Source organism: Brachybacterium sp. AOP43-C2-M15 (assembly GCF_052446295.1).
Lineage (GTDB): Bacteria > Actinomycetota > Actinomycetes > Actinomycetales > Dermabacteraceae > Brachybacterium.
The window spans coordinates 333,995-391,665 of record NZ_JBQSWB010000001.1; the positions used below are offsets into that span (position 1 = coordinate 333,995).

Genomic DNA, 57,671 nt, shown 5'->3' on the forward strand with positions numbered 1-57,671 from the left:
AGGGGTCGCCGCTGACCGTGGAGCGCAGACGGGTGGTGAGGTTGCACTGGTAGGTCTCCCCCTCGGCGATCGCCGCGCGCACGGCCTCGACCCGGAGGGCGTGCGCGGCGCGGCTCCAGTCCACCGTCCAGGGCTCGAGCGCGAAGCCCTCGCCCGTGGTCAGCGGCGCGGCCACCTCGTCGGGAGCGTCCGCGAGCCCGAACCACACCAGCGGCAGGCCCTCCTGCGGCGGGCGGGTGCGGGCGTCGGGATCGAGCCCGGTCGCGGCCTCGTAGGCGATCATCCCCACGGCCCAGGAGCCGCGCGCCACCGCCTCCTCGACCTCGACGAGCGCGCGCAGCACGTCCTCGCCGCGGTGCGCGTCGATCACTCGCCGGACGCGCGAGAACTGCAGGCTGCGCCCCGCGAGGACGTCGTCGAAACGGGCGACGGGGGCAGGGTGGGTCACCTGAGCATCATGCCCGATGTGCGGCGCGGCTAGCATCGGGACCATGAGCTCCCCCGCGCCCCGCCTGGCCTACATCGACGCGACCGCCGGGATCGCGGGTGACATGCTGCTGGCCGCGCTGGTCGATGCCGGTGCGGACCTCGACCGGATCCAGCGCGTGCTCGACGCCCTGGTGCCGGGCTCGGTGCGCTTCGTGCGCAGCGACGTGGACCGCGGCGGGCAGCGGGCCGTGAAGGTCGACGTGGAGGTGCTGGTCGAGGATCCGCCGCACCGCACCTGGTCCTCGATCCGCGAGCTGCTCGAGCGGGCGCGCGGCGGCGAGGTGCCGGAGGCGACGATCGACCTGTCGCTCGCGGTGTTCGGCCGGCTCGCCGAGGCGGAGGGCACCACCCACGGGGTCCCGGCCGACGAGGTCCACTTCCACGAGGTGGGCGCGCTGGACTCCCTGGCCGACGTGATCGGGGCCTGCGAGGCCTGGCGCCAGCTGGGCGTCACCGAGAGCGTCGGCAGCGTGATCGCGGTGGGCAGCGGCCGGATCCGTGCCGCGCACGGCGACATCCCGGTGCCGGTCCCGGCGGTGGCCCGCCTGGCGCTGGGCTGGCCGACGGTCGCCGGCGAGCTGCTGCCGCCTCGCGCCCCGGGGCCCGGCCACGATCACACCCACCCCCACGCCCACCCCCACACCCACCCCCACGCCCACCCCCATGCCCACTCCCACGAGCACGCCCCCGACGTGGTCCCCGATGCCGACGCGACGCTGCCCGCCCACGCCCGGGGCGGCCCGCACGAGCACGGCGGCCGACGGGTCCCCCCGGGCGTCGCCCCCGGGATCGGGGAGCTCGCGACCCCCACCGGGGTGGCGCTGATGCGCGGGCTCGCGAGCAGCTCCGGCCCGCAGCCGATGCTGACCGCCGACGCCCTCGGCGTCGGCGCCGGCACCAAGGACACCCCGGGACGGCCGAACGTGGTGCGCGTGCTGGTGGGCGGACCGGTCGGTCCGTCGGCCGCCCTGCCCGCGGACGCCCACGACACCCCGACCGCCGCGGTGGAGCTCGCGGCGAACGTCGACGACCTCGACCCGCGGCTGTGGCCGGGCGTGATCGACGAGCTGCTCGACCAGGGCGCGCTGGACGCCTGGCACACATCGATCACGATGAAGCGCGGCCGCCCCGCCGTCACCGTCCACGCCCTGGTCCGGGAGGGATCGAAGGAGGAGGCCGCCCGGCTGATCATGGATCGCACCGGCACCCTCGGCGTGCGGCGCCACCGGGTGGAGCGCCTGATCCGCACCCGGGAGTTCGACGAGATCGAGGTGCGCGGGCAGCGGATCGCGGTGAAGATCGCGCGGGACCACGACGGCCGAGCGGTGCGCCGGGAACCGGAGTTCCGGGACGTCGCCGCGGCCGCCCGGGCGCTCGGGATCAGCGAGCGGGCGATGCTCGATCTGGCCCGGGAATCCGCCGCGGGACTGACGGATCCGGCTCCGTGACGGATACTGGAGGTGATCGACGACGCTCACCAGGAGGTATCCGATGGCTGCCCTGACCGACGCGATGACCACAGCGATCGACCGCGCCCGGGAGGCGCCGAACGGTCGCCACGCCGAGCTGCTCGTCCACGACGGTCCGCTGCGCCAGACCGTCATCGCGCTCACCGAGGGCGTGGAGCTGGCCGAGCACAACTCCCCGCCCGCCGCCTCGATCCAGGTGATGCACGGCAGCCTGCGGGTCACCGGCGAGGAGCCCGACGTGCTGCAGGCCGGGCACCTCGCCGCCCTCACGCACTTCCGGCACGCCGTGATCGCCCTCGAGGACACCGTGTTCCTGCTGACCACGGTCACCTCTCAGCACGACACGGGCAGCCACAGCACCCCCACCGGGGAGATCCCCGCGCTCACCGAGGAGGAGCAGGCGCAGGAGCTGGCCGAGACCGATCAGCACACCGGCGGCGGCCGCGTGGACGGCTGAGCCCGGCCCCGCCCTCTCAGCTCCGGCGCCGCCCTCTCAGCCCTGCCCGCCGACCTCGCCCCCGCCCTGGCGGGCGAGGCGCAGCCAGGTGTCCACGACGGTGTCCGGGTTCAGGGACATCGAGGCGATGCCCTGGTCCAGCAGCCACTCGGCGAGGTCGGGATGGTCCGAGGGACCCTGCCCGCAGATGCCCACGTACTTCCCCTGGGCGCGGCAGGCCTCGATGGCGCGCGAGAGCATGAACTTCACCGCCGGGTCGCGCTCGTCGAAGGCGTCGGCGACCAGGGACGAGTCGCGGTCCAGACCGAGGGTCAGCTGGGTCATGTCGTTCGAGCCGATCGAGAAGCCGTCGAAGTGCTCGAGGAACAGCTCGGGGGTCGCCGCGTTCGAGGGGATCTCACACATCATGATGACCTGCAGGTCCTTCTCGCCGCGGACCAGGCCGTGACTCGCCATCAGGTCGATGACGCCCTTGCCCTCGGCGGGGGTGCGCACGAAGGGGATCATGATCTTCACGTTGCTCAGACCCATGTCCTCGCGCACGAAGCGCAGCGCCTCGCACTCCATCGCGAAGCACTCGGCGAAGTCCTCCGAGAGGTACCGCGAGGCACCGCGGTAGCCGATCATCGGGTTCTCCTCCTCCGGCTCGAACAGCGTGCCGGCCAGCAGGTTCGCGTACTCGTTGGACTTGAAGTCGCTCATCCGCACGATCACCGGCTCGGGCGCGAAGGCGGCCGCGATGGTGGCGACCCCCTCGGCGACCCGCTGGACGAAGTACTCGCGCGGCGAGTCGTAGGCGGCGATCCTCTCGCGCACCTGCGCGGCGACCTCCGGCTCCTCGCCCTCGAGCCGGTCCAGCTCGAGCAGGGCCCGGGGATGGATGCCGATCTGGCGATTGACGATGAACTCGAGCCGGGCCAGCCCCACCCCGGCGTTCGGCAGGCGGGAGAAGCCGAAGGCCTGCTCGGGGTTGCCCACGTTCATCATGATCTTCGTGCGCAGCGTCGGCATCGAGTCCACCTCGGAGGAGGAGACCGAGAAGTCCAGCACCCCCTCGTAGACGTAGCCGGTGTCGCCCTCGGCCGCGGAGACCGTGACCTCCTCCCCGTCGGCCAGCTCCCGGGTGGCGCTCCCGGTGCCGACCACGGCGGGGATCCCCAGCTCGCGGGCGATGATCGCGGCGTGGCAGGTGCGGCCGCCGCGGTTCGTGACGATCGCGCTCGCGCGCTTCATGATCGGCTCCCAGTCGGGGTCCGTCATGTCCGCGACCAGCACCTCGCCGGGCTGGAACTCGTGCATGCGGTCGATCCGGTCGAGCACCCGCACCGCGCCGGCGCCGATCTTCGCCCCGATCGCCCGTCCCTCCGCGCGCACCGCGCCCCTCTCGGCGAGGACGTACTTCTCGACCGTGGTCCCGGCGCGGGACTGCACCGTCTCGGGACGGGCCTGGAGGATGTAGACCTTCCCGTCGGCCCCGTCGAGCCCCCACTCGATGTCCATCGGCCGCCCGTAGTGCTCCTCGATGACCAGCGCGTGCCGGGCCAGCGCGAGCACCTGCTCGTCGGTCAGCGACAGGCGGGCGCTCTCGGCGGGGTCGACGTCGACGAAGGCGACGCTGCGGCCCACGCCGGAATCCTCGGTGTAGACCATCTTGGTGGCCTTCTCGCCGACGGCGCGCTTGAGGATCGCGGGGCGGTCCTCGCGCAGCCCGGGCTTGTACACGTAGAACTCGTCGGGATTGACCGCCCCCTGCACCACGCCTTCGCCGAGCCCGTAGGCGGAGGTGATGAAGACGGCCTGGTCGAACCCGGATTCGGTGTCCACGGTGAACATCACGCCGGAGGAGCCGATGTCGGAGCGGACCATCTTCTGCACCCCCGCGCTGAGCGCCACCGCGGCGTGCTCGAAGTCGTGGTGGACGCGGTAGGCGATCGCACGGTCGTTGTAGAGCGAGGCGAACACCTCCCGGATCGCGAGCAGCACGTCGTCGATCCCGCGGACGTTGAGGAAGGTCTCCTGCTGCCCGGCGAAGGACGCATCGGGGAGGTCCTCGGCGGTGGCGGAGGAGCGCACGGCGAAGGAGGCCTCCTCCCCGCTGCCCGCGGCGAGCTCCTCGTAGGCGGCGCGGATGTCCTCCTCGAGCCCGGCGGGGAAGGGCTGCTCGATCACCAGCGCGCGGATCTCGCGCCCGGCCTCGGCCAGGGCCAGGGTGTCCTCGGTGTCGAGACCGCTCAGTCTCTCGTCGATGCGCTCGGCGAGCCCGGTCGCACCGAGGAACTCGCGATACGCCTCCGCCGTGGTGGCGAACCCGTCAGGGACCTGCACCCCGAGACGGGACAGGTTCGAGACCATCTCGCCGAGGGAGGCGTTCTTGCCTCCCACCTGCTCGAGATCGGACATGCCGAGCTGGGAGAACCATCGGATGCTCTGCGTCATGACGTGCTCCTTCGGGGTGGTGGTGCTCAGCGGGGGGTGGTCCCGCGGTGGGCGAGCGACTGGAGGATCAGGGTGGACATCTCCTCGACGGACTTGGTCGAGGAGTCGACGAAGGGGATCCCGTGCGCGTCGTAGACGCGGCGGGCGCGGCTCAGCTCCCAGCGGGTCTGCTCGAGGGAGGCGTAGCGGGACTCGGCGCGGCGCTCGCCGCGCACGGCGGCGAGCCGCTGCGGGGAGGTCAGCAGGCCGAAGCAGCGGTCGGAGAACGCGGAGATCGACTCCGGCAGCACCTCGGCCCCGAGGTCCTCGTCCACCAGCGGATAGTTCGCCACGAAGATCCCGTGCATCAGGGCGAGGTACATGCTGGTGGGGGTCTTGCCGCAGCGGGAGGGCGCGATGAGCACGACGTCCGCCTTCTCGATCGCGCGCACGGACTGGCCGTCGTCGTGCTCGATCGCGAACTCGACGGCCTGCATGCGGCGGTTGTAGCGGCGGGAGTCGCCCACGCTGTGCAGGCGGGCCGGGGCATGGTCGCCGGTGACCCCGAGCCGTGCCTCGAGCTGGGCGAGATGGGCGCTGACGAAGTCGATCACGGGCGCGGTGGTGGTCAGCAGCTCCTCGCGCACCTCCTCGTCGACGACGGTGAGGAAGACCAGCGGCGGGACCGGCCCGTCCATGGCCGCGTCGAGGTCTTCACGGACCTCGCGCGCCTCGTCGACGGTGCGCACGAAGGGGATCAGCCGGCGCTCGAAGGGCACGGTGGGGAACTGCAGCAGCAGGGCGTTGCCCATGGTCTCGGCGCTGATGCCGGTGGAGTCCGAGATGAAGAAGACCGGGACGGCGGAGTCCTTCGCCGGGCCCGCCGGGGGGCGTTCCACGCCCGGCCGTCCTGCCCCAGGACGGTCGCCGGACGGGCGCTGGGCAGCACGGGGAAGCGGTGGAGGGATCGGCAGCGATGCGTTCATTCAGCGCCCCTTGCTCTGGGCCCGGCGCCGCGCCGGGGACACGTCGATGTGTGGGCTCACCGTATCCGCGGCATCCCCCGGGCGCCCAGGAGAGCGCCGAAGGTGGCAGGCCTCACCCGGGAGCTGCTCGAGATCGCCGACGTGCGCGTTCACTCGTGCGCGATCGCGCAGCACGCTCAGTCGCGAGGCGCGGGAGCGGGGATCACGCCGCGATGCGCGAGTCGTCGCGGATCTGGCCCACGAGCTCCTCGAGCATGTCCTCGAGGGTGACGATGCCGATGACCTCGCCGCCCGCGTCGGTCGCGGCGCCGAGGTGGGCACCGGAGTCCTGCATCTCGGCGAGCGCCTCGCGCAGCGGCTGGTCCCCGCCGATGCGGGGCAGGGTGCGGATGCGCTCGGCGGGGATCGGGTCCTCGCGTCGTCCTTGGACGGAGTCGAGCAGGTCCTTGATGTGGACGTAGCCGGTGAGGGTGCCGTCGGCCGCCCGCACGGGGAAGCGCGAGTAGCCCTCCACGGCGGCGGTCTCGGCCTGCGCGGCCGTGACCCCCTCGGGCAGGCTCGCAACCTGCTCGAGGGGGATCACCAGGTTCGCGACGCTGCGGGCCTCGAAGCGCAGCGCCCCGAGCAGCAGCGCCTCGTCGTTGTCCTCGAGCAGACCGCCCTCGCGGGACTCGCTCACCATCGCCGCCACCTCGTTGCGGGTGAACACGCTGGTCACCTCGTCCTTGGGAGTCACGCCGAGGATCCTCAGCACGAGGTTGCCGATGGAGTTCAGCAGCCACAGCAGGGGGCGCAGCACGGTGACGATGCCGGTGAGCATCGGCGCGAGGATCAGCGCCATCCGCTCCGGTCCGGCGAGAGCGATGTTCTTGGGCACCATCTCGCCGAAGACGACGTGCAGGTAGGTGACCAGGGACAGCGCGATGACGAAGGCGATCGGGTGGGTGAGCGCCCCCGGCACCCCGAGCAGCTCGAGCGGCACCTCGATCAGGTGCGCGATGGCGGGCTCGCTGATCGCGCCGAGTGCGAGGGAGCACACCGTGATGCCCATCTGCGCACCGGCCATCATCAGCGAGACGTGCTCCATGGCGTCGATGGTCACCTTCGCGGCCCACTTGCCCTCGAGGGCCTTGGGCTCGATGACCGAGCGACGTGCGGAGATCAGGGCGAACTCCGCGCCGACGAAGAAGGCGTTCAGGAGCAGCAGCAGGAGGGTCAGGGCGAGTCCGGTCGCGGTGCTCATCGCTCCTCCTCCGTCTCGTCCTCGTCGTCCTCGGGGGCGGGCTCGACGCTCACGTGCACCGTCTCGATCCGCATCCCGTCCACCTCGGCCACCCCGATGCGCAGCCGCGCGGGTGCCTCGCCGGGGGCGGGGTCGGTGTCCACCACGACCTCGTCGCCGACCTCGGCGAGCCGGCCGAGCTCCATCGTGACCAGCCCGCCCAGGGTGTCGTAGTCCTCGTGCTCGGGCACGGTGACGCCGAGCCGCTCGGTGGCCTCGTCGGGCCGCATCCGGGCCTCGAGGTCCCAGGAGCCGTCGGGCTCCGGGGTGTCGTCCCTCTCCTCGTCGTGCTCGTCCCGGACCTCGCCGACGATCTCCTCGACCAGGTCCTCCAGCGTGATGAGGCCGGCGTGGTCGCCGAACTCGTCGACCACCACGGCCATCTGCAGCCCGCCGCCGCGCAGGGTGTCCATGAGGTCGTCGAGCGGGACCGTGTCCGGGACGAAGGTCGCGCTGCCCATCACGGTCTCGACACTGGTGGTGGGCCGCTCGTCGAAGGGGACGGCGAGCCCGTGACGGATGTGGGCGACGCCCTGGATCTCGTTCTCGTCGTCCAGCACCGGGAAGCGGGAGTGCCCGGTGACGCGGGCCAGCTCGAGCAGGTCCGCGACGGACTCGTCGATCTCCAGGGAGTCCATCCTCCCGCGCGGCACCATCGCGTCGTGGGCGCGACGGTCGCCGAAGGCGAGGGTGCGCTGCACCAGCGAGGCGGTCTCCTCCGCGAGCGCGCCTTCGTCGGCGGAGCGCTTGACCAGGGCGGAGAGCTCCTCGGCGCTGCGGGCGGAGCTGAGCTCCTCCTGCGGCTCGACCCCGAGGGCGCGCACCACCGCGTTCGCGTTGCCGTTGAACAGGCGGATCGGCAGCCCGAAGATCGTCGTGAACACGCGCTGGAAGCCCACCACGAGCTTCGCGGTGCTGAGCGGCTGGGCGATCGCGAGGTTCTTGGGCACCAGCTCCCCGAAGATCATGGTCATGCCGGTGGCGAGGACCAGCGCGATGGTGACGGACACCGAGCGCGCCGCGACCGTGCCGAGGCCCATGTCCAGGAGCGTCGGCCCCACGAGCTGGGCGATCGCGGGCTCCGCGAGGAAGCCGATGCCCAGATTGGTGACCGTGATCCCCAGCTGCGCCCCGGAGAGCTGCGTGGAGAGGGTCTTCATGCCCTGCAGGACACCGCCGGCGCGCTTGTCGCCGGAGGCGGCGGCCGCCTCCACGTCGTTGCGGTTGGCGGTGATGAGGGAGAACTCCGCGGCGACGAATCCGCCGCAGGCGACGACGAGCAGGAGCCCGATGGCCAGCGAGAGGAGGGGACCGATCAGGTCCATGGACGGTGCCCCCCGAGGACGGTGAGTGTGTGCAGGCCCGAAGGCCTGGGACTGTCACTGGGGGCGTCGCTGGCGGCGCTCATGGTCTCCTGGTGCTCCTCATGCCGCCTCCGTCTCTCGGAGGTGGATGAGGGAATGCTACAACTCGTCCTGCGCGGGCGGGAACGGGTGTGCACGACACCTCAGAGGCGGTCGTCCTCGTCGGCCCTCCGCTGCAGGAACGCGGCGACAGCACGCAGCTCCACCTCGTCCACCGCGTGGCCCAGGTTCGGGCGGCGCTCCTCCTCGAGCGCGGTGTGGGCGCTCAGGAACGCCCGCACCTGCTCCTCGATCTCCCCGCCCATCAGCGGATCCAGGCCCCCGTGGCCCCACAGCACGGGCGGGCGCACCGCGGCGAGCTCGGCGTCCCCGGGCATCGGCGCGGGGAACTGCCGACCGGAGAGGTTGACGACGAAGTCGAGGGCGCGGGCGTCGCGGCGCAGCAGGTGCAGGGCCAGCAGCCCGCCCTGGGAGAAGCCGATGGCGCCGACGACGGGCGCGGTCTGCGCCGCGATCCACTCCTCGACCGCTGCTGCGGCGGGATCGATCGACCCGGGACGGTCCGGGTCCACGGGCATCTCGAACCAGGCGAAGCCCGGGCCGTGACGGAGGATGCCGCGCAGGGAGACGTAGGCGAAGCCGGGAGGCAGGTGCGGCACGAGGCCGGTGAGGTCGCGCTCGTGGCTGCCCAGGCCGTGCAGGAGCAGGACGATCGGCCGCTCATCGTGCGCGGAGCGCACCACGGCCTCTTCGTCGAGGCGGGGGGAGATCGGCTCGGAGGGGCTCGCAGAGGTCATCGCCCCAGCGTACGCGGGCAGGGAAGAACCCCCAGGATGCGCGTCGTGCGCTGGTCGGAAGGACGAGATCCGACCCCTGGGGGTCCCGGCAGCTCGGTGGTATTCGCTGCGCGTCCGGATGAACGGTCGCCTCAGCGGCGAGCCACCTCACATGTCCGATAAGAAATCACTTCTCGGATCACCTCCTTCCCTGTGTGCCTCCACCGTAGGACCGCGCCCCCGGCGGGGGCAACGGATTATTCGGGGCCGTGCCGGTCGGCCGGGGTCGTGCCAGGATGGGCGGCGGTCCCGGCCCCGCGCTCGACGAGGAGATCCCCGTGCAGTCCGTCCTGACCGATTCCCTGGAGAAGGTGCTGGGCGCCGCCGCGCCGCGCCCCGCCGTGCCGATCGACGGCGCCCATGCCGCCGGCTTCCTCGGCGAGGTGCTGTCCCTGCAGCTCGCCGTCCGGCTCGAGCACGGCGAGGCGGGCGTCGCCGGCTCCGCCCTGCACGTGCACCTCAGCGGCGGCCTCGCCGAGCGGGCCCGGGTCCACGCGGTGCGCCGCGTCCCGGTCTCGCGCCCCGCCCCGGAGGACCCCGACGAGCACTACCTGGTCACCGCCCCGGGCGACTACCCCGACCTGCTCGAGCCGCTCGACGGGGACGCCGTGCAGCTGGACGCGGGGATCTGGGAGTCGCTGTGGATCGACGTCGCCGCCGAGGAGGAGGCCGACGCCGGCGACCACGAGCTCACGATCTCCCTCACCGGCGCCGACGGCACGCTCCTCGCCGAGCACACCGCCGACCTGCGGATCCATCCCCACCGCCTGCCGCCGTTGGCGATCACCAACACCCATTGGCTCCACGCGGACAGCCTCTCCACGTACTACGAGGTCGAGGTGTTCTCCGAGCGGCACTGGGAGCTGATCGAGGCCTTCCTCGCCGCGGCCCGCGAGATGGACGTGAACTCCGTGCTCACCCCCACCTGGACCCCGCCGCTGGACACCGCCGAGGGGCACACCCGCCCGTTCGTCCAGCTGGTCGACGTCCGCGAGGTGGACGGCGAGTACCGCCTCGACCTCTCCCGCCTGGACCGCTGGCTGGGGATCTGCCGCGACCTGGGCTTCACCGGGATCGAGATCGCGCACCTGTTCACCCAGTGGGGAGCCCGGCACACCCCGGCGATCCTGGTCGGGACCGAGGCCGGCCCCGAGCACCGCTTCGGCTGGCACGTCCCGGCGACGGACCCCGGGTACCGCCGCCTGCTCGAGGTGCTGATCCCTGCGCTGCGCGCCCATCTGGACGCGCACTGGGAGGGCCGGGTGCTCTGGCACATCTCCGACGAGCCGCACGAGGACCAGCTCGAGGACTACCGGGCGGCGAAGGCGCAGGTCGAGGATCTCCTCGAGGGCGCCGAGGTGGTCGACGCGCTGAGCTCCCTCGACTTCGCCGAGCAGGGGGTGGTGGACACGCCCATCGTCGCGACCGACCACGTCGGCCCGTTCCTCGACGCCGGGCGGCGCCCCTGGGTGTACTACTGCGTCTCCCAGAACCGGGACGTGGCCAACCGCTTCATCGCCCTGCCCTCGGTGCGCAGCCGCGTGCTGGGGCGGCAGCTGTTCGCCCTCGAGGCGCCCGGCTTCCTGCACTGGGGCTTCAACTTCTGGTGGTCGCAGTTCGCGCTGCGACCGGTCGACCCCTTCGAGGACACCTGCGCGGGCGGTCCGTTCTTCGGCGGCGACGCCTTCGCCGTGTATCCCGGGCCCGACGGGACGCCGTGGCCCTCGCTCCGCCACCGCGTGCTCGCCGAGGCGATGGCCGACCATCGGGCGCTGACCTGGCTCGCCGAGCTCACGGACCGACCCAGCGCGACGGCGCTGATCGACGAGGGCGGCACCCTCACCTATTCGTCGTTCTCCTACGACGAGGTCGAGCACCTGCGTGCGCGGCGCAGGGTCGACGCCCGGATCCTCTCCGCGCTGGCCTGAGCGCACAGCACGAGGCCGCCGGGGACGGATCCCCGGCGGCCTCGTGGAGAGCGGTTCTCAGCCCTGCGCGTCCGGCCGCGGCGGCACGGTGGTGGTGCCACCGGCCGACGGACCCGATGCGTCGCCCTGGGACGCGGACCCCTGGGAGGGCGCCTGGGCCTGCGCCTGCGCCTGGGCCTGCTCGAGCTTCGAGAGCTGACGCGCGGCGGCGTCGCGACCGCCCAGGCCGAAGGCCAGCACGGCGGCGGCGGCACCGCCGATGACCAGGGCGCCGAAGGCCATCTCGATGATCGAGTCGGCCACGCCCATCGACTGCAGGCCCATCGCGGTGAACAGCACGATGATCGCCCACTTCACGACGGTGGCGGCGGTGCCCGAGAGCAGCTTCGCCACGATCGAGGCGATGAAGAAGCCCGCGGCCACGATCGCCGCACCGAACAGGACGCTGCCGCCGAGCTCGAGGATCTCGCTGAGCAGCGCGGTGATCTGCGAGAAGCCCAGCACCTGGGCGGCCATCACCGCGAAGAACAGCACCACGGCGATCTCGACGATCTTGGCCACGGTGGGGGCCACCGAGGTGCCCGGGCGCAGCATGTCCTGCTTCTGCAGCCAGCCGTCGATGCCGGAGCCCTCGAGGATCGGCGTGAGCAGGCCGGAGACGAAGCGGGCGATCAGCACGCCGATGCCCACCAGGATGGCGGCGGCGATGATGTTCGGGATCGCGGTGAACACCGCGGTGAGCATCTGCGAGGCCGGGTCGGAGATCGAGGCGATCCCGAGGATCTGCAGCGCCGCGATCGAGACCACGATCATCACCAGGGCGAACACGACGGAGGCGAGGATCTCGGGGACGTCGACGCCCTCGCGCTTCTGCGGGGCCTGACCCGGCGCCTGCTGCGGGGCCTGGCCGTGCGCCTGCTGCTGCGCCTGGGCCGCGGGCGCGCCGGCGGTGCCGGTGGCCTTCTCGATCCCGCTGCGTGCGGTTCCCAGCAGCTTGCCGAAGTCGACGGTGCCCAGCGCCGTGACGATCAGGCTGCGCAGGATCTTGGCGATCACCAGGCCGATGACGAACACGAACACCGCGGCCACGATGTTGGGGAGGTGGCCCAGGCCCTGCTCGAGCATCGTGGTGACGGGGGTGAGGACCTGTGACAGCTCGAAGATCCCCAGGATGATGATCAGGCCGAGCAGCCAGATGATCATCGAGGCGATGGTGCCGATCGCGTTGCCGAGGCTGCCGCCGTCAGCGCCCCCGCGCTGGAGGGCCTTGACCCGCTGGGACAGCTTGACCACCGCGCTCTTGACGAGCATGGCGACGAGGAACGTCAGGACGAGGACGACGAGGGCGGAGAGGACTTTCAGCCCCAGTCCTGCCCAGTCGACGCTAGCCAGAAAATTCACGAGATCCTCCTTGATCGTGGGCGGCAGGCGGACACCCGTCGAACACTCGCCCGGCAGCCTGCCTGCGACCCAGCATGGAGGATTCCTGGGCCGACGTCCAGAAACGGACCTCGCCCGGACCTGCGATGCAGGTGCGTATCAGCAGGTCAGAGCGCATCCTCGGGCTCCGGAAGGTCGTCCTCGCCCTCGGGTGCCTCCGGAGCTGCGTCGACGATGTGCTCGAGCTGGTCGACGTCGTCGCCCTCGCCCCTCATCCGGTCCTCGTCACGGTTGCCCTGCTCGGCGGCGGTCGCGTCGTCGCCGCCGCGGTCGAGGTCCGCGTCGAAGCCGTAGCCGTCCGCGTTGCGGGAGTCCGGCCCTTCCTCGACGACGCGGTCCGTCTCCAGCGCGTCGTCGATGCTGATCTGCTCGTCCTGCGGCTGCTCGTCCTGCGGCTGCTCGTCCTGCGGCGCGAAGTTCTCGGTCATGGCGCTCCTCCTGGAGAGTCGGTCAGCGAAGTGCCTCGATGATCGCCGCGTTGAACGCCTCGAGGTCGTCCGGGGTGCGGGAGGTGATGAGCCGGTGGCCGTGCGCGTCATCGACCACCACCTCCTCATCGGTCCAGGTCGCACCGGCGTTGACGAGGTCCGTGCGGATCGCGGGCACCGAGGTGAGGTCCCGGCCGGCGGCCAGTCCGGTCTCGACCAGCATCCAGGGGGCGTGGCAGATCGCGGCGACCGGCTTCCCGTCGGCGGCGACGGCGCGCACGAGGGCCTGCGCCGTCGTGTCGCCGCGCAGCGTGTCGGCGTTCAGCGTGCCGCCGGGCAGCACCAGCGCATCCACCTCGGCCGGACGGATGGTGTCGTGGGTGGTGTCCACCGGCACCTCGGGGCCGGGGTCGCGGTCGAGCTCGAGGGTCTTCACCGAGCCCGTCTCGGGAGCCGCCACCGTCACGGTGGCCCCGGCCTCCCGCAGCGCCTCGAGGGGTCGCTGGATCTCGTCGGTCTCGGTTCCGAAGTTACTGGTCAGAATGACGATCGTGCGGCCTTCGAGAGGGCTGTTCATGAGCATCTCCTCGTCGGGGATCGACTGTGCCGCGACCGTACCACCCGCATCAGGTCCCGCAGAACGTCACGACGTCCTCCGCGCCCTCTCCCGGGCCCTCGAGGTGCTCGAGGCCCGGGTGGCGCTCGAAGGGCGCGGCGACGGCCCTCAGCAGATCGTGCACGGGACCGAGGTCCCCCAGGTGAGAGGCTCGCAGCGCCGATTCGAGATGCGCATTGCGAGGGACGAGCAGGGGACTGCCCGCAGGAGAGCCCTCGCGCATCCCCTCCCAGCGGCGGAACCATTCGCGGTCCTCCAGCAGCGTCGCCCCGTCGTCGGCCTCGAGCGCCCGGAAGAAGCCGGTGTGGTCCACCTCCTGCGCCTCGAGCTGGGCGAACAGCTGCTCCCCGAGGTCGAGGACCTCGTCCCGGGACCCGCTGACGCCGAGCTTGCGCGCGAGGCCGAGGGCGTAGGCGTCCAGGTACCAGCCCTCGTAGTCCTCGAGGACGGCGGTCGCCCGCTCGACCGCACGGTCGGGGGCCTCCTCGTCGATCAGCGGGAGCAGCGTCTCCGCGAAGCGGGAGAGGTTCCACAGCGCGATGCCGGGCTGGTTGCCGTAGGCGTAGCGTCCCCCGCGGTCGATCGAGCTGAACACCGCTCCGCGGCGGTGCACGTCCAGCACGGCGCAGGGCCCGTAGTCGATGCCCTCGCCGGAGAGGGTCATGTTGTCGGTGTTCATGACGCCATGGACGAATCCCAGCAGCATCCACTGCGCGACCAGCTCGGCCTGCGCGCGGCCGACGGACTCGAGCAGCTCGATCGGGGACGCGGCGCCGGGATGATGGCGCTCGGTCGCGTGCTCGACCAGGGCGCGGAGCGCGTCGCGGTCCAGGTGCCAGGCGGCGTACTCGACGGTCCCCACCCGCAGATGGCTCGCCGCGACGCGCACCAGCAGCGCCCCGGGCTCCGGGGTGACGCCCTGGCGCGGCGCGATCCGCTCCCCGGTGGTGAGCACCGCGAGCGCGCGGGTGGTGGGCACCGAGACGGCGTGGAGCCACTCGCCGACGACGGCCTCGCGCAGCATCGGGCCCAGCGGCGCCTTCCCGTCGCCGCCGCGGGCGAAGGGGGTGCGACCAGCGCCCTTCAGATGCAGATCGCGGCGGGTCCCGGCCGTGTCCACGAGGTCCCCCAGCAGCACCGCCCGGCCGTCGCCGAGCTGAGGATTCGCGCTGCCGAACTGGTGACCCGCATAGGCCTGCGCCGTGGTGCCCTCGATCTGCCCGGTCAGCATCGCGATGCCCTGCTCGCCTCGCAGATGGGCCGGGTCGTACCCGAGCTCGCGGGCCAGGGGCTCGTTGAGCCAGACCAGCGCCGGGTCCGGCGGCGCGTCCGCCCGCCAGGGGACGGACAGCTCCGGGACCGCGGCGGCGTAGCTCTGTGCGAGCTCGACCATGGCCTCACCTCCCTCGCTCACGGGCCTCGCTCCCAGGCTACGCGGCACCCTGCTCCCTCGACCCCGTGACGTCCCTTGACGCCGCCCGCTCCCGCACCGCAGACTGGTCGCGCACATTGTGCAACCCCCTTATGAAATCAGGCCGGGGTGACGGCGCGAGGACGAGGACGACCGATGAGCACGGCTGAGCAGCCCTCCTCCGCCCTGCGACGCGCCAATGCCCGCCAGTGCGTGCTCGTGCTGCGCGGGTCCGACTCCCCGCTGACCGTCGGCGAGCTCGCCGCCGCCACCGGGCTGTCCCGACCGACGGTCGACGCCGTCCTGCTGGATCTCGGGCAGGCCGGCACCGTCGTGCAGGCACCGGCCACCGCCTCCGGCGTCGCCGGTCGCCCGGCCCGCCGCTTCGCCTTCGACCCGTCGGCCGGGAGCGTCGCCGCCCTCGACATCGGCGCCCGGACTGTGCGCTGCCTGGTCACCGACGCCGGCGGAGGACTCCTCGCCCGCTCCGCCGTCCCCTCCTCGGACAGCGACCCGCTCGATGCGCTGGCCCGGGCCGTGCGGGAGACCGGGCACAGCCCTCGCGCCGTCGGCGTCGCGGTCCCCGGCATCCTGGGGACCGACGGGCGCGCGGCGCAGAGCCTCGTCGCTCCCGCCCTGGTCGGCCTGGACCTCGCCGGAGGGCTCTCGCAGCGCCTCGACTGCCCGGTGGAGGTCGAGAACGACATCAAGCTCGCCGCCCTCGCCGAGCACCACCTCGGGGACGAGGCCGACAGCATCGTGCTCCTGCAGCTGGGCCGACGTGTCTCCCTCGCCCTCGTGATCGGTGGGCGGATCCTCCAGGGCGCCCACCGCCTGGCCGGGGAGCTGGGCAGCCAGCGCGGCATGCGGTGGACCCGGTCCTCCGAGCGCGGCCGCCTGACCTGGTCCACCGGCGAGGAGGCGAAGCCGCTGCTGGACCGTGCGGCCGACGGCGACGCGGCCGCCGAGCGCGAGATCGAGGAGTTCTGCGCGCAGATCGCCCCGCGACTGGCCACCGTGCTGCTCACCGTCGACCCCGAGCGGGTCGTCGTCGGCGGCGGCCTGTCCCGCGCCGGGGACACCCTGCTGGATCCCCTCCGCACCGCCCTGGGCCATCTGCTGGTGACCGGTCACGCCCCCGAGATCGTCCCGGCCCGGCTGACCACCGACGGCGCCCTCATCGGAGCCCTGGGCCTCGCCTTCGCGCACGGCTCCGCCCGCATCCACGGCATCGACGGCGTCCCCGCCCCGTGGACCCGCTTCCCGACACCGCAGCCCTGACCCCGTCCCGTCCCGTCCCGTCCCGGAAGGACACCATGACCGCCGACCTCTCCTTCGGATTCAGCTCCTACAGCTTCCACGCCAAGCTCTCCACCGGCGAGATGACGCTCCCGCAGGTCATCGACTGGGTGGCGGCGAGCGAGGGCGAGCACCTCGAGCTCGCCGTCCTCGGCGACGCCGCCGACTCCCCGATCCCCACCATCGCCTCCGATCCGGCCTACGTCGACGAGATCCGTGCGCGGGCCGAGTCCGCCGGGGTGCCGCTGTCCAACCTCGCCGTCGGAGCGAACTTCCTCACCGAGGACGAGGCCGAGCTCGAGGCGCAGATCCAGCGGGTCCAGCAGTACGTCGACCTCGCCGAGCGCCTGGGCATCACCCGCATGCGCCACGACGTGGTCGCCCACCGCGGCCTCGACGGCGATGACACCCCGCTGTTCGAGCAGGCCCTGCCCTCGATCGTCGCGGCGTCGAAGCGGATCGCGCAGTACGCCGCGACCAAGGGCATCACCACCAGCCTCGAGAACCACGGCTTCTTCGTGCAGGCCGCGGACCGGGTGCGCCGCATCATCCACGCGGTGGACGAGCCCAACTTCCGCACCACCCTGGACGTGGGCAACTTCGTGTGCGTCGACGAGACGCCCGAGGTGTCGGTCGCCCAGAACCTGCCGTACGCGATGGTCGTGCACTTCAAGGACTTCTACATCCGCCCGGCGGACGCCGATCCCGGCGAGGGCTGGTTCCGCAGCCGCGGCGGCAGGCACCTGCGCGGGGCGGTGGTCGGCAACGGCGACATCGACCTGCGCGCCGTGGCGCGCGCGATCCGCGCCTCGGACTTCTCCGGATACGCCGCGATCGAGTTCGAGGGCTGGGAGGACTGCCTGCTGGGCTGCGAGCGCGGCCTGGCCAACGCCCGCCGCCTGTTCGAGACCGCCTGACCCGCCGCCCCACCCCACCACCACTGCGAAGGACACCTCCACCCCATGACGAATCTCCGAGTCGGCGTGATCGGCGCCGGCAGCATCGCCCAGTCCCACCTCTCCGCCTACGCGAAGAACCCCGACGTCGAGTTGATCGCCGTCGCCGACATGAACCTCGAGCGCGCCCAGGCGGTGGCCGACCAGTTCGGCGCTGAGCGCGCCTACGCCGATCCGCACGAGCTGCTGGCCGATCCCGAGATCGACGGCGTGTCCATCTGCACCTGGAACAACTCCCACGCCGCCTGGGCGATCGCCGCCGTCGAGGCCGGCAAGCACGTGCTGGTCGAGAAGCCGATCGCCCGCACCCTCGCCGAGGCCGAGGAGATCCAGCGCGTGGTCGAGGGCAGCGACCGCGTGATGCAGGTCGGCTTCGTGCGCCGCCACTCCCCCAACTGCCAGGTGCTGAAGTCCTTCATCGATGCGGACGAGCTGGGCGAGATCTACTACGCCAAGGCCAGCTGCCTGCGCCGCGTGGGCAACCCCGGCGGGTGGTTCGCGGACAAGGAGATCTCCGGCGGCGGTCCGCTGCTGGACATCGGCATCCACGTGCTGGACCTGTGCTGGTACCTGATGGGCAGCCCGAAGGTGGTCTCCGTCAGCGGCAACACCTACGACAAGCTCGGCAGCCGCGGGAACGTGACGACCATGCCCCGCTACAAGGCCGCGGACTACGACCCGGACCGCAACTCCGTCGAGGATCTCGCCAACGCCGTGATCCGCTTCGAGAACGGCGCCTCGCTGCTGCTGGACTGCTCCTACTCGCTGCACGCCACCAAGGACTCGATCGACGTCTCCGTCTACGGCGAGAAGGGCGGCGCCGTGCTCGAGCCGGCTCTGCAGATCGCCACGGAGATGCACGACTCGGTGGTGAACATCGAGCCGCAGATCGCCTCGCGCAGCTTCGAGTTCGGCCTCGGCTTCGCCAACGAGATCCAGAACTTCGTCGACGCCTCGCTGGGGCGGGCCGAGTCCGTCGCACCGGCATGGCACGGGGTCGAGATCGTGCGGATCCTCGAGTCGATCTACGAATCGGCGAACACGGGTCGGGAGATCGTCCTGGGCTGAGGGATCGAGGCGGGGGACCGGCCGACGGTCGGGGGTGACATGGATGTGAGGTGGCGCCGGATCGGGACTGCGACCTGGCACACGGGCACAGCAGGTTTGCGCTGTCCTGCCTGTTGACACGGGGGTTCCGGCCGGAGAGTGTGGACATGTCGGCCCGCACCGGCGGGCCATGTCAGGCAAGGAGGCCGGCATGTCCACCAACCGCGCGATCGCATACCAGGGACCGGGCGAGGTCGAGGTCATCGACATCGACTACCCGACCTATGAGCTGAAGGACGGTCCCGGGGTCAACCCCGACAACGTCGGCCGGCAGCTCCCGCACGCGGCGATCCTCAAGGTCGTCACCACCAACATCTGCGGCTCGGACCAGCACATGGTCCGCGGTCGCACCACGGCGCCGGAAGGCCTCGTGCTCGGCCACGAGATCACCGGCGAGGTGATCGAGACCGGCCCCGGGGTCGAGTTCATCCAGAAGGGTGACCTGGTCTCGGTCCCCTTCAACATCTCCTGCGGGCGCTGCGAGATGTGCAAGACCCGCCGCACCGAGATCTGTCTGAACGTGAACCCCGATCGTCCCGGCAGCGCCTACGGCTACGTCGACATGGGCGGCTGGGTGGGCGGCCAGGCCGAGTACGTGCTGGTGCCGTACGCGGACTGGAACCTGCTGACGTTCCCGGACAAGGATCAGGCCATGGAGAAGATCCTGGATCTGACCATGCTCTCGGACATCTTCCCCACGGGATACCACGGGGCGGTGACCGCCGGGGTGGGCCCGGGCAAGTCCGTCTACATCGCCGGTGCCGGCCCGGTCGGGACGGCCGCCGCCGTGGGCGCCCAGCTGCTGGGCGCCTCGGTGGTGATCATGGCGGACATGAACGCGGAACGGCTGGCCAATGCCGCCTCCTTCGGCTGCGAGACGATCGACGTCTCGTCGGAGGACCCGCGGGAGGGCATCGCGCGGATCCTGGGCCGGGAGGAGGTCGACGCCGGCGTCGACGCGGTCGGCTTCGAGGCTCGCGGTCACGGCAAGGACGCCGGGGAGGCACCGGCGACGGTGCTGAACACCCTGATGGACGTCACCCGCGCCGGCGGCGCCCTCGGCATCCCGGGCCTGTACGTCACCGGCGATCCGGGCGGTGTGGACGAGGCCGCGCAGGAGGGCTCGCTCTCCCTGCGTCTGGGGTTGGGCTGGGCGAAGGCGCTGTCCTTCACCACCGGCCAGTGCCCGGTGATGAGGTACCACCGCCAGCTCATGGAGGCGATCCTGCACGACAGGGTGAAGATCGCCGATGCGGTGAAGGCCACCGCCATCTCGCTCGACGACGCCCCGAAGGGCTACGCGGAGTTCGATTCCGGGGTGGCCAAGAAGTACGTCATCGACCCGCACGGGGTGACGGGCAAGGTGGAGGCCCTCTGACCGCCCGCCGCCCGCTCCGCATCGCTCACCAGGTGGCATGACATCCATGTGAGGTCATGTCCTGACCTGCACGAGGACTCCGCTGGACCGGACACGCCGGGACGCCTCCCTGCTCGTGGCAGGGGGCGTCCCGGTCCGTCGGACGGGGAGGGGTGGCGACTCAGAAGGGTGGGTCGGTGTCGTCTTCGGGTGGGGTGTGGGGGTCGGGGAGGAGGCGGTCGCGGAGGTGGGGGTAGGCGATGGCCAGGGCGTGTCGGCGCTGTTCCGCGGCTCGTTCGGCGTGGGGGCGGCTCTTCTCCTGGTCGTGGAGGCGGACGGCGTCCTCGTGGGCGCGGAGGTGGGTGCGCCAGGCGCGTTCGAGCGCGGCGGCGGTGTGAGGGGAGAGCAGGTCGGTGTGTTCGTAGGTGCGGGTGCGGACCTCTCCGTCGATGTCCCAGTCGGTGCTGACCGGCCCCGCTCTCGTGGCCCCGCCCGGGGCGGCATCACCGGGGTGGTCGGGGTCAGGGGTGCGGGTGGGGTCGAGGCGGCCGGCGGTCTTGAGCTGGTGGTGCTGCCAGCACAGGCGGTGGAGGTTCGCCAGAGAGGTGGGGCCCCCGGCACCGGGATCGCTGTGGTCGTACTCGAGGATGTGGTCGTCCTCGGCCGCTATCCGGGTGGGGCGTTCACAGCCCGGCACCGCGCAGACGGGGTGGCGCAGGCGCAGCTGGAGCCGCATCTGCGCGGTGGGCGGGTAGCTCTCGGCGACCGCGGGAAGGTGCGCACCGGTCAGTGGGTCGGTGAGGATCCTCAGCCAGGTCGGTGCGTCCGCGGCCAGTACCCGCGCCTGCTCGGCGGGGAGGGGAGTGAGGCCATCCAGCATCCCGGGAGCGTCGTCGAGACCGAGCAGGGTGGTCACAGGGATGGTGACCAGGATCTTGTACGGGGTGCGGGTCTCCTGGACGGGGTCGATGTCCAGGATCGAGTGGGTCAGGATCGCGTAGCGCAGCCTCGCCAGGGACAGGGCCCGGCCCCGCTCGCGCAGGTCCTGATCGATGTCGAAGGGCACGGACCCCTCGGTCCCGTCCGCGAGAGCGGCCCGCTGGGCCTGCTGCACGGTGCGGGCCGCGACGTCCAGCCGGTGGGCCAGGCCCTGGATCTCCGGGATCGGCCCGGTCACATACAGCGACGCGGTCCCCGTCTCCGTGTTCACGTCCACGACCTCCACGTTCCGTGACGTCGACGCGGGCACCGGGACGCTCCCCGCGCTCGCGAGCCGCACCGCCAGCCGCGCCTGCGCCTCGAACGTGGCCTGCGAGACCGCGGGGATCTCCACCCCGGCCATGTGCTCGTCCACGACGCGCTTCTGCTCGTCGGTGAGGCGACGGACCTGCCGCAGCAGGTACTGGTGGAAGTGCTCGGGCATCTCGCCCCTCGCGAGGAACGCGAACGTGCGCGGCATCAGATCCACCGCGGTATGGGCATCGAGGACCTGACCCCAGGCGCGACGGGTCGAGGTCCGCAGCCCGACCGCGACCTTCACCCCCGTCAGGTCCGCGTCCTCGGGCACGCCCCGCACCTCGGGATCATCACGGAAGAACAGCGCCAGCTGCCGCAGCAGATGCGCATGCAGAGACGCCCGAGCACGAAGGGTCGCATGCAGCCGCAGCACCCGGCCCGCTTCCAGCGACCCGGGCTCGACCTCCTCGAGCAGGGACGCCTCGTCCAGCGGACGCCGCGCCCGCACCGCCCACCGCGATCGAGCCCCCGCAGCCTCCCCGACCGCCTCAGGGGCGGGGACGTCGGAGGAGGCGACGAGAGCATCGGAAGCATCCGGGCCACCGGGTGCGGGTGCGGGTGCGAGTACGGGCACGGCATCGGCGACCGGGCGATCGGCGGTCCTCGCCTGGCGATCATCCTCGAACTCCCCCATCACCCTCACCCCCGATCCTTCCCGGAACCCTCACGGCCCCGTCCGGCCCTGTCGCCATGTTCACCCCCCGAGAATACCCACCACACCCACCCCTGCTGAAGCGTCATCATGAAATGGGGATGAATCTGTGGATAAACCACCACTGTGGAGGAACCGTCCCACGAACACCCCCGCGACCAGCGCGGGACGACACCGCGCTCGAGATTCGCATGGCCTCGCTCCCGGAACGTCCGTGCAGGTCGACGACGCCTGATCGACCCGCGCCAGGGGGCCTCGCCACGCCGTGGGGCGGATGGCCGACAACCGGCGCGGAGGGAGAGGCGAATACCCGTCGGACGCCACCAGAAGAATACAGAACTGTTCGTCAACCCACTCCCGCAGAATGTGGACAACCCGCACGGGGGAGGAACCGTCGCGACCCCTCCGCACCCCCGTCGGCCGCCCGAGGACCGTTCACTCCGCCCGGACCCCCGGGACCGCGTAAGGTCGACCCATGACAGAACGCACCACGTACCTCCTGGTGGACGGCGAGAACATCGACGCCACCCTCGGAGTCTCCGTTCTGGGCCGACGCCCGCAGCCCGAGGAGCGGCCCCGCTGGAACAAGCTCATCCACCATGCGGAGGCGGCGTGGCACCAGCCCGTGAAGGGCCTGTTCTTCCTGGCCGTGACCGACAGCCTGCCCTCGGGCTTCGTGCAGGCGCTGATCGCCATGGGCTACAAGGCGGTCCCGCTGCGGGGCGAGGGCAAGGTCGTGGACATCGCGATCCAGCGCACGGCCGAGGCGCTGCAGTCGCGACCGGCGGACGTCATGCTGGTCAGCCATGACAAGGACTTCGTCCCGCAGATGGAGGACCTCGCCTCCACCCCGGACCGGCGCACCGCTCTCATCGGGTTCCGCGAGTTCATGGCGTCGGATCTGCAGGAGATCCCCGGCATCGAGTTCCACGACCTCGAGTACGACGTCGCCGCCTTCACCAGCCGCCTGCCGCGCGTGCGGATCATCGACATCGACGAGTTCGATCCGCTCGAGTTCATCTGAGCGGCCGACTCCGGTCAGTCCTGGCGCGGGATCTCACCCGCGCGCTCGACATCACACCCGTGCGGTGCTGGCACGCTCCACGAGTTCGACGGGAACCGTCACCGCGGAGCGATAACCGTCGGAGATCTCTCGCATCAGCACGGACACCAGCTCGAGGCTGATTCGATCGAAGGGCTGTCGGACCGTGGTCAGCGGCGGCATGACCTCGCGCGCGATCGACGCGTCATCGAAGCCGCTGACCATCACATCCTCGGGGACGGCCAGTCCGCGCTGCGCGGCGGCGTCCAGCACGCCGGCTGCCATCGTGTCGCTCGCGGCGAAGATCGCGTCGATCGACGGATCGGCATCGAGCAGCTCTGCGGCGAGGGACCGACCGCTCTCACGGGTGTAGTCACCGAAGCGCACGTTCTCCTCGAGCAGGGCGGGTCCCGCTGCCCGGCGGAACGCCTCGAGCCGCAGGGTGCCTCCCGGGGTGTCCTCGGGCCCGGCGATCACGCCCAGCCGCGCGGCTCCGTGCTCGAGCAGATGCTCCGCGCTGAGACGACCGCCCATCGCCTCGTCCCCCATCACGTAGGAGACCCTCTCTGCGTGCGACCGCGGGTATCCGCAGTTCACGACGGGGATGCCGAGGTCGACGATCTTCTCGAGCGTGCCGTGCGTCGGATGGATCGACGCCGTGACCACCCCGGCGACGGGACCGCCGTGGAGGAACTCGACTGCACGGCGTGCCTGGTCGGCGCTGCCGGCCAGCAGCACCACCATCGACATGTCCTCGACGGCCAGGGCGTCGCTCACGCTCGCGACCAGCGCTTCGAAGGTCGGGTCCCCGAAGAAGGTGGCGGGCTGCTCGTCGACGAGGAATGCGACGGTGCCGCTCCGCCCGGTCCGCAGCTGACGCGCGGTCGAGCTCGCGACGTACCCGGTGCGCTCGATCGCCGCACCGACCGCGGCCCGGGCGTCCGCGGAGACCCAGCGTCCGCCGTTGAGGTAGCGGGAGACGGTCCCTCGGGACACCCCCGCGGCCTCGGCGACGTCGGCGATCGTCGCCTTCCTGCGTGCCGTGCGCGCCATGGCCGCTCCCCCTCTCGAGTCCAGTCCGGCGGCGATGGGGCGGCGGCGCCGTCCCCGGATCAGCTCTTGACCGCTCCGGCGGTCAGATCCGTCTGCCAGTATCGCTGAAGAATCAGGAACAGCGCGATCAACGGGATGATCGAGACCAGCGCACCGGTGATCACGGTGGTGTACATCGCGGGCTGCGACGAGCCCTGGTTCATGAGGGTCGACAGGCCCACCGTGATCGGGAACAGCTTGTCATCGCCGAGCATGATGTACGGAAGCATGTAGTTGTTCCAGATGCCCACGAACTGGAACAGGAACACGGTGACCAGGCCGGGAAGCATCATCGGCACCGCGAACTGCCCGAAGATGCGCAGCTCGCCGGCGCCATCGGTGCGCGCCGCCTCGATCATCTCGGTCGGTATCGCCGCGCCGGCGTAGATCCTCGCGAGATAGATGCCGTAGGGGTTCAGGATGCTGGGCAGCAGCACCGCCCAGTAGGTGTTCGCGAGCCCTGCCTGGGCGAACAGGAGGTACTGCGGCACGGCGAGGATCACCGCCGGCAGCAGGACCCCGGCGAGGATCACGTTGAAGAACAGCTTCTTGCCGCGGAAGACGAACTTGGCCAGGCCGTAGCCCGCGGCCGCCGAGACCGCCGTGGAGAGCAACGCACCGCCCACGGCATACAGGACCGTGTTCCCGGCCCAGCGGAAGAAGAGCCCGTCGCGGTAGGTGAAGAGGTCCTGGAGGTTCTGGACCAGATGGGACGAGGGGGCGAGCGAGAACGTCGAGAACAGCTCGTCCGGACTCTTCGTGGCGGCGACGAGCACCCACAGGACGGGGAGCAGGGCGTACAGGGCACCCAGAAGCAGGATGCCGGTCGCGATCAGCGAGGGTCGCTCCACGCCCCCTGGGGACGAGGGCCTGCGAGGAGCTGCGGCGACAGTGGACCGGGCCTCGCCGTGGCGAGTGGGGACGGAGGTGCTCATGATGCTCACCGCTCTTCCTGGGAGAAGGCCTGCCCGCGCACGAGCCGCAGGAAGCCGAAGGAGATCACGAAGGTCGCGAGCGCCACCAGCACCGACCCCGCCGAGGCGGTGTAGATGTCGTTCTCGGTGAAGGCGTCACGGTAGATCCGCATCAGCGGGGACCAGGTGGTCGAGATGGAGTTGGCCAGTGGTCGTAGGAGCATCGGCTCGGCGAACACCTGGAGGGTCGCGATGATCGAGAACACCGCGGTCATGATGAGGGAGGGCAGGATCATCGGCACCTTGACGCGGGTCGCGATCTGCCGCTCGGAGGCACCGTCCAGGGTCGCCGCCTCATAGAGCTCGCTCGGAACGGCCTTGAGCGAGGTGTACAGCACCACCATGTTGAATCCCGTGCCGCCCCAGATCCCGATGTTCGCGATCGCCAGCAGCACGAGGGACGGCGAGAGCACATCCGGCAGGGTCCCGCCGAGCGCCGAGGCGATGTGGTGGAACGGGCTCGTGCCGGGCAGGTAGAGAAAGCCCCACAGCACCGAGGAGATCACCGACGGCACCGCGTACGGGAGGAAGATCGCGATCCTGGAGAAGCGGCGAACGCGGGCGCGCCGCGAGTCCAACATCAGTGCGAAGAGCAGCGCGAGACCCAGCATGACGGGGACGAGCACCGCGCCGTACAGGAGGACGCGCACGGCGCTCGCCAGGAACTCCGGGTCGGCCAGCACATCGGTGTAGTTGTCCAGCCCCGCCCAGATCTCCCTGCGTCCGCCCTCGCCGAGACCGAGACCGACGACGACCTCGCGCCGGAAGCTGATGTAGATGGCGTAGAGGATCGGGATCGCCAGGAAGAGCAGGAAGCAGACTGCGGCGGGAGCGATGAAGGCGTAGGCGGACCGATTCGTCCGCCGTCGGAGAGAGGAGGCCGTGGTGCTCATGCGAGGGTGTACCCCTGGTTCTCGAGGTCCGCGACCGTGCGCTCCTGGAGCGTGGTGACGGCTTCGGTGAAGGCCTCTGCGGAGCGGGCCTGGGTGGCGAGGGCGAAGGCGTCGTTGAACACCGAGTAGGTGACGTTCACGTTCGGACCGAAGGTGAAGGGCTGAACCGTCTCGGCGTTGGCGGTGGACTCCGCGTAGAACTCGGGCTGGTTCTCGAAGAACGCCGGGGGGTCCGAGAGGGCTTCCGCGGAGCTGTGCTGATCGGCGGGGAAGACATAGCTCTTGGTCACCAGTGCCTCCACGCCCTCCGCGGAGGTGTTCATCCATTCGGCGAAGCGCACTGCCGCCTCTTTGTGCTCGGTCTGCGTGGTCACCGCCGTGGTGGACCCGCCCCAGTTCCCCGTCGCGGCGGTCGAGCGATCCCACTGCGGGATCGGTGCCATGCGCCAGGAGCCCGCGGTGGAGCCCGCGTTCCCCTCGAGCACGCCGGGCGCCCACACCGCAGAGACCCACCCGACCTGGGTCCCGTTGTTGAGCGCGGCGTTCCACTGCGGGGTGTACATGGGCTCGTTCGAGATCACGCCCTCCTCCACGAGCGCGCCCCAGAAGCCGGCGACGCGCTGGGTCGGCTCCTCGTCGATCGCGACCGTCCACCTCTCGCCCTCGATCTGCCACCAGGAAGCACCTGCCTGCTGGGCGAGGCCCGCGAACAACCCGGGATCAGCGCTCGAGAAGGTGCCCAGGTGCATCGCGGGATCGGCCTCGTGGATCGCGCGTGCGGCCTCGGCATAGTCGTCCCAGGTGATGGGCACGTCCAGGCCCAGATCCGCGAAGACGTCCTCGCGGTAGTAGAACTGGAGCGGGCCGGTGTCCTGGGGTATCGCGTAGATCGAATCGCCCTGGAGGTTGACGCTGGACCAGATGCCCTCCGCGAAGTGCTCGCGGGTGCCGGCCTCGAGCACATCGGAGACATCAGCAATCGCATCGGCGGAGACCAGAGCGGTGATCGCCTGGTACTCGGCCTGCACGAGGTCCGGGGCACCGTTGCGGGCACGAACGGCCGTCAGCAGCTTGGTCACGGCGGCGTCACCCGCATCCTGTCTGCTCACCACGACCTGCACATCGGGGTTCCGCTCGTTCCAGAGGGCCACGACGTCCTCGATGCCGGGAGCCCAAGCCCAGAAGGTCAGCTCCAGAGGAGCATCCGCGGACCGGGAGCTGCAGCCGCCCATCGCACTCAGACCGAGGGCCGATCCCGCGACGGCGGCCCCGGCGGCGAGGAAGCGCCGGCGAGAGGCTCCGCGGGCGGGACTGGGCGGGCTCGGGTCCGACATGAACGCCTCCTTGCGTAGACATCCCGCTCGAGGATCGAGCGAGCTGCGCTGATCGTAGAACTGTGATCGATCCCAGTCAATAGCCTCGGCTTTTCGTCTCCGTGTGGCACCATATGGCGTCATGACCCGTGATCGATCCCTGCCTGAGCCGCCCTCCGCCTCCCCGTCCGCTCCGTCCCCGGCCGTGCCCGGCTCGAACGGCATCGCCTACGGAGGTGACTACAACCCCGAACAGTGGCCCCCGGAGGTGTGGCGGGAGGACGTGCGCCTGATGCGAAAGGCCGGAGTGAACCTGGTCAGCGTCGGCATCTGGTCGTGGTCGAAGCTCGAGCCGCGTCCGGGGGAGTTCGAGACCGACTGGCTCGACGAGCTGCTCGACCTGCTCCACTCCTCGGGGATCAGGGTCGACCTCGCGACGCCGACGGCCGCACCGCCCGCGTGGTTCTTCCGTGCCCATCCCGAGGCGCGGGTCGTCGGTCGCGATCTGGTGCCGCAAGGACCCGGCTCGCGCGGGATGGCCTGCCCGAGCTCCCCGGCGTACCGGGAGGCATGCGCCCGCATCACCACCGTGCTCGGCGAGCGCTACGGGTCCCACCCCGCCGTGGCGATGTGGCACGTGCACAACGAGTACGGGGCGCCCGTGGGGGAGAGCTTCTCGGAATCCGCTCACGAGCACTTCCGCCTCTGGGTGAAGGACCGCTACGGGGCGCTGGACTCCGTGAATCGCGCCTGGGGCACCGCCTTCTGGGGGCAGACGTTGGGGACCTGGGCCGATGTGCTGCCGCCCCTGCCCACACCCACGGTCGCGAACCCCTCGCGAGAACTCGACTGGCGCAGGTTCTCGAACCAGGCGATCCTCGAGTGCTTCCAGGCCGAGCGGGACATCCTGCACTCGCTCTCCCCCGGCATCCCGGTGACCACGAACTTCATGGCGCACACCTGCCCCAACATGGACCTGTGGCGGTGGGCCCGCGAGGTGGACGTGGTCTCCAACGACCACTATCTCGTCGCCGAGGACCCGCGGAACTTCGTCGAGCTCGCACTCGACGCAGACCTGACCCGGTCCCTGTCCGGCGGCAGGCCGTGGATCCTCATGGAGCACTCGACCTCCGGGGTGAACTGGCAGGGTCGCAACGTCGCCAAACGTCCCGGGGAGATGGCGCGCAACTCGCTCTCGCACCTCGCACGCGGAGCAGACGGGATCATGTTCTTCCAGTGGAGAGCCTCGCGGAAGGGCGCCGAGAAGTTCCACTCGGCGATGCTCCCGCACGCCGGTACGGGATCGCGCGTCTTCCGCGAGGTCCGCGAGCTCGGCGCCGAGCTCGCCGGACTCGCGGAGGTCCAGGGGTCGACGGCGAGCGCCGAGGTCGCGATCCTGTTCGACTGGGAGTCGCACTGGGCTCAGGACCTGCCGTGGCGCCCCGCCGCGGACCTCGGCCACCGGGAGCAGATCCGCTCCTGGTACGAGCGCCTGTGGCGCGATCACCTCGCCGTGGACTTCATGCATCCCGAGGCCGATCTGTCGGCATACCGGCTGGTCCTCGCTCCCGCCTCCTACCTTCTCACCGATGCCGCCGCCGGGAACCTCGAGCAGTACGTCGACGACGGGGGGAACCTGGTCGTCGGCCCGTTCTCCGGGATCGTCGACGAGTGCGACGGAGTCCGCGAGGGAGGCTTGAACGCGGCCCTGGCGGGAGTTCTCGGCGTCGAGGTCCAGGAGTTCTGCCCTCTCCGCGTCGGCGAGCCTTCCCTGCTCGAGCTGCCCGGAGGGGCGTTCCACGAGGCCCAGGTCTGGACGGAGGACCTGCAGCCCACGACCGCCGAGATCCTCTCGCGCTATGTCGACGGCCCCGTCGGAGGCTCACCGGCGATCACCCGTGCGGACCACGGAGCCGGCCAGGCCTGGTACGTCTCCGCCGATCTGTCCATCGACGCACTGAGCAGCGTGTTCACGCAGGCATACGCGGCTGCCGGGATCGTCGTGCCGAACCTTCCCGAGGACGTCGAGCTGCTGACGCGCACGTCCCCCGACGGGGACCGTTTTCTGTTCGCCATCAACCACACCGCCCAGGACCATGAGCTCGCGCTCCCCGATGGGCGGCACCTCACGGTCCCCGCAGGCGGCACCGCCACGGCCACCGTGCCGACGACCATCTCCGCAGGAGCGCTCTGACCCCGACCTCCACCACGAAAGGGCGTACGACGATGTCCACCCAGCACACCCCCCGCTCTCCGCTCCCCGCTCTCTCGCGGCGCCGACTGCCGAGCCTGATGATGGCCGGATCGGCCGCCGTCGCGAGCACGACGAGCACCGTCGCCCATGCGGATCCCGGGTCCCGCCGGTACCAGATCCGCAATCCTCGCTTCGAGGACGGCCTGCACGGCTGGGACGTCACCGGCCCGGCCGGCGCCGCGGAGGTCGACGCCGAGGCTCCGCTCCTGCGATGCCGCTCCTCCGGCGGAGCCAGGGTCGTCGTCTCGCAGGATGTCCAGGTGCGCCGACCGGGATGGCGAACCCTGCGGGCGAGGGTCAGGACCGACGGTGCCGTGCCCGCCTCCTCGATCGCGCTCGTCGCGCGAGGTGTCGACCAGCAGGTGGTGCTCCCCGTGACCGGGGAGCACGGCGGACCGGTCGAGATCGCCGTCAGCGCCCGGCTGCCGGCCGGCGAGCTCCGGATCGAGCTGCGCACCGAGAGCGCGGAGAGCGCTTGGGCCGAGTTCACCGAGCTGCGCCTGGAGGCCGGTCCGACGCACCGGGAGGTGCGCGGCGTCGACCTCTCCGGCGTGCCGAAGAACGAGGCATGCGGTGCGGAGTACTTCACGGCCGACGGCACTGCGCCGGTGGATCCGGTGCAGGTGTTCGCGGACCACGGGGCGACCACGGGCCGCCTGCGCGTGTGGGTCGATCCGGCGGACGGTTACTGCACCCCCGAGCGCACGGTCGGAATGGCCCGACGTATCGCGGCGGCCGGCATGGACGTGCTGATCGACTTCCACTACTCGGACACCTGGACCGACCCGGGTGCCCAGGGAGTTCCCGCTGCGTGGCGGGAGGACGCACCGCACGGGCTGCGCGCGGCGATCGCAGACCACACCCGCGCCACGCTCGCCGCGCTGCGGGACGCCGGGGTCGACGTGGCCGCGGTGCAGGTGGGCAACGAGATCAACCCGGGAATGCTGTGGCCCTGGGGTCAGACCTGGGACGTCGATCCGGACGATGGGGTCGACGGTGCGCAGTACGACGCACTGGCCGGCTTCCTCACCGCCGGCAGTGAGGCCGTGACCGAGATCTTCCCGGAGGCCGAGGTGATCCTGCACCTGACGAACATCCATGACGGCGTCGAAGGGCTCAGCTCATGGTTCGACGAGATCACGGCACGAGAGGTGCCCTTCGACGTGATCGGGCTGTCCTACTACTCCTACTGGCACGGAACGTTCCAGGACCTGCAGCGAGCGATCGCCGTCCTCGCAGATCGCTTCGAACGCGATGTGGTGGTGGTCGAGACGGCCTACGCGCACACCCTCGAGGACGATCCCCGCTCCCCCTTCGAGAACATCGTCGCAGAGCCCTCGCAGCTGACTCGTGGCTACCCGGCGACCCCTGAGGGCCAGGCGGCCAACTTCCGTGCCGTGCAGGATGTCGCCGTCTCCGCACCCACCGCCGGCGCCCGCTGCCGCGGCGCGATCTACTGGGAGCCGGCCTGGACCGCGGTGGACGGGGCCGGATGGGACCCCGAGGACCCCTCCTCCGGGAACGCGTGGGAGAACCAATCGATGTTCGATCACGAGGGGCGCCTTCTTCCCGCCCCGTTCTCCGCGCTGAGCTGACGATCCACGAGGAGGGAAGACTGCCACGGACCGATCGGTCGTCCACCCCCTGTACAGCACTCGGCTCCCGGGGGACCGTGGGGGGATGGCTTCCTTCAGCACCACCAATCCGACCACCGGACACACCGATCAGGAGTTCCCCGCGCTGGACGACGCGGGCGTGGAGCAGGTGCTCGGCCGATCGGCCGGCGCCTTCCCCACCTGGAGCGCGGCCGCTCCCGGCGAGCGCGCGGCGATCCTGGCACGGGTCGCCGACGCCTACGACGCGCGCAGCGAGGAGCTCGGGCGGCTGATCGCGACGGAGATGGGCAAGCCCCTCGCGCAGGCGATCGGGGAGGCCGAGCTGGCCGCCTCGATCTACCGCTGGTACGCCGAGCACGGCCCCGAGCTTCTGCAGCCCGAGACGCTGGACCCGCAGGGCGCCGAGGAGTCGCTCGTGCAGACCGCGCCCCTCGGCCCCCTCGTCGGGATCATGCCCTGGAACTACCCCTACTACCAGGTGGCGCGGTTCGTCGCGCCGAACCTCATGGCCGGCAACACCATCATCCTCAAGCACGCGGAGATCTGCGCCGGCTCGGCCCAGCGGATGGAGGAGATCCTCCACGAGGCCGGAGTGCCGGCGGACGCGTACGTCAACGTCTTCGCCTCCCATGAGCAGATCGCCGACATGATCGCCGATCCGCGGGTGCGGGGCGTCTCCCTGACCGGGAGCGAGCGGGCCGGCGCCGCGGTCGCGGAGAACGCCGCCCGGCACCTGAAGAAGTCGGTGCTCGAGCTCGGCGGCTCCGACCCGCTGATCGTGCTCGAGGACGCCGACATCGCGCAGGTCGCCCGCACCGCCGCGACGGCGAGGCTCTCCAACGCCGGCCAGGCCTGCAACTCGCCCAAGCGGATGATCGTGCCGAACGACCGGCTGGACGAGTTCGTCGCGACCGTCGTCGAGGTCTTCGAGGGCGCGCAGGTCGGCGACCCGCTGGACGAGGGGACCGACGTCGGCCCGCTCTCCTCCGTCAGCGCCCGCGACACCGTCGCCGAGCAGGTCGAGCGCGCCGTCGAGCAGGGTGCCACGCTGCACGTCGGCGGCAGGGCCCTCGAGGGCGAGGGCGCCTTCCTGCAGCCCGCCGTGCTCACCGGGGTCACCGGGGACATGGACGCCTACTCCGAGGAGATCTTCGGGCCCGTGGCCGTGATCCACGGCGTCGACTCGGTCCAGGACGCCGTGGAGCTCGCCGACGACGTCCCCTTCGGGCTCAGCGGGTCCGTCTGGGGCACAAACCTCGAGCGCGCGCAGGAGGTCGCCGACCGCCTGGACGTGGGCATGGCCTACGTCAACGAGCACGGCACGACGCTTCCGGGCCTGCCCTTCGGCGGGGTGAAGCGCTCGGGCTTCGGCCGCGAGCTGGGCCGCTGGGGGATGGGCGAGTTCGTCAACGTCCGGCTGCGCCGCACCGCGAGGGAGTGAGAGCCGCTGCGGCCGACGGGGCGGGGCTCCGCCCGGCCCGTCGGAACCGCACGCTCAGTCCCGCACGCTGAGCACGCCCTCCACGAAGCCGATGACGTCCTCGAGCACCTCGTCGCGGTGGGTCTCGTTGAAGATCTCGTGCTGGGCGCCGGGGTAGGTCCTGGTGAAGGTCCGCGGGCCGCGCAGCTCGAGCAGACCTTCCCAGCTGGCCGGGAGCGGGACCAGGCGATCGTCCTCCCCGTGCAGGTACAGCAGCGGATGCTCGCCGATGCTCCCGTGGGCGGAGATCGTTCGCAGGGTCTCCTGCATCGCCTCGAGGGTGGGGCGGGCGAAGTCGCCGTGCCACACGAGCGGGTCCGCGGCAATGGCCTCCCCCACCGCGGGGTCGCGCGAGAGGGTTCCGGGGTCGATGGGCGTGGAGGGGATCTCCTCGAGCTCGAGCAGCTCGTCGACCGTGGCCCAGGAGCCCAGCACCGGGCCCGAGAGGACCGTCGCGAGCAGACGGTCCGCATGCAGCTGCGTGTACCGGGCGGCGATCATGCCGCCCATGGAGTGGCCGATGAGGACGACCGGCAGGCCGGGCTGCTGCGCGGCGGCGTGCTGGACCACGAGGTCGAGGTCCTCCACCACCGGCCCGTAGTCGCCGATCAGGACGCGCTCGCCGTCGCTGCGCCCGTGCCCGAGATGATCAGCGGCGAACACGGCGGCGCCGGCCTCGTTCAGCCGGGCTGCGACCCACTCATAGCGGCCCACGTGCTCGCCGTAGCCGTGCGCGATGACCGCGACCCAGCGCGGGTCGGCGACGGGCCAGGCGCGGCCGACCAGGGCGCCGCCGTGGCCGGTGAGGGTGAAGTCCGTGGACTGGTCCGCGGCGGGGTCCGTGGAGCGGGCGTCGTTGCTCATGGCTCCATCATCGCTCAGGGGACTGCCGTGGCTCAGGGGACGGCCGTGACTCATGGGACTGCCGTGACTCATGGGTCCGCCGTGCCCGGCCCGCACCGTGCTCCCCGGGTACGTGCCCCACGTCTCCTGACGCGTCGGTATCCGGCGCCCTGAGCGACACGTCAGGCGACAAGGCCCTGCCCGGGCCCAGCCTCAGCCCCGGGCCCGGGGGCGCCGTCCTGCAGCACCGCCAGGGCCCAGAACGCGAAGAACCCCGGCTCACCTGGGTGAACCGGGGCAATTCCTGCGGTGCGCAAGGGGGGACTTGAACCCCCACGCCGTTTCCGGCACACGGACCTGAACCGTGCGCGTCTACCAATTCCGCCACTTGCGCGTATCTCCGGCACCGGGTCTCGAGGCGCCGAGGCCGAAGGTTCCCCTAGGTTACCCCTGCGCCACCTCCAGCCCAAACCGATCAGGGGCACAGTAACGAACACCACGTCGGCCGCGCTGTCAGGACAGGCGTGCTCAGCGCATGCTCTCCGCCTCCGCGAAGGCGTCGTCGATCTCGGCGGGATCGATCCGACGGCGCGCGACGGTGAAGTACAGGACGGTCGCCACCAGCACGGCCGGGATCCCCACCATCGCGGCGATCTGCATGCTCTCGCGCACGAGCACGGTGGCGAACACGGCGAGCAGACCCACGATGCCGATCCCCGCCGAGACGACGCCGCCGGGCATGCGGAAGGTCGCTCCCTCGACACCGGCGCGGCGGAAGGCGATGTAGCTGACCAGGATCAGCAGCCACACCGTGATCACCGCGAAGACCACGAGGCTCATCATGTAGCCGAACACCCCGCCCACACCGCTGAAGGCCAGCACGGCGGCACCGATGATGCCCGCGGAGCTGGCCGCGATGCCGACCACGGGGACGCCGCGGGCGGTGGTGCGGGCGGCGAGGCGCGGGGCGAGACGGTCGGAGGCGAGGGAGTGCAGGATGCGGCTGCCGGCATAGAGGTTCGCGTTCGCGGCCGACAGCGCCGCGATCAGCACGATCAGGTTGGTCAGCGAGGCGGCTCCGGGCACGCCGATCCGGTCGAACACCATCACGAAGGGCGAGGTGGAGACGTCCTCCCCGGTGGACGACGCCTCCCTCCACGGGACGAGGGCGAGCACGATGCCGATGCAGAGCACATAGAAGAAGGCCAGACGCACGATCGTGGTCCGGGCCGCGGTGCGGATCGAGCGGGCGGGATCCTTCGCCTCGGCGGCCGTGATCGAGAGCAGCTCGATCCCCCCGAAGGAGAACATCACCACGGACAGGGCGATCCACACACCGGACCAGCCCATCGGCAGGAACCCGCCGTCGGCGGTGAGCAGGGACAGGCCGGGCGCCTCCTGCTGGGGCAGGCCGAAGAACACCAGGAACGCACCGACCAGGATGAAGACCAGCACGGCGATCACCTTGATCGAGGAGAGCGCGAACTCGATGACGCCGAAGGAGCCCACGCTCGCCAGGTTGATCCCCACGATCATCGCGGCGAACAGCAGGATGCCGGCCCAGACCGGGACGGCGGGGAACCAGTACGCCAGGTAGGTGGCGCAGGCGACCAGCTCGGTGCCCGTCACCGCGACGGTGACGATCCAGTACAGCCAGCGAGAGAGGTAGCCCCAGTAGGGCGAGAGGTACCGCGCGGCGAGGGTGCCGAACCCGCCCCGCACGGGATGGCGGGAGGCCATCTCGCCCATGGACAGGGCGATGGTCGCGGCGATCAGCGAACCGATCGCGAAGGAGACGATCGCCGCCGGGCCGGCGTAGCCGATCGCTTCGCCGGAGCCGAGGAACAGGCCCGTCCCCAGGGCCGAGCCCATGGCGATCATCGCCATCTGGCCGTGGCCGAGGGAGCGGGCGAGATGCCCGTCGGAGCGGGCTGGAGCGTCGGTCGCAGAAGTGGTCACCGCACGAGGGTAGTCAGATGCGGCGGCGAACCGGCGCGGTCAGTCGCGGAGCGTGTCGAGTTCCTCGCGCACGGAGCGGTCCAGGCCCACCACCAGGAGGACGCCGGCGAGCAGCAGCACGGCCACCCCGCCGGCGCCCGCGCCGGGGGTGAGGGTCAGGGCGAAGCCGGCCGAGCCGAGCACCACGGCCACGAGGATCAGAGCGATCACGGCGTCGGGGCCGCGGCTGCGGGTCGGGGGACGGACGGGAGGGCGGGTGGTCTTCTCGAAGGTCGTCATGGCACGACCCTGCCCGACCGTCGTCCGCGGCACATCCGGCGGGCGGAGGAGATCGCCCCGCTGTTGGTCGCAGGCGCGACCGACGATCGTCGGCCCTCTTGGTCAGAGGCTGTCGCGGTACCTGTCGATCGCGTCCTTGGCGTCCTTGAGGCCGGCGCCGGTGTGCTCGCGGTACACCTTGATGGCCTCGATGTGCTTCCCCTCGGCGACGAGGCGCCGGGACTGCTCCGGGATCGGATCCCCAGCCCGGCCGCGCAGCTCGTCGAGCTCGGCCTCGCTCAGGCCCGCGCGGTCGGCGAGCGCCGCGACGAGGCCCTCGAGCCTGCGCACATGCGCCTGGAGAGTCTCGATCTGCTTCTGCTGCTGCGCTGCGCGTCCGAACATGCGCCACATCCTCGCACGGTCGACGAGACCCCCGCACCGATGGATCGGTGCGGGGGTCTCGCGGAGGAGGATCGAGCGTCGATCAGGCAGTGCCGGAGCGCCTGATCTCCTACCGCTCGTACCTCGCAGTACGTCGATCAGGCAGTGCTCGACTTCCTGATCTCCTACCGCTCGTACCTCGCAGTACGTCGATCAGGCCTTGGCAGACCCCTTCGCGGCGACGACCTGGACGACCAGGTTCGCGAAGATGTCCTCGTGCAGGCGCACGGTGGCCCTGTGCTCGCCGAGGGCCCGGATGGGGGCGGCGAACTCGACGGTGCGACGGTCGATGTCCTTGTCGAACACGGCCTTGACGCCCTCGGCGACCTCCTTGGAGGAGACCGCGCCGAAGAGGCGGCCGTTCTGGCCGGCGCGCTCGGCGATGACGACGGGCTTGGACTCGAGGCTGGACTTCAGCGCCTGCGCGTCCTCGATGCTGGCGATCGCACGCTTGCCGCGGGCCGCACGGATCTGGTCGAGCTGACGCTGACCGCCCTTGGTCCACGGGGTCGCGAGACCGCGCGGAAGGAGGAAGTTGCGGGCGTAGCCGTCCTTGACATCGACGATGTCGCCGGCGGCGCCGAGGCCCGTGACCTCGTTGGTGAGGATGAGCTTGGTGGTCATGTCTGTGCCTTCCTCGCTCAGCGACCGGAGGTCGAGTACGGCAGGAGGGCGATCTCGCGGGCGTTCTTCACGGCCTTCGCGATCTTGCGCTGCTCCTGGACGGACACGCCGGTGACTCGGCGGGCGCGGATCTTCCCGCGGTCGGAGACGAACTTGCGCAGCAGCGCAGCGTCCTTGTAGTCGACGGTCTCGACTCCCGCGGCCTTCAGCGGGTTCTGCTTCTTCTTCGGGGGACGAAGTGAGGGCTTGGCCATCGTGGTGCTCCTTCTTTCTGAGGGGAGCCCGGGCATGCACCCGGGATGGAATGGATCAATGCAATGCAGCGATCGCGTCAGCGATCAGAAGGGCGGGTCGTCGTACCCGCCCTGGTTGCCGCCGCCGGCCCACGGGTCGGCGTCAGGCGCGCCCTGGGGCGCGTTGTTGTAGCCGCCCTGGCCGCCACCCTGCGGGGCGCCGCCGCCGAATCCGCCGCGGCCTCCGCCGCCTCCGCCGCGCTGCACCTTGGTGGGCTTGGCGGTGGCGTACTTGAGCGAGGGGCCGATCTCGTCGACGTCCAGCTCGATGCTGGTGCGGTTGTTGCCCTCACGGTCGGTGAAGGAGCGCTGCTTGAGACGGCCCTGCGCGACGACGCGGGTGCCCTTCTCCAGCGACTCGGCCACGTTCTCCGCGGCGTCGCGCCAGATGGAGCAGCGCAGGAACAGCGCCTCGCCGTCCTTCCACTCGTTCGACTGGCGGTCGAAGGTGCGGGGGGTCGACGCGATGGTGAACGACGCGACCGCGATGCCGGACTGCGTGAAACGCAGCTCGGGGTCGGCGGTCAGGTTGCCGATCACCGTGATGACGGTGTCATTCGCCATGGGTGCTCCTCTGCTCCGGGGTGGGGTGGGGTGGTGCGTGGGTCAGCGACAGCAGGTCACTCGTCGTCGAGACGCATGACCTTCGTGCGCATGACGGACTCGTTCAGCCCGAGCTGACGGTCCAGCTCCTGGGAGGTCGAGGACTTCGCCGTGTAGGTGAGGACGATGTAGATGCCCTCGGTCTTCTTGTCGATCTCGTAGGCGAACTTCCGCTTGCCCCAGACGTCGACGTTGTCGATGGTGCCGCCCTCGGTCGGGATGACCTGGACGAGCTTCTCGAAGGTTCCGGTGACGGTCCGTTCATCGACGGACGGGTCGAGGATCACGACCATTTCGTACTTGCGCATGTTCTGGTACCCACCTCCTGTGGTCTCTGCGGCCACGGTCTCTCCGTGGCAGGAGGGTTCATGCCGTCCGCTCGGGCATCGGCGATGCACGTCACGGACCGGCACAGCCTACCCGGCGGAGGGATCTGCGGCCAGGGCGCGCCCCGACGTGCGCGGGGGATCACAGCGGGAGGCCGACGCTCCCGCTCACCGGGCCACGGCCCCGGGGATCGCGGCGATCAGCTCCCGGGTGTACTCGTGGGCGGGGGCGTCGAAGACCGCAGCCGTGCGGCCCTGCTCGACGACCTCGCCCTCGCGCATGACGAGCACGTCGCGACACAGCTCGCGCAGCACCCCCAGATCGTGGGTGATGAAGACGAGGGCCAGTTCGTGCTCCCGCTGCAGACGCGAGAGCAGCGACAGGATCTGCGCCTGCACGGTCACGTCCAGTGCGGAGACCGCCTCGTCGCACACCAGCACCTGCGGGGAGACGGCGAGCGCCCGGGCGATCGCGACCCTCTGCAGCTGACCACCGGAGAGCTCGTCGGGTCGGCGCGCGCTGAGCGAGGCGTCGAGGCCGACGTCGGCGAACAGGGTTCCCAGCAGCTCGCGTCGCGCGGCCCGGGACCGCGGGGCGAGCGCCCGCACCGGCTCGAGCACGGACCAGCCGACGGAGTGGGCGGGGTCGAAGGAGGAGTGCGGATTCTGGAAGACGGGCTGGACCAGCCGACGGATCCTCCGGTCGCCCCTCGAGACCGGGCGCCCGCCGATCCGCACGTCACCGCCGTCGGGCGGGGTCAGGCCCAGCATCACCCGGGCGAGGGTGGTCTTGCCCGACCCGGACTCCCCGGCGATGCCGATGCTGTCCCCGGGGCGGACCGTGAGGTCCAGGGGGAGCAGCGCCCGGACCGGGTCCCGACGGTGCCCGTAGGTCTTCTCGACCCCGCGCACCTCGATCACCGGGGCCCCTCCGACCTCCGGCTGCGGCGGATCGATCGCGGCCAGGGTGCGGGAGCGGCCCGGGATCGCCTCGACCAGCGCTCGAGTGTAGGGGTGCTCGGGCGCGACCAGCAGAGCGCGGCTGGGGCCCTGGTCGACGATCCGTCCCCGCCGCAGCGCGACGGTGGTGTCCGTGCGGTCCGCGGCGACCGCGAGGTCATGGGTGATCAGCAGCAGTGCCGTGCCGTGGGAGGCGGTCAGCTGCTGGATGCGGTCGAGGATCTGCCGCTGGACCGTCACGTCGAGCGCGCTCGTGGGCTCGTCGGCGATGATCAGGCGGGGTTCGGAGACGATCGCGGTGGCGATCAGCACCCGCTGGCGCTGGCCGCCAGAGAGCTCGTGGGGCCAGCGCGAGGAGAGCCGTTCGGCGTCACCGAGACCGGCCTCGCGCAGGGCTTGCAGGGCCCGCTCGCGATGGGCGGCGGGATCCCCGAGGCGATGATGGCGCAGCGGCTCGGTGACCTGGTCGATCACCCGCCGCAGCGGGTCCAGGGAACCGCCGGGGTCCTGGGGGATGTAGGCGATGTCGCGGCCGCGCAGGCGCCGTGCCCGGGCGGCGGGCAGCGTCAGCAGGTCCGAGTCCGCAGATGCCCCGACGTCCCCGTCGTCGACCAGGAGCACCCGGCCGGAGACCTCGGCGCGCGCGCCGAGCAGGCCCAGCGCGGCGCGGGCGATGCTGGACTTGCCCGAGCCGGACTCGCCCACCAGCGCCAGGGACTCGCCGGCGCGGAGGGCGAAGGAGACCCCGTCGACCGCCGTGGTCGTGGTGCCGCGGCGCCGGTAGGTGATGCGCAGGTCCTCCACGGTCAGGAGGTCCTTGCCGGCCGGGCGGTCCTCGCCGTGCGGCGGCGCGCTGCTCCCCACGATGCTCATCGCACCTCCCTGGTCCCGATCCCGCGGCTGAGCCGGTTGACGCTGAGCACCGTCAGCCCCGCCACGACCGAGGGGAACAGCGTCCACCACCAGGCGCCCGCGATGTACATCCGTCCCTCGTTGATCTGGGAGCCCCACTCGGGCTCCGGGGGCACCGCGCCGAAGCCCAGGAAGCTCAACGAGGCGACGGCCAGGATCGCGCCGCCCAGATCGATGCCGGCGACCACGCCGATCGCCCCGGAGGCGTTGGGGACCACGTGGGTGATGATGCCGGTCAGGCGCCGGGTGCCGCTCGTCGTGGCCGCGTCCATGTAGGGCAGGGTCACGATCCGCAGCGTCTCGGCCCGGGCGATGCGCACCATCCCGGGGATCCCGGCGATGCCCACCGCGATCGCGACCTTGTCGACCCCGAAGCCGAGCACGGAGATGATCGCGAGGGAGAGCAGCAGTCCGGGGATGGAGACGAGCACCTCGACCGCCCGGGAGATGATCGCGTCGACGATCCCGCCGGCGTATCCCGCGATCATGCCCAGGAGCCCGCCCACGACCAGCGAGATCATCACCGCGACCACCCCGGCCAGCAGGGACAGGCGGGCGCCGTGGACCACGCGGCTGTAGACGTCGCGCCCGTTGAGGTCCGTGCCGAACCAGAACTCCCCGCCCGGCGGGGAGAGCGAGGCGCCGACGACCTCGAGCGGGTGATGCGTCGCGAACACGCCCGGGGCGACCACCCAGCCCAGCAGGAGCGCCAGGAACAGTGCCGAGAGCGACACCCCCGGGGCGCGGACCGCTGCCGACAGCGCACGGGGGCCGCCGGCCGGCCGGCGGCGGGAGCGAGGGTCGACGGGCTCCTGGCGGTGGGGGGACCGGGTGCGGGCCTGGGCGGTCATCGGGCGCTCCGTCCGCTCGCCGCCGGGGAGATCACGCGCGGGTCGATCAGGGGGTAGGTCAGGTCCACGATCAGCGTGACCAGCACGTACAGCCCGCCGGTGAGCACGATCAGCGCCTGGATCAGCGGGAAGTCCCGGGCGCCGACCGCCTCGACGTAGAGCTGGCCGACCCCGGGTCGCCCGAAGATGATCTCGATGATCGCGGCGCCCGAGACCACGCCGCCCACCAGCATGCCGACGATCGTGTACACCGGCAGGCTCGCATTGCGCAGCACATGGGTGAGCACCACCTTCGCCGGTCCCAGCCCGCGCGCGTGCGCCACCTCCACGTAGCCCTCGGTGGAGACCTCGCGGATGCTGCGGGCGAAGACCTGGCTGAGGGTGCCGGCCCCCAGCAGGGCGATGGTGATCGCGGGCAGCAGCACCGAGCGGAGGTCCCCGGCGCCGAAGGCCGGGAACCATCCCAGGCGGAAGGAGAACACCTGCAGCAGCAGGATCGCCATCACGAACGAGGGGACGGCGATGCCGATCACCGAGATCCCCTGGAAGGCGGAGCGCAGCCATCTGGTGGGCAGCAGCACCGAGCCCAGGGCGAAGGCGATGCCCAGCACGGTCATGATCACGAGGCTGGTCACGCCGAGCTCGACGGTCGCCCCGAGGTTGTCGCCGATCACGGCGGAGACCTCCTGGCGCTGCTGGGAGTAGGCCGTGCCCCAGTCCAGGGTCAGCACCCGCCACAGGTAGCTCACGTACTGGAGCACCACGGGCTGGTCCAGCCCCATCTCCGCACGGATGGCGGCGATCTGCGCGTCGTCGGCCGCTCCGGCGTCCCCTCCCTCGCCGCCCATGACCATCAGGCGGGCGGGATCGCCGGGGGTGAGCTGCACGATGACGAACGAGAGCGTGATCGCGCCCCACAGCACCACCGCCGCCTGGCCCAGGCGACGGAGGACGTACCGGATCACGCCGGGGCCGTGTCCGCGAAGACCGGCTTGTTCTCGGCGTCCAGGCGGATCCCCGCCAGCTGCTGGGAGGCGGCCGTCAGGGAGACGGCGTCGATCAGCGGGAAGGAGTACCCGCCCTCGAGCAGCAGGCGCTGGGCGTTCTCGGAGGCGGCGGCGCGCTCGTCGGGGTCGGTGGTGGACTGCAGGGCCAGCAGCGCCTCGTCGATCTCCGGCAGGGCGTTGCCGAAGAAGAAGGACTGGTTCTCGTAGAAGGAGCTGTAGACCACGCGCAGCACATCGGGGTCGGCGCGACCCTGGGTCCAGGTCGACAGATCGTAGGGGGCGTCGTAGAGGCCGTACTCGCTGGACTCGGCCTCGGTGACGGGCTTGAGCACGAACTCGATGCCGACGGCGGCCCACTGGGTCTGCAGGAGCTGGAACAGCTGCTCGTACAGGGTGTTCCCGCCGACGTACTGGATGGTGAGGGTGAGGCGCTCGCCGTCCTCGTCCACGCGGATCCCGTCCTCGCCCTCGGTCCAGCCGGCGTCCTTGAGGATCGACCGGGCCAGATCGGGGTCGTGCTCGAGGAACTCCGAGAGGTCCGCGGAGCCCGGGGTCGCCGCCGTCAGCAGCCCGGTGGCGGGCTCGACCTGGCCCTGGTAGATCCGCTCGGCGATCTCGGCGCGGTCGGTGGCGGGGTTGATGGCCCGACGCACCGCCTCGTCGGCGAAGATCTCCCTGTACACGAAGGGGATCAGGGGGAAGGAGATGCCTCGCGTGGGCACGTTCGAGAGGTGCAGCCGGTCGGTGTCGATCGAGGCGATGGTCGAGACGTCCAGGGAGAACGCGTAGTCGATCTGCCCGGAGGAGACGGCGCCGGCCAGGGTGGTGGGGTCGGGGATGAAGGAGATCTCGACCCTCTCGTAGGCGGCGGCACCCTGGTTGTCGTAGGCCTGCGAGCCCCAGTCGTAGTCGTCGCGGCGGACGAGGGTGATGCTCTCGCCGGGCACGTACTCCTCGAAGGTGTAGGCCCCGGAGCCGACGACCGCGGGGCCTCCCCGCGCGACCTCCTCGGGGTCCAGGGCGAGGGTGGAGTCGGCGAGGATGCTCAGCGACTGGGTGGTGGCCGCCTGCAGGAACTGGGCGTTGGGGCCGTCGAAGGAGACCACGGCCGTGAGCTCGTCGGTGACCTCGGTGCCGGTGTACCCGCGCAGGTGGCTCGCGCCGATGTAGGCGAGGGGGCCGATGTCGATGATGCGGTCGAAGTTGCTCCGGATCGACTCCGCGGTCAGTGCGGTGCCGTCGGAGAAGGTCACGCCCTCGCGCAGGTGGAACGTGAACTGCGAGCTGTCCTCGTCGGTCTCCCACTCCTCGGCGAGCCAGCCCACGATCTCCCCGGTCTCGGGATGCTGGTCGACGAGGGTGTCGGCGATCTGCCGGGCCACGGCGCGGGTGACGGTCTGGGGCGGCTGGTGCGGGTCCCAGTTCTCGCTGTCCGCGGGGAAGCCGACCTTCAGCACGGCGGTGTCCGCGTCCCCGTCGCCCGCCGCCGATCCGCCGCCTCCGCAGGCGGCGAGCACGGGCAGGGTCAGGGCGGACAGCGCGGCGGCGGTGCCGAACGAGCGTCGGGTCAGGGGCGGGGCGGAGACCATGAGGCACCTCAGGAGAGAAGCTGGACGGGAGCAGGCGAACCCTTAGTATCCATTATGCCCGTCCATAGTCCAGCTGTGTGAACCGTGGGGAGGCGGCCCCCGCCCGCCTTGATAGCGTGCGCTCGTGGACCCCCTCGACATCCAGCTGCTGACCTCGCTCTCCCGTCCCGCGCCCGCCCCCGACGGATCCTTCGCGGTCCTGGCCGCCTCCCGGCCCGATCTGCGCGCGGACCGCGCCGTCGGGCAGCTGTGGAGGATCGAGCTGGACGCCCCCGGCACCCCGCCGCGCCGCCTCACCCGCGGCATCGCCGACACCGCCCCGCGGCTCTCCCCCGACGGCACGACGATCGCGTTCCTGCGGCCGGACGAGCGGGGACGCCGCCAGCTGCACCTGCTCGACGCCCGCGGCGGAGAGCCGCTGCGGCTCACCGATCAGCTGCTCGGCGTCGCGTCCTTCGCCTGGACACCGGACGGCACGCAGCTGGTGCTCACCTCGCGGGTGCCGGAGCCCGGGCGGTACGGGAGCGTCGAAGGGCTGGAACCCGCCGCGGAGTCGCCGCGGCGGATCACCGGCCCCCGCTGGCACGCCAACGGGACCGGATACGTGCTCGACCGGCCCACCCAGGTGCACGTCGTCGAGGCGACGCCGGTGGACGGCGAGCCGCTGTACCCGGCCGCCCCGCACCCCACCGAGGACGTCGAGCCCACCCCTGTGGTCCCCGCCCCGACCCGGCGACTCACCGTCGCCCTCGCCGAGCACGGCCCCCTCGCGCCCACCGCCGACGGCGCCGCCGTCCTCGTGGTGCGCGAGGCGTACGAGTCGGAGCGCCGTGACCTGCGCACGGAGCTGGTCTCGGTGCCGCTGGACGGCGGGGAGGAGACGGTGCTGCTGACCCGGGAGGACGGGCTGCGGATCCGCGACCTGGCCGTCCTCGGGGACGGCACCCTCGTGCTGCTGGCCTCCCGGCCCGGTGACGGCCGGGACTCCGTCGCCCCCGACGTGGCGGTGTGGCTGCTCGAGGCCGAGGGCCCGCGGCGCCTGACGGACCCCGAGCAGCTCGAGATCACCGGACCCCTGGTCGCGGACGGCGAGTCCGTGCTCGTGACCGCGCCGCGGCGGGGCCGTGTGCACCTGCTGCGCATCGGCGTCGACGGCGCGGTCTCCACGGCGCTGGACGGGGAGGTCGAGGTGCAGCAGGTCGCGGTCGCCGGCGGCGGCGCGCACGCCGGCGGCACCGCCCTCGCCACCGTCGGCACCCCGGACTCGGCCGGTGCGCTGCTGGAGGTGCGCGCCGGCGAGGCGCCGCGCGTCCTGTGGGACCCGCACGAGGAGCTGCGCTCGTGCGGGCTGGTCGCGCCGCGGGAGCTCGAGGTCGTCGGCCGCTCGGGACATCCGGTGCACGGCTGGGTCGCCGCACCCGCGGGCGACGGGCCCTTCCCGACGCTGCTGATGATCCACGGCGGTCCCCATGCCGCCTTCGGCATCTCGGTGTTCGACGAGGTGCAGACCCTGGTCGCGGCCGGATACGCGGTCGTGCACGGCAACCCGCGCGGCTCGGCCGGCTACGGGCGGGCCCATGGCCGGGCGGTGCGCCGGGCCTTCGGCACCGTGGACCACGAGGACGTCATCGACCTGCTCGAGGGAGCGCTCGCGGCAGACCCGCGGCTGGACGGGGAGCGCCTCGGCATCATGGGCGGCTCCTACGGCGGCTACCTCACCGCCTGGATCATCGCCCACGACCACCGCTTCCGCGGCGCGATCGTCGAGCGGGGATTCCTGGACCCGCTGAGCTTCCAGGGCACCAGCGACATCGGCAGCTATTTCGGGGACGAGTACATCGGCAGCTCCGCCGAGGACATCGCCCGCCGGAGCGCCTTCGCCGTCGCGGACCGGGTGCGCACGCCCACGCTGGTCATCCACTCGGAGCAGGACCTCCGCTGCCCGCTCGAGCAGGGCACGCGCTACTACACGGCGCTCCGGCGCGCCGGGGTGGAGACCGAGATGCTGATCTTCCCCGGCGAGGACCACGAGCTGACCCGCTCGGGTCGGCCCCGCCACCGCGTGGAGCGCCTCGACGCGGTGCTGGCCTGGTGGGAGCGGGTCCTCAGCCCCTCCCCATCGCCTTCCTGACGCGGGCGTACCAGCCGCCGGTGGCGCGGCCGCCGCCGACGCCACCGCCGGCCATGACCCCTGCGGTGCGTCCCTTCAGCCGGGTCCCGCAGCGCTGGCACAGCCGGCGCCCGGTCACCGAGGTGTACGCCGTGCCGCGGATCTTTCCTCCACACTGTTCGCATCGCATGACCCCGATGGTGTCATCCCCGGCGACGCGGCACCACCGTGGGGGTCCCGCCGGAGCTCCGCGGCGATCACGGCCGGAGCCGTCAGTCGTTCTCCTCGCGGCCGGCGCGTCCGCCCTGCGCATCGGGGTCGCCGTCACCGTCGCCCTCGTTGCCGTCGCCCTCGGTGCCATCGCCCTCGTTGCCGTCGTCGCCCTCGTTGCCGTCGTCGCCGTCGGTCGGCTCGTCGCTGGGCTCGTCCGTGGGGTCATCGGAAGGGTCGTCGCTGGGCTCCTCCGACGGCTCCTCGGTGGGCTCCTCCGACGGCTCCTCACTGGGCTCCTCCGACGGCTCCTCACTGGGCTCCTCCGACGGCTCCTCGCTCGGCTCCTCCGAGGGCTCCTCGGTGGGCTCCGGCTCCTGCGTGGGCGGCGGGGCCTGGGTGGGCTGCGGGGACGGGGTGCTGCGCTCGCGGGTCTCGTTCTCGAGCTGCACCTCCTCGGGGAAGTCGAGGTACTCCTCGCCCGCCAGGGACGCGGACATGATGTCGCCCCAGATGGTCGTGGGGTGGCCGCCGCCGGTCATGTTCTCCACACCGCCGAAGGGGGTGAGGACCTCCTCGGACCCGTCCTCGCCGGGCTGGAACATGCCCACCGCGGTGACCAGCTGCGGCGTGAAGCCGACGAACCACGCCGAGCGGAAGCGCTCGGAGGTGCCGGTCTTGCCCGCCACCGGACGGCCCTCCATGACGTTCTGCAGCGAGCGCGCCGAACCCTCGGTGGGCGGTCCCTGCAGGGCGACGGTCGCGTTGATCGCGACCTCCTCGTCCATCGCCTGGGTCTCCTCGACCTCGTGCTCGTAGCGGGAGGACCCGTCGGGCCGGGTCACGGACTCGATGATGAAGGCGTCGCGGTGCACGCCGCCGGCGGCGATGGTCGCGTAGACCTCGCCCATCTCGGTGACGGTCGGGGAGGCGGAGCCCAGCACGTTGGAGGCGTCGGCGGTCAGGCCGGGGGTCTCCTCGGGCAGGCCCAGCGAGATCGCGGTCTCCTGGGTGCGCTCCGGCCCGATCTCGAGATTCAGCTCCGCGAAGGCGGTGTTGATCGAGTTGGTGGTCGCCGTCCCGAGGCTCACGCGCCCGTAGTCGATGTTGTTGAAGTTGTTGACCTCCCAGCCGCCGCGGAAGGTCTTCGGCGAGTTGCCGTCCCAGCGCGAGTCCAGCGGGAAGCCGTCCTCGAGGGCCGCGATCAGGGTGAAGGTCTTGAAGATCGATCCCGCCTGCATCCGGGACTGGGTGGCGTCGTTCTGCGACTGGGAGACGTAGTCCGGACCGCCGTACATGCCGCGGATCGCACCGGTCTCGGGGTCGATCGTCACGGTGCCGACGCGGTTGTTCTCCGGCCGGTCGTCCGGCAGGTTGTCGATGGCCTGGACGGTGTTCTCCTGGATCGAGGGATCGATCGTGGAGACGATCGTGAAGCCGCCGGTGTTGATCTCGTCCTCGGTGAAGCCCTCCGCGATCAGCTCGCTGCGCACCTGCGCGAGCAGGTACCCGTTGGTGCCGCCGAGGGAGTTCTCGGTCGAGGGCTCGACGGTCTCGGGGAACTCGAGATCCTCGGCCTCCTGCTGGGTCAGCTGCTCCTCGCCGACCTGCCGGGTGATCACGCGGTCCCACACCCCGGTGGAGCGCTCGAGATCGTTGACCGGGTCGTAGGTCGAAGGGCTGGGGATCACGGCCACCAGCAGCGCCGCCTCGGCGTCGGTGAGGTCGGCGGCGTCCTTGTCGAAGTAGGCCTGGGAGGCCTCCTGGACGCCGTAGGCGCCGCGCCCGAAGTAGATCGTGTTGAGGTAGCGCGAGAGGATCTCGTCCTTGCTGAGCTCCTGGTCGATCTTCAGGGCCATCACGGCTTCCTTGGCCTTGCCCACGTAGGAGGTCTCGGTGCCGGTGTAGTAGCGCTCCACGTACTGCATGGTGATGGTGGAGCCGCCCTGGCGGGCGCCGCCCTGGAGGTTGTTGACCATGGCGCGCAGCACGCCGCGCGGGGAGACGCCCCGGTTCTCGTAGAAGCTCGCGTCCTCGCTCGCGACCACCGCCTGCTTGACGTTGTCGGGGATCTCGTCCGCCGGCAGCTCGGTGCGGTTGACCTCGCTGAACTGGCCCATCTCGGTCTCGCCGTCGGCGAAGTAGACGCGGGAGGTCTGGGCGAGGGCGAAGTCCGACGGCTCGGGCACCTCGGTGTCGTTGTAGATCCAGGCCGCGAAGCCGAGGCCCGCCAGCACCATCAGCGCCATGGCGCCGACGACCATCCGCAGCGAGGGGATCCAGCGCCAGGGGTTCCGCGCCCCGGCGCGCGGGTAGTTGAGGAAGTTCGTGGCGGCGGCCTTCTTCTTCCTGCCGCGTCCTGCAGCGGCGCCGGCGGCGACGCCGGCGTGCCGGGCGCTGACCGAGGTGCGCCTGCTGGGCTGCTTCGCGGCGCCCGAGGTCGCCGCGCCCGGCGTCCGGGCACCGGACTTCTGGGCGCCGGACTTCTGGGGGCCGGTCGCGCCGGAGCGACCGGTGCGGCTGGTGCCCTTGGGGGCGGGGGCCTTGCCGGAGGACTTCGAGGAGGGCGCGCGCCGCACACCGGCGGCACGACGGGCTCCACCGCTCGTCGATCGACTCGATCGATCCGACGAGCCGCGGGAGGAGCGTCGGGAATCGCTCATGGCTGCTCCTGGTCCTTCGGGGGCACGGACGGGCGCGGGTGCACGGACACCCAGCCCCTCAGTATGGGCACGAGGGGGCCTCCGACGGAACGACCTGGCGGTGAAGCACACAGGGTGTGCACCTCCCGTGCGGTCCCGCTCACACTGCGCGGAGCGCACCGCCGTCGGCGTGCACAGGATCTTCTCATCCGCGCTCGTCAGGACCCGCTGCGCGACTCCCACCAGAGGCGCAGCTCCTGCTCGGCGCGCTCCTCTCCGAGGGGCCCGTGCTCCATCCGCAGCTCGAGCAGATGCTTGTAGGCCTCGCCCACCTCGCGGCCCGGGGCGAGGTCGAGGATCTCCATGATGCGATTGCCGTCGAGGTCGGGGCGGATCCTGCCGATCTCCTCCTGCTCGGCGAGGGCGTCGATGCGGGCCTCGAGGTCGTCGTAGGCGCGAGCGAGGGTGCGGGCCTTGCGCCGGTTACGGGTGGTGACGTCGGCGCGGGTGAGGCGGTGGAGGTGCTGCAGCAGGTCCCCGGCGTCGGTGACGTAGCGGCGCACCGCCGAGTCGGTCCACGGGGAGTCCACGTAGCCGTGGAAGCGCAGGTGCAGCTCGACGAGTCGGGCGACCTTCTTGGTGGTGTCCTTGTCGAAGGTCAGCGCCTTCATCCGCCGCGCCGTCATCTTCGCGCCCACCGTCTCGTGGAAGCGGAAGGTGACCGCGCCGCCCGCCTCGAAACGGCGGGTGGCCGGCTTGCCCACGTCGTGCATGAGCGCCGCGAGGCGCAGCACCAGGTCGGGGCGCGCGCAGGGACCGTCGGACCCGGCGGGGCTCTCGAGGTCGATCGCCTGGTCGAGCACGGTGAGGGTGTGCTGGTAGACGTCCTTGTGGTGATGGTGCTCGTCGATCTCGAGCTGCAGGGCCGGCAGCTCGGGGAGCACGTGCGCGGCCAGACCGAGCTCGGTCATCAGCTCGAGGCCCCCGCGGGGATGGGCGCCGAGCATGAGCTTGACCAGCTCCTCGCGCACCCGCTCGGCGGAGACGATCGTGATGCGCTCGGAGAGCTCCTCGATCGCGTCGGCCGTCGCATCCTCGATGCGGAAGCCGAGCTGGGAGACGAACCGGACCGCGCGCATCATGCGCAGCGGGTCGTCGGTGAAGGACTGCTGGGGGCCGACGGGGGTGCGCAGCACGGTGCGCGCCAGGTCGGCGAGCCCGTCGAAGGGGTCGACGAGGTCGAGCGAGGGCAGCCGCACCGCCATCGCGTTGACGGTGAAGTCCCGCCGGGACAGGTCCCCCTCGAGGGTGTCCCCGTAGGCGACCTGCGGCTTGCGGCTGGTCGGGTCGTAGGACTCCGTGCGATAGGTCGTGATCTCGACCTTCACGCCGTCGCGCACCCCGCCGAGGGTTCCGAACTCGCGACCCATGTCCCAGATCGCCCCGTCGCGCGTCCACTCCCGAAGGATCGTCTCGGTGTCCTCGGGGCGCGCAGTGGTGGTGAAGTCGAGGTCGGCGCTCGACCGGCCGAGCACCGCGTCGCGGACCGGTCCGCCCACCAGGGCCAGCTCGTGGCCGGCGGCCGCGAACATCCGTCCCAGCGCGTGGATCTCCTCGGGCAGCGCCCGGAACATCGAGGCCGCCCGGGTGCGGGCGGTCTCGAGCCGGCCGGCGGTCTCGGCGGTGTCGTCGACGGGGTCGGTCACGGGGGGTCCTGTCCTGGGGCGGGTCCGGGGCTGGGGGCGATGTGCTCGCGAGGAGGATCGCGATGCAGCAGATCGCGATGTAGAGGTCTCGTGCACCCTCAGCCCTTCTACGGTAGCGGCCGCTTACAGTGTCACCATGCCGTCGTCCCCGCCGTCCGTGCGCCCGGTGCTCGCGGCGCTGCTGACGGCACTGGTCATGGCCTCATCAGTGCTGGTGAGCGGTCCGGCGACCCTCGTTCCTGCCGCCCGTGCGGACGGCGGCGCCGTGCCCGCCGGAGCACCCGCCGCACCCCCGGAGACGCCCGACGACGCGCCGGTGAGCATGGATCTCGTCTCCCTGACGCCCACCTCGCTGGCCCCGGGCGGCACGCTCGAGGCGCAGCTCGAGGTGACGAACACCTCGTCCGAGCCGCTGTCGGCCCTCGCCCTCGAGCTGCGCACCCGCACCGCACGGGTCACGGACCGCTCGGTGCTGGCCGACTGGCAGTCGGACACCACCCCGACCTCCGCCGGCGCCGCCCTCGAGAGCTCGGAGGTGCAGGAGGAGCTGGCTCCCGGGGAGTCCGCCGTGCTCACCGTCCGGGTCGACGCGGAGGAGCTGGACTACTCCGAGGAGCCCTACTACTGGGGGACCCGTCGTCTCGCCCTCACGGTGGTCTCCGAGGAGGAGCCGCTGGCCACCCTCCGGACCTTCGTGGTGTGGCGCCCCGACGACGTCGACGAGACGATCACCCAGTCCGTGCTGCTGCCGCTCGCTGCGGACGACGCCTCGGCGGTCGCGACGGACCCCGAGGGGTTCGCCGAGTCCTCCGAGTCGGGTCGGCTCGCCGCGGTGCGCGAGCTCGCCCCGCGCGAGGACGTGGACTGGTGGCTGGATCCCGCGCTGCTCGACCCGCCGCTGATGCCCGTCCCGCTGCCCGACGGGGTGACGGAGCCCGACGAGGACGACGAGGACGCTCCGCAGCCGGTGCGCGAGTACGCGCCCGACGCGACCTCCGCCGAGCTCGCGGACCTGCTCGACGAGTCCGTCGGGGACCGCACGGTGCTCTCGATGCCCTACGCCCAGGCGGACACCGTCAGCCTGGACCGGGCGGAGGCGGAGGACCTCGCCGGCGTGGTCCGGGACCGCGGGAACCAGGCATGGTCGGACCTCGGCATCTCACCGCGCGGAGCGGCGCAGGAGATCGAGGGCCCCGCGGCCGAGGCCCCGGCCTTCGAGGACGTGCTGCGCTCCGGCGGCTCCACCGCGATCGTGCCCTCCAGCTCCCTGCGCCCGGACCCCGCCGCGGACGTCACCCCCAGCTCGGTGGGGGTGTACTCCTCGACGGAGTCCGAGGGGTCGCAGCTCGCGCTGCTCGCCCCGGATCCGGAGCTCTCTGCCGAGTTCTCCCTGCTCACCGGCGACTCCGACACCGAACAGACGCAGCAGCGGCTGCTCGCGGAGACCGCCACGATCGCCTCCGAGTACACGACCGCGCCCCGGCACATGCTGATCTCCCCGTCGCCCGAGACGGTGCTCGACCCGGAGGCGGCCGGCGCCGCCCTGGACGCGCTGGGAGAGGCACCCTGGATCGTCGACGGCCGCACCAGCGCCCTGCTGGACGCCGCCGATCATCAGCAGTGGACCTCCGATCCGCGCAGCGACGGCGAGGAGCTGTTCGCCCTGGGCAGGATCACCGCCGGGGACGTGCATCCGAGCGCGGGCGGGCAGGACGGGCGCTGGGAGCACCTCGACGAGGTCCGGCGCCCCGAGCTGCTCGCCCCCGAGTCGCTCTCCGCGCTCGAGGACTCCTGGCGGCAGGTGGACACGCTCTCGGCGGCCATGGAGGTCGACTCGCCGCTGGACGCGCCGCGGCTCGAGATCCTCACCGGGACCTCCTTGCGCTGGCGCGGCCTGCCGGAGGTCCCGGCCGGCCGAGCGCAGGAGACCGCCGATCTCACGGCCGAGCTGCGGAGCCGCATCCAGGTGGTGCCGGCCTCCGGGTACAACGTCATCTCCGACGCGGTGAGCGTCCCGATCACGATCAACAACGACCTCGACACCCCGATCCGCGTGCGGATCGCGGTCACCTCGGACAAGCCTCTGGTGCGGATCGGCGACCCGACGGTGGTGGAGGTGCCGGCCCGCGGACAGATCGACGCCTCGGTCGACGTGGAGGCCATCGCGAACGGGTCGGTCACGCTGACCACCGTGGTCTCCACCGAGGACGGCCGGTCCCTCACCGATCCGGTGGACGTGCCGCTGACCGTCAACCCGTCCTGGGAGAACTGGACCACCCTGGTGCTGGTGATCGCGATGGGCCTGCTGGTCGTCGTCGGCGTGGCCCGCGCCCGCCGCGTCGGCTCCAGCACCCGGGCCCCCGCGATCCACGGCCCCGAGGACCCCGAGGAGCTGGCCCGCACCGGACGCTCGACCCTCGACACCCGGGCGGCGGAGGGGGTGTGGGCCGAGCGCAGCGCCGCAGAGCCGGAGGCGGACCACGGGGCGGAGCCCTCGCCCGATCCCTCGCCCGATCCCTCGTCGGAGCCCTCACCGGATCCCGAGACCGAGACCGACCCGCCGTCCGACACCGCTGCGCCCGACACCACCGGACCCGACACCACTGAGGAGGAGCGCCGATGAGCACTGCCCGCCAGGTCCATCACGTCCCTCGTCACCGCCGCCAGGGGACCCCCTCCAGCCGTTCCGCACTGCTGCAGGCGAGCGTGCTCATGGCCAGCGGATCGCTGGTCTCGCGCCTGCTCGGCTTCGTGCGGACCTTCCTGGTCGGCGCGATCCTCGGCGGCTCGATGTCCGCCGCGGCCAACGCCTCCAGCGCCGCCAACCCCCTGCCCCACACGATCTGGCTGCTGGTGGGCGGCGGCACCCTGAACGCGATCCTGGTGCCCGCGATCGTCCGGGCCGTGAAGCGCCCGGACCGCGGCAGCGACTACATCTCCCGCCTGATGACCCTGGTGGCTGCCGCGACGCTCGTGATCACCGCGATCTGCCTGGCCGCGGTCCCGCTGCTGCTGACCCTGACCAGCGGCGTGCTGCCCCCGGTGACCTATGCGCTCGCGGTGCAGCTGGGCTATTGGATGATGCCGCAGATCTTCTTCTCGGCGCTGTACGTCATGTGCGGCCAGCTGCTCAACGCGCACGACTCCTTCGGGCCGTACCAGTGGGCGCCGGTGATCAACAACCTCGTCGGCATCCTCGGGGCCGCGATCTTCCTGGGCCTGTGGGGGACCGTCGGCGACCCCAACCTCTGGACCATGCCGATGATCGTCGCGATGGCCGTGATCAACGTGGGCGGCTCGGCCGCCCAGGTGCTGTTCCTGTTCTGGTACGTCAAGAAGCTGGACCTGCGCCTGCGGCCCAAGTGGGGGCTGCGCGGCCTGGGACTGGGCAAGCTCAGCCGGATCGGGCTGTGGACCCTGGCGATGCTCGGACTCGGGCAGCTCGGCATCTGGGCCTCCCGCTGGGCGACCGGTGGTGCGGTGCGGATGACCGAGAACTACCAGGGGCAGCCCGAGCTGGCCGCGCGCTATCCGGCGCTTCTGACCATGGAATGGGCGTACATGGCCTTCATGATCCCGCAGGGGATCATCGCGGTCACCCTGGTCACCGCGGCCTTCCCGGCCATCTCGCGGCATGCGGCGGACGGCGAGCACAGCAGCGCCCTCGCCCGCTATGCCGAGACCAACCGCCTGCTCGCGGTCCCGATGATGCTGTGCACCGCCGTGTTCGTCGCCCTGGCCGGTCCGATCATGTGGGTCATCGGCGGCGGCACCGACGAGGTCGGGGCCCGTGCCAACGGCACGGTGCTGGTCGCCTACATGCTGGGGCTGGTGCCCTTCGCGTCGCTGTACCTGATCAAGCGCGTGTTCTACGCCTACGAGGACGCCCGCACCCCCTTCCTCGCGCAGATCCCGATCACGGCGATCACGCTGATCTCGGTGCCGATCATCCTCACGGCGGTCGATCCGATGTACGCGGCCATGGCCGCCGCCGGAGCCACCAGCATCGGCAACCTGGTGGCCTGGCTGATGGGCATGTGGCAGCTGCGGCGCCATGCGGCCCGGCACGACGCGGTCCCGCCGAGCGCCGCCGCAGGGTTCGTGCTGTTCGCGAAGCTGGCGGCATCCGCCCTGGTCAGCTGGGGTGTCGGAACTGCGCTGGTGGCGCTGGCCGGAGACCTGTTCTGGACCCATCGCGCCTCCGCCGTGCTGCTCGGCGCCCTGGTGGGCGGGGTGATGGTCGTCGTGTTCACGGTGATCGCCTACCTGCTGCGGGTGCCCGAGATGCGGCAGCTGGTCGGCACCGGGCGACGGCTGCTGCACCGCGTCACCCGTCGCCGGACGGCGGTGACCTCGTAGCATGGGCGGAGCACGTGACGGGCGCACCGACGCCGAACGAGGAGAAGGACGGTCCGTGAACTCGAACCCAGAGCAGGATGCACTGCGCTCCCGGTGGACGCTGGAGGGACGGATCCCGCTGTCCGGCGTCGCCGACGGCGCGGAGTGGCGACGCGCCCGCTCGGTCACCACCGGGGAGCTCGTGGTCCTGTTCATCGTGCGGGGCGAGGCGGCGCTGGAGGCCGCCGACGCGGTCCGTCGCGCCTATCTCGTGGAGCACCCGCACCTGCTGCCCGTGCAGGAGATCGTCGTGCTCGACGACCCCCGGGAGACCGCCGAGGACACCGCCGATGCCGCGGGCTCGCGCGGCGCGACGACCGTGGTCGAGTACCCGATGCCGCCCGCACCCCCGCTCGCCGCCCTGCTCACCAAGGGACCGCTGCATCCGGAGACCGCACGCTCGATCATCGGCGAGGCCGCGAGAGGCCTCGAGGCGGCGCGGCGCCGCGGGGTGCGACACCAGTTCCTGGACTCCAACCGTCTCTTCGTCGACACCCGCTCCGGGTCGGTGTCGATCCTCGGCATCGGGGTGGAGGCCGCGGCCCATGCCGGACTGGACCGCTCCCGTGAGGCGGCCTCGTTCCAGGACACCGCCGCCCTGGTCGCGCTGCTCTACCGCGCGCTGACCGGACGCAGCCCCCAGCACGACGCCGCGGGGACCGTTCCGCGGCCCTCGTCGGTCGTGGACACCGAGATCCCGCAGGACCTCGATCTGCTGTGCGACCTGGTGCTCAACGAGTCCGGCGAGGACATCCCCGAGACCACCCGCGGGCTGATCGAAGCACTCGAGCCATGGCAGTCGATCCCGGTGACCCTCGAGGCCTACCCCCGGTCGTCATCGCGGTCCGACGAGGAGGCCGACGGCACCTCGGCGGCCGAGGAGCCGACGGCCGTCATCGAGCGCGCCGAGGCCGAGGAACCGTCCCTGAGTGCACCCACCGAGGAGGAGCGCGCTGCGGAGCCGGCGGCCGACGCGGCCTCGTCCGCGGGTGAGCCCGCCGAGCAGGACACGATCGCCGCCGCCCCGCCCGCGGCCGGGATCGGCACCGCAGGCGCCGCCGGAGCCGCCGGGCTCGTGGCCACGGCGGGCCAGGAGGAGTACGCCTACGGCACCGCGGGCGAGAAGGCCCTGGCAGAGGGCACCCGGAGCGAGGACGACGGCGACCTGAGCCCCCAGGACGAGGGCGCCCAGGACGCGGACGGCCAGGACGCAGACGGCCACGACGAGGCCCGGCGGCACGCTGCCGAGGCCGATGCCCGGGCCGCCGCCGAGGAGTCCCGCCGCGCCTCGCGCGAGGCGAAGGCGCTGGTCGACGACCTCCATCTCACCGAGAAGCGGACCAGCAGCGCCTTCCCGGGGCACCTGGAGATCACCGGGCCCGACACCGCTGCGCAGAGCTCCTCGTCGCCCTCCGCGGCAGCGGGCGGAGCAGCGGCGGGCGGAGCAGCGGCGGGCGGAGCAGCGGCGGGCGGAGCCCTCGCCGCGGGCGCAGCGGCGGATGCCGCCGGGGACGACGTCCCCGCACGCACGTCCGGCACCCACTGGCCGCTCAGCGCCGAGCCGGAGCAGGGCGATGCCGCGGCGCTCGCCCCCGCACGGTCCCCGCAGGGATCCGACGGCCGGGCCACGCAGCCACCGGAGGAGACCTCGGCGCGCTCGTCGGCCGCGACCCCGGACCATTCCGCGCACACGCCGTCCCATCCCGTCACCCACAGCGCGGACAGTCGGTCCTCCGAGCCCGTGGCCGTCACCGGGCGCACGGCGTCGCTCGCCCCCGCACAGGGCGACGGACCGATCGTGGTCCACGGCCGGGACCGCTCCGTGCTCGAGGAGACTCCCGAGGAGAGCACCGTGCCCGCCGGGCGCAGCTCCCTGCTCCGCGACGTGGTCGGCGTGGCCGTGGACACCGACGCCCCCGAGACCTTCACCATGGGCCCGCGCGACCAGGAACGGCGCTCGCTGCAGTCGCAGTGGATCATCATCGGCGGTGCGATCGTCGTGATGATCGCCCTGGTGATCGCCCTGACCTCGATCACCCGAGATCTGCGGGACATCGTCACGGACCCCCTGGCCACCTCGCAGCCGCCGACGTCGGCCGCCCCCACCGAGGAGGACACCGGCGAGGCTCCGGTCGAGCCCACCGCGGAGGCGACCGAGGAGGAGCTGCCTCCGCCCGAGATCGCCGAGGCGGAGCTGTTCGTGCAGGGCAGCGACAACGTGGACAACGCCGACCAGCTGGACCGCGTGACCGACGGCGATCCGGAGACCTACTGGTCCACCCAGCATTACGAGAACCCGCAGTACGGCGGGCTCAAGGACGGGGTGGGGATCACCCTGACCTTCGACGAGCCCACGATCCTCAAGACCGTCACGGTCAGCACTGCGCTGAACAACGGCGGACGGATCGAGCTGCGGGCCCTGAACGACGACGGGTCCCTCGGGGACGTGCTCGCCAGCGGCGAATCCGTGGCCGACGGCGAGCTGCGGCTGGACACTCCCGAGCCCCTCGAGACCGACAAGGTCGCGCTGTGGATCCCCGAGCTCCCGCCGGACAGCAGGGAGGACGGGCGGTTCCGCGCCCGCATCGCGGAGATCCAGGTCGAATGAGTGACCCGACGCCACGACGCTCCTCCTCCCGTCCGGAGGACGAGCGTCGTTCGCGCTTCGGGACGGTGCTGGGCATCCCCGTCCCGCTGGTCCTGGTCGCTCTGATCGCCTCGGCGCTGCTGGGGATCCAGCTGGCGGGGGCGCTCGAGCAGTCGACCTCCTCCGGCTCACGGGCCTCCGCCGCGTCGGTCGACTCCGCGAACGGCTCCGGGAAGAATTCGGCCGGCGTTCCCGTTGTCACGGAGGCGACGCTCGGCAACGAGGTGCAGCGGCTGATCGACACCGGGACGATCCAGCCGATGACGAGCTTCGACGCGGCCCAGTGCCTGCGGGAGCAAGGGATCCCGGATTCGATCCTGATCATGGAGGAGGTCGCGTGGGGCGGCGAGGAGACCTCGGGCTGGCTGCTGGTGCACGGGCCGATGGACCGCGAGACGCTGCGGGCCAACGGCGGTGTCGTCTCGGCCATCGTGGTGCAGCCCGCCTGCGGGACGGCCGACGAGGGCGCCGCTCGCGCGGAGAATCGGCTCTGGTCCGGGGACGTGATGATCGGCTCCCTGTGACCCCCGACGGCAGCTCGGCGGCCCGTCCCGAACTGCCCCATACTTGACGACGGTCCTCCCGCTGACCGCCCCGACCATTCCCACGGAAGGACATCCACCATGTCGCAGCCCATCCAGGCCCTCAACATCCTCGGCGGTCCCGCTCCCGCCGCGAAGAGCGCGCCCGCAGCGGTCGAGCAGTCCGCTCAGGACGACACCGTCCACGAGGTCGTCATCGTCGGTTCCGGTCCTGCCGGCTACACCGCCGCGGTGTACACCGCCCGCGCGGAGATGAAGCCGGTCGTCATCGCCGGGGCGCTCGACGCCGGAGGAG

General features: G+C 71.7%; 46 protein-coding genes and 1 tRNA gene (2 of these 47 running past the window's edge). 17 read left to right on the top strand and 30 right to left on the bottom strand.

The features are described from left to right. Positions 1 to 448: the 5' portion of an aminodeoxychorismate synthase component I gene (gene pabB, locus ACT3SP_RS01550; RefSeq protein WP_444585472.1), read on the bottom strand. It extends 1,307 nt beyond the left edge of the window; only the first 448 of its 1,755 coding nucleotides appear in the window; it begins with the start codon at positions 446 to 448; its stop codon lies beyond the left edge, outside the window. Between the two features lie 43 nt (positions 449 to 491). On the opposite strand from pabB, the gene ACT3SP_RS01555 reads away from it, so the two are divergent. Further along, a complete protein-coding gene (locus ACT3SP_RS01555) occupies positions 492 to 1,937 on the top strand; it encodes a LarC family nickel insertion protein (protein WP_444585473.1) in 1,446 nt (481 codons plus the stop codon). A gap of 43 nt (positions 1,938 to 1,980) precedes the next feature. Further along, entirely contained in the window at positions 1,981 to 2,415 is a 435-nt protein-coding gene (locus ACT3SP_RS01560; RefSeq protein WP_444585474.1) for a hypothetical protein, read from the top strand. Between the two features lie 36 nt (positions 2,416 to 2,451). Here the strand turns inward: ACT3SP_RS01560 and ppsA are convergent, their stop codons facing one another. The 5 genes from ppsA to ACT3SP_RS01585 all read right to left on the bottom strand — a co-directional run bounded on the left by ppsA (position 2,452) and on the right by ACT3SP_RS01585 (position 9,259). After that, positions 2,452 to 4,851 carry a phosphoenolpyruvate synthase gene (ppsA, locus tag ACT3SP_RS01565; RefSeq protein WP_444585475.1) on the bottom strand — a complete coding sequence of 800 codons (2,400 nt, stop codon included), beginning with the start codon at positions 4,849 to 4,851 and terminating at the stop codon, positions 2,452 to 2,454. A gap of 26 nt (positions 4,852 to 4,877) precedes the next feature. Beyond that, positions 4,878 to 5,816: a pyruvate, water dikinase regulatory protein gene (locus ACT3SP_RS01570; RefSeq protein ID WP_444585476.1), complete on the bottom strand. Its 939-nt coding sequence runs from the start codon at positions 5,814 to 5,816 to the stop codon at positions 4,878 to 4,880. Positions 5,817 to 6,018: 202 nt separating this feature from the next. Beyond that, a complete protein-coding gene (locus tag ACT3SP_RS01575) occupies positions 6,019 to 7,059 on the bottom strand; it encodes a hemolysin family protein (RefSeq protein WP_444585477.1) in 1,041 nt (346 codons plus the stop codon). Continuing rightward, complete coding sequence (locus ACT3SP_RS01580) at positions 7,056 to 8,423, bottom strand: hemolysin family protein (protein WP_444585478.1); 1,368 nt, start codon at positions 8,421 to 8,423, stop codon at positions 7,056 to 7,058. Before ACT3SP_RS01580 ends, ACT3SP_RS01575 begins: the two co-directional genes overlap by 4 nt. A gap of 182 nt (positions 8,424 to 8,605) precedes the next feature. Beyond that, the gene (locus tag ACT3SP_RS01585) at positions 8,606 to 9,259 is read right to left on the bottom strand and encodes an alpha/beta hydrolase (protein WP_444585479.1); all 654 of its coding nucleotides are present in this window, start codon (positions 9,257 to 9,259) and stop codon (positions 8,606 to 8,608) included. Between the two features lie 317 nt (positions 9,260 to 9,576). On the opposite strand from ACT3SP_RS01585, the gene ACT3SP_RS01590 reads away from it, so the two are divergent. Then, complete coding sequence (locus ACT3SP_RS01590) at positions 9,577 to 11,226, top strand: DUF4091 domain-containing protein (protein WP_444585480.1); 1,650 nt, start codon at positions 9,577 to 9,579, stop codon at positions 11,224 to 11,226. A 57-nt stretch (positions 11,227 to 11,283) separates the two neighbouring features. Here ACT3SP_RS01590 and ACT3SP_RS01595 read toward each other — a convergent pair whose 3' ends face one another. The 4 genes from ACT3SP_RS01595 to ACT3SP_RS01610 form a co-directional block, all read right to left on the bottom strand. Continuing rightward, positions 11,284 to 12,627 (bottom strand): mechanosensitive ion channel, encoded by a 1,344-nt coding sequence (locus ACT3SP_RS01595; protein ID WP_444585481.1) that lies wholly within the window; start codon positions 12,625 to 12,627, stop codon positions 11,284 to 11,286. Between the two features lie 146 nt (positions 12,628 to 12,773). Continuing rightward, positions 12,774 to 13,094, bottom strand: a complete 321-nt coding sequence (locus ACT3SP_RS01600) for a hypothetical protein (protein ID WP_444585482.1) — start codon at positions 13,092 to 13,094, stop codon at positions 12,774 to 12,776. A 22-nt stretch (positions 13,095 to 13,116) separates the two neighbouring features. Next, entirely contained in the window at positions 13,117 to 13,671 is a 555-nt protein-coding gene (locus ACT3SP_RS01605; RefSeq protein WP_444585483.1) for a type 1 glutamine amidotransferase domain-containing protein, read from the bottom strand. A 49-nt stretch (positions 13,672 to 13,720) separates the two neighbouring features. Then, positions 13,721 to 15,103, bottom strand: coding sequence for a protein adenylyltransferase SelO (locus ACT3SP_RS01610; RefSeq protein WP_444585484.1), 1,383 nt, complete (start codon positions 15,101 to 15,103; stop codon positions 13,721 to 13,723). A 174-nt stretch (positions 15,104 to 15,277) separates the two neighbouring features. Between ACT3SP_RS01610 and ACT3SP_RS01615 the strand changes: the two genes are divergently transcribed. From ACT3SP_RS01615 to fdhA, 4 genes are all read left to right on the top strand, one after another. Continuing rightward, entirely contained in the window at positions 15,278 to 16,402 is a 1,125-nt protein-coding gene (locus ACT3SP_RS01615; RefSeq protein ID WP_444585485.1) for an ROK family transcriptional regulator, read from the top strand. A 35-nt stretch (positions 16,403 to 16,437) separates the two neighbouring features. Further along, positions 16,438 to 17,337: a sugar phosphate isomerase/epimerase family protein gene (locus ACT3SP_RS01620; protein ID WP_444585486.1), complete on the top strand. Its 900-nt coding sequence runs from the start codon at positions 16,438 to 16,440 to the stop codon at positions 17,335 to 17,337. A 45-nt stretch (positions 17,338 to 17,382) separates the two neighbouring features. Then, positions 17,383 to 18,444 (top strand): Gfo/Idh/MocA family protein, encoded by a 1,062-nt coding sequence (locus tag ACT3SP_RS01625; protein ID WP_444585487.1) that lies wholly within the window; start codon positions 17,383 to 17,385, stop codon positions 18,442 to 18,444. A gap of 190 nt (positions 18,445 to 18,634) precedes the next feature. Next, the gene (gene fdhA / locus ACT3SP_RS01630; protein WP_444585488.1) at positions 18,635 to 19,861 is read left to right on the top strand and encodes a formaldehyde dehydrogenase, glutathione-independent; all 1,227 of its coding nucleotides are present in this window, start codon (positions 18,635 to 18,637) and stop codon (positions 19,859 to 19,861) included. Between the two features lie 160 nt (positions 19,862 to 20,021). Here the strand turns inward: fdhA and ACT3SP_RS01635 are convergent, their stop codons facing one another. Continuing rightward, positions 20,022 to 21,584, bottom strand: coding sequence for an HNH endonuclease (locus ACT3SP_RS01635; protein WP_444585489.1), 1,563 nt, complete (start codon positions 21,582 to 21,584; stop codon positions 20,022 to 20,024). A gap of 679 nt (positions 21,585 to 22,263) precedes the next feature. Between ACT3SP_RS01635 and ACT3SP_RS01640 the strand changes: the two genes are divergently transcribed. Further along, entirely contained in the window at positions 22,264 to 22,812 is a 549-nt protein-coding gene (locus ACT3SP_RS01640; protein ID WP_444585490.1) for an NYN domain-containing protein, read from the top strand. A gap of 51 nt (positions 22,813 to 22,863) precedes the next feature. Here ACT3SP_RS01640 and ACT3SP_RS01645 read toward each other — a convergent pair whose 3' ends face one another. The 4 genes from ACT3SP_RS01645 to ACT3SP_RS01660 are packed head-to-tail and all read right to left on the bottom strand — an operon-like array spanning position 22,864 to position 27,123. Then, a complete protein-coding gene (locus ACT3SP_RS01645; RefSeq protein ID WP_444585491.1) occupies positions 22,864 to 23,883 on the bottom strand; it encodes a LacI family DNA-binding transcriptional regulator in 1,020 nt (339 codons plus the stop codon). A gap of 59 nt (positions 23,884 to 23,942) precedes the next feature. Then, positions 23,943 to 24,857: a carbohydrate ABC transporter permease gene (locus ACT3SP_RS01650; RefSeq protein WP_444585492.1), complete on the bottom strand. Its 915-nt coding sequence runs from the start codon at positions 24,855 to 24,857 to the stop codon at positions 23,943 to 23,945. A 5-nt stretch (positions 24,858 to 24,862) separates the two neighbouring features. Beyond that, complete coding sequence (locus ACT3SP_RS01655) at positions 24,863 to 25,789, bottom strand: carbohydrate ABC transporter permease (protein WP_444585493.1); 927 nt, start codon at positions 25,787 to 25,789, stop codon at positions 24,863 to 24,865. Beyond that, positions 25,786 to 27,123, bottom strand: coding sequence for an ABC transporter substrate-binding protein (locus ACT3SP_RS01660; RefSeq protein ID WP_444585494.1), 1,338 nt, complete (start codon positions 27,121 to 27,123; stop codon positions 25,786 to 25,788). Before ACT3SP_RS01660 ends, ACT3SP_RS01655 begins: the two co-directional genes overlap by 4 nt. Before the next feature lie 121 nt (positions 27,124 to 27,244). Between ACT3SP_RS01660 and ACT3SP_RS01665 the strand changes: the two genes are divergently transcribed. The 3 genes from ACT3SP_RS01665 to ACT3SP_RS01675 all read left to right on the top strand — a co-directional run bounded on the left by ACT3SP_RS01665 (position 27,245) and on the right by ACT3SP_RS01675 (position 32,413). Beyond that, a complete protein-coding gene (locus tag ACT3SP_RS01665) occupies positions 27,245 to 29,296 on the top strand; it encodes a beta-galactosidase (RefSeq protein ID WP_444585495.1) in 2,052 nt (683 codons plus the stop codon). Positions 29,297 to 29,328: 32 nt separating this feature from the next. Beyond that, positions 29,329 to 30,951 carry a glycoside hydrolase family 53 protein gene (locus ACT3SP_RS01670; RefSeq protein ID WP_444585496.1) on the top strand — a complete coding sequence of 541 codons (1,623 nt, stop codon included), beginning with the start codon at positions 29,329 to 29,331 and terminating at the stop codon, positions 30,949 to 30,951. A gap of 85 nt (positions 30,952 to 31,036) precedes the next feature. Then, positions 31,037 to 32,413, top strand: coding sequence for an NAD-dependent succinate-semialdehyde dehydrogenase (locus ACT3SP_RS01675; protein ID WP_444585497.1), 1,377 nt, complete (start codon positions 31,037 to 31,039; stop codon positions 32,411 to 32,413). A 54-nt stretch (positions 32,414 to 32,467) separates the two neighbouring features. On the opposite strand, the gene ACT3SP_RS01680 is transcribed toward ACT3SP_RS01675, so the two are convergent. The 13 genes from ACT3SP_RS01680 to ACT3SP_RS01740 form a co-directional block, all read right to left on the bottom strand. Beyond that, the gene (locus ACT3SP_RS01680; protein ID WP_444585498.1) at positions 32,468 to 33,316 is read right to left on the bottom strand and encodes a lysophospholipase; all 849 of its coding nucleotides are present in this window, start codon (positions 33,314 to 33,316) and stop codon (positions 32,468 to 32,470) included. Positions 33,317 to 33,605: 289 nt separating this feature from the next. Next, a tRNA-Leu gene (locus ACT3SP_RS01685) sits at positions 33,606 to 33,689 on the bottom strand. Positions 33,690 to 33,823: 134 nt separating this feature from the next. Next, a complete protein-coding gene (locus ACT3SP_RS01690; RefSeq protein WP_444585499.1) occupies positions 33,824 to 35,254 on the bottom strand; it encodes an amino acid permease in 1,431 nt (476 codons plus the stop codon). Positions 35,255 to 35,293: 39 nt separating this feature from the next. Further along, positions 35,294 to 35,533, bottom strand: a complete 240-nt coding sequence (locus ACT3SP_RS01695) for a hypothetical protein (RefSeq protein WP_444585500.1) — start codon at positions 35,531 to 35,533, stop codon at positions 35,294 to 35,296. A 102-nt stretch (positions 35,534 to 35,635) separates the two neighbouring features. Then, a complete protein-coding gene (locus tag ACT3SP_RS01700) occupies positions 35,636 to 35,917 on the bottom strand; it encodes a hypothetical protein (RefSeq protein ID WP_444585501.1) in 282 nt (93 codons plus the stop codon). A gap of 192 nt (positions 35,918 to 36,109) precedes the next feature. After that, entirely contained in the window at positions 36,110 to 36,580 is a 471-nt protein-coding gene (gene rplI, locus ACT3SP_RS01705) for a 50S ribosomal protein L9 (RefSeq protein ID WP_444585502.1), read from the bottom strand. Between the two features lie 17 nt (positions 36,581 to 36,597). Then, the gene (gene rpsR / locus ACT3SP_RS01710) at positions 36,598 to 36,834 is read right to left on the bottom strand and encodes a 30S ribosomal protein S18 (RefSeq protein ID WP_087486151.1); all 237 of its coding nucleotides are present in this window, start codon (positions 36,832 to 36,834) and stop codon (positions 36,598 to 36,600) included. A gap of 84 nt (positions 36,835 to 36,918) precedes the next feature. Then, entirely contained in the window at positions 36,919 to 37,437 is a 519-nt protein-coding gene (locus tag ACT3SP_RS01715; RefSeq protein ID WP_444585503.1) for a single-stranded DNA-binding protein, read from the bottom strand. A 56-nt stretch (positions 37,438 to 37,493) separates the two neighbouring features. After that, a complete protein-coding gene (rpsF, locus tag ACT3SP_RS01720) occupies positions 37,494 to 37,784 on the bottom strand; it encodes a 30S ribosomal protein S6 (protein ID WP_444585504.1) in 291 nt (96 codons plus the stop codon). Positions 37,785 to 37,970: 186 nt separating this feature from the next. After that, a complete protein-coding gene (gene nikE / locus ACT3SP_RS01725; protein ID WP_444585505.1) occupies positions 37,971 to 39,635 on the bottom strand; it encodes a nickel ABC transporter ATP-binding protein NikE in 1,665 nt (554 codons plus the stop codon). Then, positions 39,632 to 40,525, bottom strand: a complete 894-nt coding sequence (locus ACT3SP_RS01730) for an ABC transporter permease (RefSeq protein ID WP_444585506.1) — start codon at positions 40,523 to 40,525, stop codon at positions 39,632 to 39,634. Before ACT3SP_RS01730 ends, nikE begins: the two co-directional genes overlap by 4 nt. Continuing rightward, positions 40,522 to 41,490 (bottom strand): ABC transporter permease, encoded by a 969-nt coding sequence (locus ACT3SP_RS01735; RefSeq protein WP_444585507.1) that lies wholly within the window; start codon positions 41,488 to 41,490, stop codon positions 40,522 to 40,524. The genes ACT3SP_RS01730 and ACT3SP_RS01735 overlap by 4 nt, the downstream gene beginning before the upstream one ends. Continuing rightward, a complete protein-coding gene (locus ACT3SP_RS01740; protein WP_444585508.1) occupies positions 41,487 to 43,121 on the bottom strand; it encodes an ABC transporter substrate-binding protein in 1,635 nt (544 codons plus the stop codon). The genes ACT3SP_RS01735 and ACT3SP_RS01740 overlap by 4 nt, the downstream gene beginning before the upstream one ends. A gap of 124 nt (positions 43,122 to 43,245) precedes the next feature. Here ACT3SP_RS01740 and ACT3SP_RS01745 point away from each other — a divergent pair, with 124 nt between their 5' ends. Further along, complete coding sequence (locus ACT3SP_RS01745) at positions 43,246 to 45,252, top strand: S9 family peptidase (protein ID WP_444585509.1); 2,007 nt, start codon at positions 43,246 to 43,248, stop codon at positions 45,250 to 45,252. A 251-nt stretch (positions 45,253 to 45,503) separates the two neighbouring features. Here ACT3SP_RS01745 and ACT3SP_RS01750 read toward each other — a convergent pair whose 3' ends face one another. Together ACT3SP_RS01750 and ACT3SP_RS01755 are read right to left on the bottom strand one after the other, a co-directional pair. Then, positions 45,504 to 48,104, bottom strand: a complete 2,601-nt coding sequence (locus ACT3SP_RS01750; protein ID WP_444585510.1) for a transglycosylase domain-containing protein — start codon at positions 48,102 to 48,104, stop codon at positions 45,504 to 45,506. A gap of 197 nt (positions 48,105 to 48,301) precedes the next feature. Further along, positions 48,302 to 49,717 carry a CCA tRNA nucleotidyltransferase gene (locus tag ACT3SP_RS01755; RefSeq protein ID WP_444585558.1) on the bottom strand — a complete coding sequence of 472 codons (1,416 nt, stop codon included), beginning with the start codon at positions 49,715 to 49,717 and terminating at the stop codon, positions 48,302 to 48,304. A gap of 208 nt (positions 49,718 to 49,925) precedes the next feature. On the opposite strand from ACT3SP_RS01755, the gene ACT3SP_RS01760 reads away from it, so the two are divergent. From ACT3SP_RS01760 to trxB, 5 genes are all read left to right on the top strand, one after another. Continuing rightward, complete coding sequence (locus ACT3SP_RS01760; protein ID WP_444585511.1) at positions 49,926 to 52,412, top strand: DUF6049 family protein; 2,487 nt, start codon at positions 49,926 to 49,928, stop codon at positions 52,410 to 52,412. Further along, positions 52,409 to 54,148, top strand: a complete 1,740-nt coding sequence (gene murJ, locus ACT3SP_RS01765) for a murein biosynthesis integral membrane protein MurJ (protein ID WP_444585512.1) — start codon at positions 52,409 to 52,411, stop codon at positions 54,146 to 54,148. The genes ACT3SP_RS01760 and murJ overlap by 4 nt, the downstream gene beginning before the upstream one ends. Before the next feature lie 55 nt (positions 54,149 to 54,203). Further along, positions 54,204 to 56,795 (top strand): hypothetical protein, encoded by a 2,592-nt coding sequence (locus ACT3SP_RS01770; protein ID WP_444585513.1) that lies wholly within the window; start codon positions 54,204 to 54,206, stop codon positions 56,793 to 56,795. Continuing rightward, a complete protein-coding gene (locus tag ACT3SP_RS01775; protein ID WP_444585514.1) occupies positions 56,792 to 57,358 on the top strand; it encodes a hypothetical protein in 567 nt (188 codons plus the stop codon). Before ACT3SP_RS01770 ends, ACT3SP_RS01775 begins: the two co-directional genes overlap by 4 nt. 99 nt (positions 57,359 to 57,457) lie before the next feature. Then, positions 57,458 to 57,671, top strand: the 5' end (the start) of a protein-coding gene (gene trxB / locus ACT3SP_RS01780; RefSeq protein ID WP_444585515.1) for a thioredoxin-disulfide reductase. It continues 854 nt past the right edge of the window; the window shows 214 of its 1,068 coding nt (coding positions 1-214); it begins with the start codon at positions 57,458 to 57,460; the stop codon falls past the right edge of the window.

Bases quoted from the DNA above. Each gene is read 5' to 3' on its own strand.
- ACT3SP_RS01555 (WP_444585473.1), top strand. From the start codon at position 492: ATGAGCTCCCCCGCGCCCCGCCTGGCCTACATCGACGCGACCGCCGGG.
- ACT3SP_RS01560 (WP_444585474.1), top strand. From the start codon at position 1,981: ATGGCTGCCCTGACCGACGCGATGACCACAGCGATCGACCGCGCCCGG.
- ppsA (WP_444585475.1), bottom strand. From the start codon at position 4,851: ATGACGCAGAGCATCCGATGGTTCTCCCAGCTCGGCATGTCCGATCTC.
- ACT3SP_RS01570 (WP_444585476.1), bottom strand. From the start codon at position 5,816: ATGAACGCATCGCTGCCGATCCCTCCACCGCTTCCCCGTGCTGCCCAG.
- ACT3SP_RS01575 (WP_444585477.1), bottom strand. From the start codon at position 7,059: ATGAGCACCGCGACCGGACTCGCCCTGACCCTCCTGCTGCTGCTCCTG.
- ACT3SP_RS01580 (WP_444585478.1), bottom strand. From the start codon at position 8,423: ATGGACCTGATCGGTCCCCTCCTCTCGCTGGCCATCGGGCTCCTGCTC.
- ACT3SP_RS01585 (WP_444585479.1), bottom strand. From the start codon at position 9,259: ATGACCTCTGCGAGCCCCTCCGAGCCGATCTCCCCCCGCCTCGACGAA.
- ACT3SP_RS01600 (WP_444585482.1), bottom strand. From the start codon at position 13,094: ATGACCGAGAACTTCGCGCCGCAGGACGAGCAGCCGCAGGACGAGCAG.
- ACT3SP_RS01605 (WP_444585483.1), bottom strand. From the start codon at position 13,671: ATGAACAGCCCTCTCGAAGGCCGCACGATCGTCATTCTGACCAGTAAC.
- ACT3SP_RS01610 (WP_444585484.1), bottom strand. From the start codon at position 15,103: ATGGTCGAGCTCGCACAGAGCTACGCCGCCGCGGTCCCGGAGCTGTCC.
- ACT3SP_RS01615 (WP_444585485.1), top strand. From the start codon at position 15,278: ATGAGCACGGCTGAGCAGCCCTCCTCCGCCCTGCGACGCGCCAATGCC.
- ACT3SP_RS01620 (WP_444585486.1), top strand. From the start codon at position 16,438: ATGACCGCCGACCTCTCCTTCGGATTCAGCTCCTACAGCTTCCACGCC.
- ACT3SP_RS01625 (WP_444585487.1), top strand. From the start codon at position 17,383: ATGACGAATCTCCGAGTCGGCGTGATCGGCGCCGGCAGCATCGCCCAG.
- fdhA (WP_444585488.1), top strand. From the start codon at position 18,635: ATGTCCACCAACCGCGCGATCGCATACCAGGGACCGGGCGAGGTCGAG.
- ACT3SP_RS01640 (WP_444585490.1), top strand. From the start codon at position 22,264: ATGACAGAACGCACCACGTACCTCCTGGTGGACGGCGAGAACATCGAC.
- ACT3SP_RS01645 (WP_444585491.1), bottom strand. From the start codon at position 23,883: ATGGCGCGCACGGCACGCAGGAAGGCGACGATCGCCGACGTCGCCGAG.
- ACT3SP_RS01650 (WP_444585492.1), bottom strand. From the start codon at position 24,857: ATGAGCACCTCCGTCCCCACTCGCCACGGCGAGGCCCGGTCCACTGTC.
- ACT3SP_RS01655 (WP_444585493.1), bottom strand. From the start codon at position 25,789: ATGAGCACCACGGCCTCCTCTCTCCGACGGCGGACGAATCGGTCCGCC.
- ACT3SP_RS01660 (WP_444585494.1), bottom strand. From the start codon at position 27,123: ATGTCGGACCCGAGCCCGCCCAGTCCCGCCCGCGGAGCCTCTCGCCGG.
- ACT3SP_RS01665 (WP_444585495.1), top strand. From the start codon at position 27,245: ATGACCCGTGATCGATCCCTGCCTGAGCCGCCCTCCGCCTCCCCGTCC.
- ACT3SP_RS01670 (WP_444585496.1), top strand. From the start codon at position 29,329: ATGTCCACCCAGCACACCCCCCGCTCTCCGCTCCCCGCTCTCTCGCGG.
- ACT3SP_RS01675 (WP_444585497.1), top strand. From the start codon at position 31,037: ATGGCTTCCTTCAGCACCACCAATCCGACCACCGGACACACCGATCAG.
- ACT3SP_RS01680 (WP_444585498.1), bottom strand. From the start codon at position 33,316: ATGAGCAACGACGCCCGCTCCACGGACCCCGCCGCGGACCAGTCCACG.
- ACT3SP_RS01695 (WP_444585500.1), bottom strand. From the start codon at position 35,533: ATGACGACCTTCGAGAAGACCACCCGCCCTCCCGTCCGTCCCCCGACC.
- ACT3SP_RS01700 (WP_444585501.1), bottom strand. From the start codon at position 35,917: ATGTTCGGACGCGCAGCGCAGCAGCAGAAGCAGATCGAGACTCTCCAG.
- rplI (WP_444585502.1), bottom strand. From the start codon at position 36,580: ATGACCACCAAGCTCATCCTCACCAACGAGGTCACGGGCCTCGGCGCC.
- rpsR (WP_087486151.1), bottom strand. From the start codon at position 36,834: ATGGCCAAGCCCTCACTTCGTCCCCCGAAGAAGAAGCAGAACCCGCTG.
- ACT3SP_RS01715 (WP_444585503.1), bottom strand. From the start codon at position 37,437: ATGGCGAATGACACCGTCATCACGGTGATCGGCAACCTGACCGCCGAC.
- rpsF (WP_444585504.1), bottom strand. From the start codon at position 37,784: ATGCGCAAGTACGAAATGGTCGTGATCCTCGACCCGTCCGTCGATGAA.
- nikE (WP_444585505.1), bottom strand. From the start codon at position 39,635: ATGAGCATCGTGGGGAGCAGCGCGCCGCCGCACGGCGAGGACCGCCCG.
- ACT3SP_RS01730 (WP_444585506.1), bottom strand. From the start codon at position 40,525: ATGACCGCCCAGGCCCGCACCCGGTCCCCCCACCGCCAGGAGCCCGTC.
- ACT3SP_RS01740 (WP_444585508.1), bottom strand. From the start codon at position 43,121: ATGGTCTCCGCCCCGCCCCTGACCCGACGCTCGTTCGGCACCGCCGCC.
- ACT3SP_RS01750 (WP_444585510.1), bottom strand. From the start codon at position 48,104: ATGAGCGATTCCCGACGCTCCTCCCGCGGCTCGTCGGATCGATCGAGT.
- ACT3SP_RS01755 (WP_444585558.1), bottom strand. From the start codon at position 49,717: ATGTTCCGGGCGCTGCCCGAGGAGATCCACGCGCTGGGACGGATGTTC.
- ACT3SP_RS01760 (WP_444585511.1), top strand. From the start codon at position 49,926: ATGCCGTCGTCCCCGCCGTCCGTGCGCCCGGTGCTCGCGGCGCTGCTG.
- murJ (WP_444585512.1), top strand. From the start codon at position 52,409: ATGAGCACTGCCCGCCAGGTCCATCACGTCCCTCGTCACCGCCGCCAG.
- ACT3SP_RS01775 (WP_444585514.1), top strand. From the start codon at position 56,792: ATGAGTGACCCGACGCCACGACGCTCCTCCTCCCGTCCGGAGGACGAG.